This is a genomic window from Microthrixaceae bacterium (genome assembly GCA_016702505.1).
In the GTDB taxonomy this organism is placed as follows: domain Bacteria; phylum Actinomycetota; class Acidimicrobiia; order Acidimicrobiales; family Iamiaceae; genus Aquihabitans.
Window position 1 is genome coordinate 1 of record JADJDU010000014.1, and the last position, 56,140, is coordinate 56,140.

Consider the following 56,140-nt stretch of genomic DNA (forward strand, 5'->3'; position numbering starts at 1 on the left):
CCGATAGTTGGCGAGCGCTAGCTTCAACTACTAGAGCGCCCCTCGCGGGCCAAGTGGTATGTTGGACCCTTCTGGGGGGGGGAGGTTTGGCGTGACCATAGCGTTCTCGATAGATGAGGCTAGAAGGTACCGAGAGCTTCGACCGCTTCTCGTCATCGAACTCGTCCTTCTATGGCTCGTCATACCCCCCCTCCTCATTCTCGCTGCAGGGCAGGGCTACCGAGCCGGAGTATTGGAGGATGAAGGTCTCTTCGGTCGCTGCTCCGTAGAGTCAGTCTCCACCATGGATGCGATTGAAGCACTGTTCACAAGAAACGTCGATGGCTGTGAAGTTCCCGATTCGGCTAATACTTGGCGCGGATTCTTTGGTATCGGGCTAGCGATCGCCTTCATTGCCAATGTCTACCTGACCGTGACCTTACTAATGTTCGGGCCAGTTTCAGTGACTGCAGAAGACGTCGGACAGGCCATCTTGCAGACAATTGGCATGATTGTAGTCCTATGCATAGCCGCCCTGGTGTTGTTCATCTATGCGATCGTCATCGCATTCGCATTCATGTGTGGTATTACGATACTGGCAGCCATCTCCAGCACCGGTGATTAGGTTATGATACAAGAACAACGCGGTGGCAAAGATCGTCGAGCATGGCTGTTGACCATGGTTTTCCCAGGCGCTATGCCTTGTGCTTTCGTCTTGGGCGGACTGATGATTGAGGACAGCGCTCACAGATGACCGAGAGCGAGATACAGTCCCTAATGGTGATTGCATCAGGCCTGATTGCTTGTGCCACTTGGCTTTGGGCTGCGGTAAGTTCCGTCAAGGCAGCTTCTGCAAGCGCAGGCCGTAGCGTTGGCCGTCGGGCCAGTGCAGCCGGACTTGAACCTGGGAAGTCGCGCGTCACGCTGTAGGCGGTCAGACTGGGGCCGGCCCAGGTGAACACCTGAGCGGGCCCCGCTGCGATAGGGATCAGTCGTCGTCGAAGGACCTCATCGCTCGGTCAGGCACGTCGGGGTCCTCCAGCGACGCCATCGGTCCAACGGCTGCTATGTAGCCTCCCGGTCAGCGGGATGGTTCCGCCAGCGCAACGCCTCTGGTCGTCCGGCTCGGAGTCGGCCTTCTTCGCACCGACCGGGTCGTGATCCTTGCAGTAGTAGTTCATGGACTTACTCCTTCGAGCCGTCTGGGCTCGCTAGTGATGTGGTTGCTATGGAACATGCGCCCGGTGGAGTGCATCTCCGTTCAAACGGCAGGCCGCAGCTCTCTGACCAGGTGAAACGGATCCCAAGGTCGGTAGATCGCATCCGAGCCTGGATGAAATTGTTTCGGGCCTGCCGTCACGGCTGGCGTGTACCACTCGGTGTTCGTGATCAAGGAGGGGACCGTGAATAGCTCTTGGGATGACGACAGCCACCCGTCGTTTCCAACCGAACCGCCGAGCTCGCCCGTGGCAGGACCGCCGCCATCCATGCGCCCGAGCCAACCCAAGTCGAATGGGCGGGGCCGCACCCCACTTCTTCTCGCCGTCGGCGGGCTATTGATCGTCGGGCTCGTGTTCAGTTCGTGGCAGTGGTCGAACGCCTCGGAGCGGGCTGACCGGCTGCAGCGCCAGGTTGACGAGTTCGAAGCAACTGAGGAGGCCCGCCAAGCCGAGGCCGATCGACGTCCGATCTGTTCCGGGTCGCACGAGCCATCGACGTGGACGACAACGACGTCGACTACCGAGGCGACGCCACATCACTGGAGGTCAACATCGAGTTCGTCTACGGCGATGCCCTGGACTGGTTCGAGGCACTTCTCGACGACCTCGATTTCCCAACAGCGGTGAGGTCTCGGATCGGCCAGGCACGGGCGCTCGACGGTACACGGGAGGCCGCGACCGACCGTCACGCGTCACCTGGACCTATCACCCCGACGACGGCCTGAGCGCTGTCTTCAGCGTCGAGGACTGAACCTGTTGATCAAGGGCTCGGTGGTTTGCGAATCGACTCAGACGCGAGCCTGAACGAACCTGAACGAGGCACCAAGAGATCCAACCGAACTCGTTGCGACGAACCTCGGGCTTCCAACGACATGCAGATCCGCTGGGCCTAGCCCTAGGAACGGGCCCGCTCCGCGAGGACCTCGTCGAGAAAGCTGGCCGTCTCCGCGGTCAACTCTCGTACTGATCGCAGCGTTTGCTGGTCGGGATCTCCTCGGCGGTTGAACTTGATTCCCACGACCTTGCCGCCGTGTCCCACGAACCGGAGTTCGTTGACCTGGTCCGCTGTCAGGACCACGTCGAAATAGTGGTCGGTGGATTCTCCGGCAACCGCCAAGAGGTGGTCGCTTGCTTTCCACGGCTCGTACCCCAAGACGCTCTCGGCCTCGCCTTGGTCGACCACCCGCTCGACTGTCATGCGTCCAAGGAGACGGATAACGCCTCGGTGGTAGGACACGACGTAGACCGCATCGCCCGGCCGGACCCCACGCTTGCGAAAGGCATTCCCGGCTGTGTGGTCGAGAGCCAGCGGTACCTTTCGCTTCCGGACTGCTTCTTCTGGGAAGACTGTCGTCTCGTGGGTCCAGTAGTGCGTCCAGAACTTCACTCTGGCGCCTCACCTCCTCATGCGCGACGACGCCCCACCGCGGCTCGCTCGTGGCGCACCCCACCAGATTCCGGCGATCCTCCTGGCCAAGCTCGCCCTCGATTCCACGATGCACGGAAGTGGGCTCGGCCGTGACCTTCTCGTCCACGCACTCGCAACGATCCTCGACGCCGCCCGTCGCGCAGGAGGACGAGTCGTGCTCGTCGATGCCATCGACGACGAGGCCCGAGCGTTCTACGAGCGCCACGACTTCGAGGCACTTCCCGGCCAACCTCGGCGCCTCGTCCTGAAGCTCAGCACCGTGGCCAAGGCCCTCGGGGCGCCGTGGCCGTGATGCACCGGGGTGATGACAACTTGATGACAAGGGCGGCGAGTCGGGCGGGGGAGCGGACGCCAGACGGCCGACAGCGACGGACGAATGATCGTCACTCCGGTGTCCGACTTGTCATCACCTTGTCCGCGAACACGATGAAACAGGGTGATTCTGACGGTCACGGACTGGCACGAGGCCCGCGAGAAAACCGCCTCTGAGCTGCACGGATAGGGACGCATCGGTACGCCTTGTCACCAAGAACCCGGCGTTCAAGTCCCCCCTCCGACACCGGAAAACCGCAGGTCAGACCGTGTGGATAACTTCGTTGCTGTATTGAACCCCACGGCGTGGGGTGTTCGCCAGCTCGGCGCTTGAACGTGTCGCGATGCTGGCCGCCGCCTCGCGCGGGGCTCGAGGTGGCACCGTGGCTGGGGGTCCCGGCGAGCCGCGGCGCGGGTGATCCGCTCGGGAGCCTTCGGCCTGAGCGGCTTCTCGTATGGTCTGCAACTTCTTGTCTGCAATTTGGCGCTCTCGAGCCTTTACCTGGTTAGGAGGCTCCATGAGCGCGACCCGTGCAGAGGCCAGCGAACCAGCCTGTGAGGACGAGATGGTGGCGGTGCTTCGTCGCGCGTTCACGATTGCACTCGGTCCTCGGCTCGGTGCGGAGGCGCTGTCGGATGCACTCCTCTATCTCGTGGAGCATCGGGACCGGGTCTTGGCGATGGACAACCCTGGCGGGTATCTGTTCACCGTTGGCCGGCAGCGAGCACTCGCGGCGTACCGTCGTCCGCCAGCGCCACTGTTCCCGTCGCCAGTGGTAGCCGGCATCCCCGACATCGAGCCTGGCCTCGTCGCTGCGCTCGGAGGACTGAGCGAGCGACAACGTTTGTGCGTCGTGCTCGTGCACGCATTCGGCTATCGGAACCAGGAGGTCGCCGATCTCATAGGGATCTCTGTTGGCAGCGTCCAGACCCACGGTCGGAGGGCGCTCACCCGCCTCAGGAAGAATCTGGGAGTGACCAAGTGAACCTCGACGAGCTTGCCCGCTACATCGACCACGTCTCGACGAACGCTGGAGCTGCGGAAAGTCACGCGCTTTCGCCTGAATCTGCGGGTCGGCCCCCCGAGCCGGCGGCGTGCATTCTTGGTCGCTGCATGCCTCGTCGTCGTGGCTGGAGTAGCGGTGGCGATCAACGTAGGGCGAGGCGGCGATTCCGATGAGGTCGTCGTAGAAGGTGCCGGCACCGCATGAGTTCGCCCTCCGCTGACCAAGAACCCGGCGAACCACCGGTGACGTCTTCGCAGTACCTCGAAGGCTCACCGACGGTGCTGTCCACCGAGACGCCCTATGCCCGTGAGATCGCCTCGGTGTTGAACCTTTCAGAGTTCGAGATCTTGCGTCGAGACCGAACAGCGCCTGACGGTGAACCACTGCGATCAGACGACATCAACCGTGAGAGCCCTCGTGCTGGATACGAGGCCACGATCTACCACGGCATGCCTGCCGTCTTCTTTGAAGAACATGACGATGCGCAGTTGCCGGTCATCGACACCGAAGTCGGCAAAGCGTGGGTCAGCACCTCCGGGGGTGATCGCGTTGGAGTGGCCCTCGCCAACTCCGAGACCGGGATCATCGTGCAGGTGGCCTTCGTCGACCCGGACGGGCACTTGCCGCAGATCGAAACGGTGGTCGACAAGGCGATCGAACTCTCCAGCAACGACATCGTGCTCGAAGAGACGCTCGGCAGGTAGCCAGGACTGTGATCTGTCCGCACTATCGTCGGCGCATCGTGGGCAAGCGTGCGAGTCGCTCGATTTCTGGTGTGGCTGCGGCCGTGGTGGCTTTGGTCGGCTTGTCGTGCAGTGCAGGTGACAGTGGCGTGGCGGTTCCGTCGTCGTCGGCCGACGCAACGACCCCGTCGTCATCAGGCGATGAACGGGTGAGCCAAGACTCCGAGCCGGTCAGCTCAGTCACCAGCTCACCGACCAGCATCCCGGCGGATGCGCTCCATCGTGCGCCCGATGCGATCACGAGAGAGGGTGCCATGCTCGCAGGCGTCGACGTCTTGAACGGCGGTGGGGTGGTGGTGTCCGGAACCGCCACCTCCGTGCACGTCGAGCGCGGTGAGTTCGACATGGACTATGCGGTGACCGTGATCGATGTCGGTCGCACGTTCCTCGGTCCGGAGTTCGATGAGATCGAGGTGTATACGGCGGTGCCGTTCCTTCGGATGGAGGAAGGCCGTTCATACCTCCTGTTCGTCAACCCGACGGCGAGTGTCCCCGGCAGGTTCACCCCGTCGGTTACTACCTGTTCGAGCCAGGCGAGAACGGGTGGGTGGCGCGCAACCATCCCTCCCCTGACGAGTCGGCCCCACTCGTCCTTCAAGACGCGCAGGTCGTGGACCTGATCGAGGAGTCACGCGCGTACATGGTCGACTTGGATCTGAGCGCTCCAAGCGCTGGGTGACCCCTTGCCCGAGGCATCAATATCGTAATACGATTAGCGTGTGTGGAGATCCACCGCTCAGCTCGAAAGCACGGGGTGGACGATGACGACATCGAGCATGCCGTCGTGCACGCGCTCGTGGTTGCGGATCTCGACCCCGAATCAGACCCGCCCCGGGTCTTGGCCATCGGACCAGATCGGGCCGGCAACCTGCTCGAGATCATCTGGCTCGAGCTGCCTGGAAGCGATCTCGTGATCCACGCGATGCCCTTACGCCGCTCCTTCTACGACCTGCTCCCCACAGAGGGCGACTCATGACGAAGCCGAAGACCTACACCACCACTACCGGCCGACGGTTGACCGACGTCGACATCGACGCGATCGCCGTCGAGGTCGAACACCGCGAGTACGACACGGAAACACTGAAGACCCGTCGTCGGGGACGGCCGCTGCTCGGTTCCGGCCCTGCCGAGGTCGTCCCGGTACGCCTCGACCCAGAACTCAAGTCTGCGGTCGAGGAGCGCCGCGACCGAACAACTCACGACGAGCGAACTCTATCCGCAGGGCCCTCCGCCACTACCTCGACGTCGCGTGCACGCCGCAGCTGCCGACTGAGCCAGGGGCGCCTGCAGTCCGAGTTGCCGGCAGGGAAGTGGCTGGACGGCGCGTCGAGTCACCTGGTCAACATCGCCGTCGAGCTGGTGGACGGCGAACAACGGGAAGTCGACGTTCAGATAGCGGTAGTCGATTCGGGACCTGGTGACGAGCGTCAGAGCGCTGATCGCCTGGCGGGTCAGATTCGGACGCTCAGCCCTGCTGGCCAAGGGTTCGTAAGCTGAGTCCATGACTTAGGTTCCGACGCTCGATGAGGTGACTCAGTGGGAGCGTGAGCGGGTGAGTGGTCGGACAGGTCGCAGTTCCGGGTCATGTCGGCGCAGGATCACGGCAGTTGCCGTCGTAGCGTCGATGTCGATGTCTGCCTGTGGAGGCAACTCGGCTCGAACGGTGGAGTCCCTGGACGGCGCCGCCTTTGAGGAGCGAACGAAGCGCATATGCATGGACCATGGGAAGGAACTCGACGAGCTCTTTGACCCATCCAGCGCCGATCGCTTCGAGTCGGACATGGAGCTCGAGGCCGAAATTGAGAGGACGCGTCGCAGGTTGCTCGCCTTGAGGCGAGGGGTTCTCGCTGCTCTCCGACAGGTCGAACCCCTGGGCCGTGAGGTCGAGTGGCGACTGGCCCTCAACTCGCACGAGGCCGCAATCGACCGCGCCGGTAGGGGCGATCGTGTCGATGTGCATGGAGAGGATCTCGCCGACAGCGTCTCGGGCCTTGTCGACGGTTTCGAGTTCGATGAGTGCTTCTGAACACCAGCAGAGAGCGCAGGTCCTGGTCAGTCGCCTTCGACGGTTTGGACGTAGGCGATCTCCGAGGTGGGACTGTCGAGGCATGACGTCACGTGTTCCACGGCGGCGGGCGGGAGACCCAGCGCCGCGGGATCAGACCCGAAGCTTCCACCCGCCGTGAACTCGTCGCCGACGGCGATGGCGGGGAAGTCGGGCGAATGGACCGAGGGACCGAATGGCTCCCAGTAGGTGCCGTAGGGCCAGACGAGGGGGTAGCGCTGAGCGGCAGGATCGACTGAAACCACGTAGAGGCATTTGTCGTCTAGCTCGAGAGTGCCCTGGATCAGTGCTTCATTGGTCTCGGTGCGATCCGCTGGTGGTGCGTGGACGACCGGTCCGTCGAGTCCCCCTGAACCGGCAGCGTCAAGTACTTCGTCCACCGAAGTCAGATCGGCCCACGCGTTGCGGAAGCCGGTCCAGCCCATCAGCGGGCCGCCCTCGCACGCGACGGTGAAGCCCTCGACGGATGCGAACCAACCGTCGGCGGGGCCGATCCTGTACCCGAAGATCGCGGCCTCGATGCCCGGGCGGGCGGCCTCGGCATACTTCTCGTCGCCCGCGAACATGGGGCTGATCTGCACCATTACGTTCACACGATCACCGACGGATACCAGGTCGGATCCCACCACCACGCGGGTCACCTCGACCTAGTAGGACACGTACTCCTGGTGGTCGGCGCTCCTTACCTGTCCAAGTGTCCCGGTGAGGGTCGCCCCGAACACCACGTCGACCTTTGCCCCCAACGCGGCCGGCGACGACGTCGGCGAGTAGTCGTAGTTGACCCCTGTATCTGTCAGCGTGGATGCGAACGCCTCGGTCTCCTCGCAGGTTGGCTCTGCGGTGGTCTGGGTTCCTTCGGTAGTCGTAGACGAAGCGGAGCGTTCGTCGATCTCAGGCGATCCGCCTGATGGGCCGTCATCGGCGTCAGTGCAACCGCCGACCAAAACGACGAACACGGCCAGCATCAGTAGCGCTCGAACCCGCATACCGCTTGGACGTTAGGGCTCGGCGCAGGGTTCCCGGCGCTGGCAAGTTCTCGCGGGCCGTGGCCCTGTCTGCCAGGGTGAGGTGTGACAGCCATGATGAACATGCCCGGTCCGGACGGGTGGAGGAGACTCCCAGAGGTGGTCCCGCGGCTTCGGGTCTGACCCTCGGTGTGACTGACCGTCGTGTCCTTTTGGTGAATCGTCGGCCTGTCTCTCGCGGGACCACCGTTCTGGGAATCGTGACCGTTCAGAGTGACCTCATAGGAGCCTGTTGGCGCAGACTCGTGGCTGTCTTGTCCTCCCGGTCTCGTGACCCTCCGTCCCGTTGGAACCGAACCGAAGGATCACGACCATGATGACAGCAGAGGACCGCCACGTCACCGGCGGTGTCGACACCCACGGCGAGGTCCATGTCGCCGCGGTGCTCGAGAGCGGAACAGCCCGGCGGCTGGCCGTGGCCGAGTTCCCCGCCGACACCGCGGGCTATGTGGCGCTGCGCGAGTGGATGAGCGGCTTCGGGACGTTGGACGCGGTCGGTGTCGAGTCCACCGGGGCGTGGGGTGCCGGTCTGGCCAGGTCGCTGCGTGACAACGACGTGACCGTGATCGAGGTTGACCGGCCGGATCGCAGGGCCCGCCGGTTCGATGGCAAGTCCGATCCCCTCGATGCTGAGGCAGCCGCACGGGCCGTGATATCGGGACGAGCTGCTGGCGTGCCCAAGACCGCCGATGGTCCCGCCGAGGCGATCAGGGCCATCGAGATCGTGTGCTACGGCGCGACTCGTGACCGGACACGGGCAATCAACCAGTTCAAAGCTCTTCTCGTCACCGCCCCCGCTGACCTGCGGGAACACCTCGGCTCGGTGTCGTTTCGGCGTCAGCTCGAACTCGCCCGCCGGTTCCGTAACGACTACGACGATCTCGTCGAGACCCAGGTGCGGTTCGCGCTCAAGACCCTCGCCGCCAAGATCGCGTTCCTCGACGACCAGATCACCGAGCTCGAAGGTCGGATGAACGAACTGGTCGGCCAGGCCGCTCCAGCGCTCGCCGGCACGTTCGGTGTCGGACCCCACGTCGCCGCGCAGCTGTTGACCACCGTCGGAGACAACCCCGAACGCCTCGGCTCGGAAGCCGCGTTCGCGAAGCTCTGCGCGGCGTGCCCGATCCCGGCGTCATCGGGCAAGACCACCCGATATCGACTCAACCCCGGCGGCGATCGCCGAGCGAACAACGCGCTCCACACGATCGTGCTGGTCCGGATGCGCTACCACGCGCCAACCCGGGCCTATGTCGCCCGCCGCACCACCGAAGGCAAGAGCATCCCTGAGATCATGCGCTGCCTGAAACGGTTCGTCGCCCGCGAGATCTACAACGTCATCACGAACCCGCCCACCGACCTACCGACCGGCCACCAGATCCGTCAGCAACGCCTCCAAGCCCGGATCACGCTCACCGCGCTCGCCAACGCCCTCAACGTCGCCCCAACCCGGATCTCAACCCTCGAACGCGGCCTCACCTATAGCAACGACCTCGCCTACCAAGCCCGCGACTGGCTCAACGAAACTGCCGCTTGACATCTATAGGAGCTTCACCTGCGGTACCCGATCATCTGACCCGACGGGGCGAGACAGGACCATCAGAACCATGACCTTGACGACTGTGTCGTTGAACGGACGCGCCCACACTGGAGGGGTGACCGAAGACGACATCGATCCGGCAGCGAAGCCGACCCGACGGTCCTTCACCGCGGAGTACAAGGCGGAGATCCTCGCCGAGTACGACACGTGGCCGAAGGGGTCGGAGCAGCGGGGTGCGATCTTGCGCCGCGAGGGCCTGTACAGCTCGCACATCTCGGAGTGGCGCAAGCAGGCCGATGCGGGCGCCCGGGAGGGCTTGGCCCGCAAGTCCAAGAAGCGACGCTCGGCCGAGGAGGTGGAGCTCGAGCGGCTCCGCCGCCAGAACGAGCGTCTGTCGCGGGAGCTGGCCAAGACGCAGACCGCGTTGGAGATCACGGGAAAAGTGCACGCGCTCTTGGAGCAGCTCTCCGAGAGCGCGGACACCGAGAACAGGTCGAAGCCGTGACGGCCGAACACCTCCCCGCTCTCGAGGAAGCGACCTCGACGAAGAAGGCATGCGAGCTGCTGGGCGTGAACCGCTCGACGATCCTGCGTCGCCGCCGACCGCCGGTGCTGGGCCCGCCGCCACCTCGTCCGGCGCCGCCGAACAAGTTGACCGAGCCCGAGCGTCAGCACGTGTTGTCGGTCCTGCGATCCGAGCGGTATTGCGATCTGGCACCGGCGCAGGTGTGGGCCCAGCTGCTCGATGACGGGATCTACCTGTGCTCGATCCGCACCATGTACCGGCTTCTCGCCGCCGCTGGGGAGAACCGCGAACGGCGTCGACAGCGCACCCACCCGGCCCGCAAGAAACCAGAACTCATCGCCCGAGGCCCGAACCAAGTCTGGAGTTGGGACATCACCAAGCTCGCCGGGCCCGAACGCGGCATCTACTACGAGCTGTTCGTGATCATCGACATCTACTCCCGCTACGTCGTGGCCTGGACCGTCGCCGCAGCGGAGACCGGAGAGCTCGCCGAAGCCTTCATCGCGGATGCCTTCGACTCCCAGGGCGTCGGCCGTGACCAGCTGACCCTGCACGCGGATCGGGGAACATCGATGACCTCGAAACCTGTCGCGCAGCTCCTCGTCGATCTCGGCGTCACCCGCTCGCACAGCCGCCCGTCGGTCTCCAACGACAACCCCTACTCCGAAGCCCAGTTCAAGACGCTCAAGTACTGCCCGGCCTTCCCCGGCCGGTTCGGTTCGATCGCCGACGCCCGATCGTTCTGCTCGGCGTTCTTCGATCACTACAACCACGTCCACCGCCACGCCGGCATCGGGCTGCACACCCCCGCATCGGTCCACTACGGCACCGCCACCGAGATCCGCGCTGCACGAGCCCAGACGCTCACCGCGGCCTACAACGCGAACCCAGCCCGATTCCGCCACCGACCACCCACGCCACCGAGGCTTCCCAACGTCGCGTGGATCAACGAACCCAACCGAGAAGCACTCATCCAATCCGCGTAAAGCTGTCTCATCTCCCTTGACACGTTCCGTGGTGAGTTCGTCAGCGTCGGATGCCCTGAGCCTCGACCTGTACCGCCCTAGGGGGCAACCTTTGCGCGCTCAGCGGCCAGCGCTGCTGCGGATCGCCGGCGCCCGAACCTAGGAGACTGCTGAGCAAGGGCGCTTGCGGGGTCTCAGTCGTGCCAGGTCGCGGAGGGGTGGTGATCGGGGTCGCTGTTGAGGGTGCTCTTGGTCATCGGCTCCGGGGGTGGGCGGGCGGTGATCGTGGTGGTGGGTCCGGTTCGGGGCCGGGAGGTCCCCGGAGTCGCCGTCAGGTCGCCGGGGTGATGGTCCAGCCGCCGTTGTGGGTGAGTCCGAGGGCGAGGAGCCGGCGGAGGTTCACCGCGGCGCATCGGTGGGACCATCCGAGTCGGTTCGCTTCGATGCCTCGGTAGCGGAGACGCCTGTTGTTGTCCTTGACGAGCCAGGCGATGGTGCGTTCGATCATCGGCCGGTGTTGCCGGTAGGTGTCGGCGAACTCGTTGGTGTCGGCTTGTGTTCGGGCCGCGGCGAGCAGTTCGTGGTGGGGGTGCAACACGATGACCCGCCCGGCCTTGGCGGTGGTGCAGCGTGCCCGGACCGGGCAGGTGGCGCAGTGGGCTCCGAAGCGGGCCGAGCCGGACTTGGTGATCGAGACGGTCACGCCTTCGGGGCAGGTGATGGTGCGGGCGTCGAGGTCGATGGTGAAGTCGTCGAGGGTGTAGCCGCCCGCGACCGCTGGCCGCAGCGGCGGGGGCTTGATCACCGGGTTCATCTCCCGGGAGCGGAGGTGGTCACGGAACTCGCCGGAGCCGTACGCGGAGTCGCCGAGCACCTCGGTGCCGGCCGGTTCCTCCGCGATCAGATCGGGGGCAGCCTCGGCGTCACCGGCGTTGCCAGGGCCGATGTCGCACGCGGTGACCAGACCGGTGTCTGGCTCGGCGGCGACGTGGCCCTTGTAGCCGTCGCGGTAGGACGCCCGGGTCTTGTGGGCGTGGCGAGCCTCGGGATCGACGGTGGAGATGACCCGGTCGGGGGCGGTGCGCCGCGCGATGCGCCAACGGCCGGGCCCGTCACCGGGTTCGACGTCTTGCCCCGCGACCAACGCGAGCAGCGCGACGGCGTCGGTCTGGGCGTCGTCGAGGTCGAGGTCCTCAGCGGCCCACACGAGCTCGTTGGCGTCATCAACCAGCTCGGAGACGACCCGGTCCCGATCGCCCGGGTCGTCCCAATCACAAGGCGGGCGGCTGCCTTCGAGGTTGTGCTCACGCAACCACACCGCAGCGAGCTCGGGCACCAGCTTGCGGACCCGCCGGATCTGAGCGACGAGCATCGTGACCGTGTCCTGGCGGGCCACCGCGTCATCGAGCACCGTCGAGTCCAGCGCCCGGCGGTGCTTGGAGGCGATCACCCCGGACTCCACGACCACGGCCTTCACCGCGTCGAAGATCCGCTGCGGGGCCGTCGAGGCCCGCAGCTTGTTGCGCCACAACGTCAGCACCGTCGGATGGAACGCCTCGTCGGTCAACGCCAGCCCCGCCGCCGCCTTCCAGGCGATGTCGGTCTGCAACGCCCGGCACGCCTCGCGATCCGAGCGGCCCTCCAGCGCCTGGAGCACCATCACCGTCGCCACCACATCAGCAGGCACCGACGGGCGGCCACGCCGGGTCGGGAACAGATCTGCGAACATCTCATCGGGGAACAGGCGATGACGGTGCTCAGCCAAGAACGCGTGCACCGACCCCTCCCCGAGCAGATGGCTGCACAACGCCGCAGCGTCCAACAGCTCACGATCCAGCCGAGACGAACCCTGCATCCCCGCGTTCTACGCCACCGCCGCCCGCTTCGCGAATCGAGCCGCCCGCCCCCGATTGCTCAGCAGTCTCCTAGAACGCAGCGGTCCACTCACGATCTCGAGCCGTCGCTGCAAGTTCCTTGACGCCGTCAGACTTCCGGCCTACCTTACGCCGGGCGCAGATGGCGCTGCATCAGAATCGGCGAGATCAGGGGACAACGGTAAGCAACTTTCGACGCTTTCGACGGGCACTGGCGCTGGGAGCTGCCGCGTCAGTTCTTCCCACGGGCGTTGTGCAGGCGTCCGAAGCCGGAGACGCCCAGATACCGATACCAGTCTCTGGCACGGACGTGCTGGCGAATGATCTCGTAGGTGGCGGCACTGGCCCGATCATCTGGCAAGGCTCGGTTCCCGGGGCAACTCCGGACAGCGTCGTCGTGGTTCATGCCGAGGATGTGACTGGCGGGATCACTGAGGAGGGATTGACCGGGAAGAGGATCGATCTAGTCAAAGTCGGTCGGGCGACGGTTGGCGACGACGGACTTTTCACGGTTCGAGCCGAGCCAGGCGACTGGTACCAAAGCATCGCTGACTCGGACGGGCGGATCCGTCTCATGATCACTGCGAGCGCGCAGAATGGTCGACAGTTCGGGATGGGTATGACCATCGTCCAGCTTGCGACGGCTACAGACGCCGCCAAGGGTGTGGCTGAAGGCACATGGATGGTCGATCAGGCGATGGAGACCTCCCTCGCCGATTTAGAGCCAACAGAAAGCGGCGATCTGACGGACGCTGCCGCACGGCGCTCAACGAGCGTGCCCACCAGCCCAATCGTGATGACGGAGGCGCCGCCAGAGCTTCTCGAAACCGCAGGCGGGGCAGGAGGAGTAGCACGCGCCGCGTACCCACCGGAGTACTCATGCTACGGCGGCTCGGTAGTGGATGCTCTCTCCACAACATGGGTGGAGATGGGCAACTACTACCACGAAGAGTTTGCACCTACGCACACCTTCCGCTACGAGGCATCGAATACAACCACCACAGAGTGGGGATACAAGGTAGGAGGAACTGCGGGCGCCTTCACGGGCACCGGCCGTGTCTCCATGGCGACCCAAACCTCAACAGGCGTTTCTGGAGGACACAACCAGGTCCAGACCGGCAAGAAAAATGAAGGCCACAGCGATCGTAGACATTCGTTATCGACGGGTCCGCTACGACAACTGCTGGTACATGACTCCGCCCGCAAATCCAGCCGGTGGCTCGAGCATCTATGTGATGCAACCCGATCGCTGGATGGGTAACGCTATTCATTTGCGGTTGAAGTGGAAGCGACTCCCTCGGACAATGGGCAATACACGCGCCCGCTTATTCCCAACCAGTTTGTATCTCGCAGCGCAGGCAAGGTATCCTCAAGCAGCGCAGGCGTGGATGTCTCGATCGGTGCGGGTTCGTTGACCGGTGGAGTGAGCTACACGACAGCGTCATCTAGCGGCTCGACTATCACACGTTCTTGGACTAACCCCGCCGCGCCGGGTGGTGCAACCAAGTACATCAAAGGTTACGGCGCCGACACGCTCAACGGAGTGTTTGGAGTCCGTGGGTACACTTGAAAGGGACTCGATCTTTAGTTCTTCCAGCCTTGCTGGCTATCGCAGTCTGCGCCATGGGGTTGTCCTGCGCGGACAACGGGAACCCGCCTTCGACCACGAGTCCGGCCCCGCCAGGACCTGCTCTTGACCCTGAGCAAGCCCTCACCGGCCTGCTCTCCGACCTGACCTTCTACCAAGTGCCATACGACTCAGGCTGGCATACTGCTGTAGCGCTGACCGTGCGGAACCAGGACACTGGTCCTATAGAAATTAAGGCCGCTCAATTCGGCGACCTCGAGAATCTTGTCCTTGGAGAACCAAGGATCGTTGGTCCGCAGTCTCCATCCCTGACGCTGCAGATCTTGCCTGGAGATCCACCGCGCTCTCCAACTGCCAGTCTCCCGATTCCCAGATTCGAGGCTGAAGACCTATCTGGCTATAGGATTCCTCCTGCGATCGATGACCAGAAGGCGCCGCCGTTCTCGATTGCGGAAGCCCTCCTGGAGTCAGATGAGGAGAATGACGCATCGATCGTTGTGCCAGTACGCCTGATCGATCCTGAAACGTCGGGCTCTGTGGTGGGTGTGAGTGCTGACCTATCGAACGGCGGACGGTCGGACGGGCGAGTTGGAGTATCCTGACCTGGAGTTCGGTCTGTGCATGCAAGTGGAGTACGACGCCCAAGCGTGTGAGCGAGCTAATCGATGACTCTCGGTAGCACTGGTAGATACCCTGGCTCAAGAGGGCTTGCCACTCTGATTCCCGTAGATCTTGTACCGGCTCGCGCCTTATACGAGATTCTTTACCTTTCAGATGCCTACGTAACGTGGCGGACGCGAGGACGAGTTCTTTCGCTGGACGATTTCGCGACACTCATCAGTGAATCGTATGCAGCATCATACGCCGTGGTTGATCCACGTAATGATAATGCTCTAGTGGGACATGTAGGTCTCTACGGCATGGACGATAGTTCTCGGGTGGCGAGCATGTCCGCATACTTCAATCCACGGCACCCCCGGAGTCCAGCTGGTAACCGGTCATGCGCTTCACGCACTGATGGATCAGGCTTTCGGGGCGGTCGGTCTGCGAAAGGTGGTAGTTGAAGTCCCAGCCGACCTCGCTCCAATGTTGAGCAAGTCTGAAGCTTGGGCGCCGGTCGTTCGACACGAGGGCCATCTGTCACAGCATCTGCTGATGGCAGGTGAATACCGAGACTTAGACATATTCGCGATATTCGCAACTGACTACCAGCGGCACTTCGATGGTCGCGACAGTCCCAGCGCCCCTAAGCTCGACGGTCCATCCTATCAAGCCCTCACCGAACTCATCTGCGAAGTAGCCGGCATCGAGATGCAATACTTCGATGGGGGAACGCTGCTGTTCGATGATATCGGCCTAGATTCGTTGGCAATAGTTGAGGTCATCGACCGGTTGGATGAGATGGGGGCCGACATAGCCAGACTCCCAACTGATGTGAGCGTCCTTTCAGTTCAAGATCTCTTCAGCCTAGTAGAGCCTTCTGCAGAATGATTCAGGTTGATCACCTCACTCTTGTTGTGTAGCGGGGGAAGCGGACTCATTCATCCCTTGGGTGGGACATCCTTTAAGGCCGAAGGGTCGGCGGATCGAACCGGCGGACGAGTCCCGGATCGCCAGCCATGAACGGGTTGCTCCAGCGGGAGCGACCGTGACCAAGCGGTCGCGCATCAGTCACGACCACGTACGGAACCCCAGAGAAGATCGCGAGTACCCGCGCAGCGTCTGAGAGGCGATCAGTCACTTCACGGCGCTCACCGTTGATCCTTCTGGTTTGGGTGCGGGTGCCTCGAAGGCTGGCCCCGACAGTGGCCGTCCACTCCTCGCCATCGTGCGACCACTGAATCTCGTAGATACGTTCTTCGATCGGCAAGGGTGCACGTCCGGCGAACGCGGCCAAATCCCCTCTCTGTCAGACTAGGGGTGTCCGCTCGTGAGGGCGGGTTCGTTGTAGCAGGGCGAGGAACGAGAACGAGGAATGTCTGTTACTACCGTTGAGGGCGTGGTGTCGCGTCCTGATCCTGAGGTTCGGCCGGCCCGCCAGTCGTATCCGGCGAAGTACAAGCTGGAGGTCCTGGCCGAGCTGGACGCGGCTGACTCGAAATCTGAGCGGGGCGAGATCATGCGCCGTGAGGGGTTGTACTCATCGTTGATCGCGGCGTGGCGTGACCAGCGCGACAAGGGCGCGTTGGAGGCGATGAAGGCGCGCCGTCCGGGCCCGAAGGCCGATGCCACCAAGGCTGAGCTTGCTCGGTTGCGGGCGAAGGTCACCGACATGGAAGACAAGCTGGCCACGGCTGAGGAGTTGATCGACGCGCAGGGAAAAGCATCGGCGCTCTTGCAGGCGATGCGCCGCAAGAGCGCCGAGGAGAAGTCGTGAAGGCCCTTGACGACAAGATCGCCGAGTTCGCCCCCAAGGTTGGCGTCAAGCGGTCCTGTACGGCGTTCGGCGTGAACGAGCGGACCTATCGTCACCGCCGCCAACGAGGCGAGGGTCGGGCGCCGGTTCGGCCCTCGCGTGCCACCGGGCAACCACCGCGGCCGCACCCTGCGTCGCTCACCGCTGCGGAGAAGGACGTGATCGTCGAGACGTTGTGCAGCGAGCGGTTCTGTGACCTGGCGCCGGCGCAGGTGTATTCGACGCTGCTTGATGAGGGCACCTACCTGTGTTCGGAACGCCAGATGTACCGGGTGCTCGAAGAACGCGGACTGGTGCGCGAACGGCGCCGTGGCGGTCACCAACGCGCCGGCGCCTACGGGGTCCCGCGCCTCGAGGCTGACGCCCCGAACAAGGTGTGGACCTGGGACATCACCGCCCTTCGAGGTCCGACCAAGGGCGTCAAGTACTTCGCGTACACGATCATCGACATCTTCTCTCGCAAGGTCGTGGGCTGGTCGATCCACGAAACCGAGTCCGAGACCCACGCCCGCCGCCTGATCGCCGAGGCATGTCGACGCTACGGCGTCGACCGCGACCAGCTCGTCATCCACGCTGATCGCGGGTCGCCGATGATCGCCGGCACCGTCGCCGAGCTGTTGAACGAGCTCGGCGTCGCCAAGTCGCACTCGAGGCCCCGGGTCTCCAACGACAACCCGTTCATCGAAGCCCACTTCAAGACGCTCAAGTACCGGCCCGACTACCCCGACCGGTTCGACTCCATCACCGCCGCCCGAGCGTGGATGCGATCGTTCGTGCACTGGTACAACCACGTGCACTACCACTCCGGCATCGGCTACCTGCGGCCCGCCGACCTCCACGACGGAAACCACACCGCCATCGTCGAGCACCGCCAGGCCGTCCTCGACGCCGCCGCCGCAGCTCACCCCGAACGCTTCACCCGCCGCCCCACCCCAGCCGAGGTCCCCACCAAGGCCTGGATCAACAAGCCATCCATCCAATCCGCATAGAACCCCGGCAAACGCCTATTGACAGGTTCCGGGTGGATCTGGTCGGCCCACCTCCGAGAAGCCATGACGGAGGTGTTTTCAGCGGTTGTGACTTCCGTTGGAGTCGGGGGGCGCGGAAGCGCCAGAGGATCGGCCCCTGGGTTCGCCACCCGGAGAGGCCCGATTCAACGATTCACAGCTGGGTCGACTGCAACCGCTGCTCTACCGCTTCCCCTCGAACACGTTCTCGCGGAAGCAACAACTCGATATCGGCACTCATAGACGACCAACTCGGCACCCGAGACGACCGAGAAGCCCACCAGCTCATCGGTCTCGGTTGAACGCGAGTACGTGCGCCACGCTGGGAAATACGGGTCGCGGAGTGCAGGAGCCGGGCTGTCAGGAAGCGTCGGAGCTCCGCCGTTCCACGTCACGACGGAGCAGCCCCACCAGGCCTGGCCACGCGTCGACGGTTGTCGCCCAGTCCGGGACCTGAGAAGGCGCTACGTGATCCCCGAGTCCGCCGATGAAGAGGTACCGTCGATCGACTGTGGCGAGGTGTGCGAGCACATCCAGCCGGTCGTCGATGAAGTGAGTCACGCCGAGTTGCTCGCAGATCGGGTGCTTCTCGGGGCGCTTGCGTACAAAGTGAACGTTGCCGAGTGGGATCGCTCCGTCACCGGTCGCGCCGCGGGATCCGAGCCACCGGCGCGTGAACTCCGCGATCTTGGGTCCGGCCTTCGACACGATGTGAACCCGATACTCGAACAGCTCAACCAGGTCCGCTACCGCTTCGAGTGCACCCTCAACTGCTGGCGTCTCCATCGGCCGATCACCGAAGAACGACGTGTCCGATCCCTCCGCCACCCGATCCACCAGGACTCCCCCACGTCGATGCCCAGGACCGGCACGCGAGTCGGCCGGGCCAGGTCGAGGTGTCTCCCGTCGGCTGTCTTCATGACCCCGTACTGGTAGAGCCACCGGGCCCAAGTCGACTCGGCGATCCCCAACTGGTGGCACACCCCCTCCAGGTCGATGCCACCGGCCAGGAGATCCCGGCCTTCAGCGAGCTTTCGGTTGATCCGCTCTGGCGTGTGTCTGCGTCGAGCCATCGGTGAATCCTTTCCTGCCTACGCCACCATGACGGACGCCCAACCGAGCCTTCCCATCTAGCTGCGGTGTGCCAGTACGTGGCGGCTTCGGTGAGAAGTCGTCCGTCAAGAAGACGCAACACAACCCCACAGCAGGAGGACCCGTAATGGGCGACCGAAGCAACAAAAGCGAGCAGGCCAAAGCCCGCAGTGCCGAGCGCAAGGCGAAGCAGCGGCAACGAGGATCCACCAAGTTCAAGAACGGGAGCAACGACCACAACGGTGGCTCTCGAGGTCAGAGCGGTCAGCCCAAGCGCTGACACCAACCCCGTCCTAGGACTCCCGTCGCTACGTCTCGCCGAACACCTCGGAGCGAGTCAGTGCTCCGAGGTTTCCGCGTCGGTTGTTCCGATGCAGTGCTCAAATCGGCACAAATCGGCACAAACCGCCCGGTGCAATTCCGGTGCAATCCCGCCTGGGTCCAGGCGCGGAAGAGGCGGCCTCCGGGACCGGGGACCGCCTCTGAGCTGGGATATTCAGCTGGCGCGCTTGGAGGGACTCGAACCCCCAACCTTCTGATCCGTAGTCAGGAGGTGAGTGACACGGGGAGGTGGTCGTAGCCGCGCAGGATCAACCGCTGGTTGTGTACGGGGTCTCCGGCTCGCTCCATCTGTGGGAAGCGGCGGACCAGTCGGCCGATCACCTCCTGGCCCTCCAATCGGGCCAGGGCCGCGCCCAGGCAGTGGTGGACGCCGCTGCCGAAGGAGACGTGCTCGCGGGCATCGGCACGGCCAAGGTCGAGTCGGTCGGCATCGGGGCCGAACTTGGCCGGGTCCCGGTTGGCAGCGCCGAGGCCGGTCATGACCATCTGGCCGGCCTCGACCTGGTGGCCATCGATCTCGAAGGGTTCGGTGGCGATCCGCCGGGAGAACTGGACAGGGCTGTCGAAGCGGAGCAGTTCCTCGATGGCGTTGGCATCGAGGGAGGGGTCCGACCTCAGGCGATCCAGCTGGTCCCGGTTGTCGAGTAGCGCGTTGGTGCCGTTTCCGATCAGGTTCACCGTGGTCTCATGGCCGGCCAGGAACAACAGGGTGACGTTGTCGATCAGTTCATGGTCCGACAGGACGTCGCCGTCGTCCTCGGCGCGGATCAGGGCGGTCAACAGGTCGTCGTCATCTCGACCCCGCTTCCATTCCACCGCGTCGGTCACCACCTCGTTCATCCGGTCCGATGCTTCCAAGATGGCCTTTCCGTTGGCCATCAGCAGCAGTGGGTCCAGCACCTGGGTAAGGGTGTGCGACCAAGCCCGGAGCTGGTCGCGGTCTCCTTCGGGCATGCCGAGCAGCTCGGAGATGACGGTGAACGGCAGCGGGAAGGCCAGTTCTGCGATCAGGTCGACCGCCTCATCTCGCTCCGCTAGGTCATCGAGGATCTGATCGGTGATCTCTGCGGTACGGGCTCTGATCTGTTCCACGGCACGTGGGGTGAAAGCCTTGGACACCAGGCGTCGAAGCCGGGTGTGGTCGGGTGGATCGATGTTCAAGATGGCGTGGCTCGCCCTTTGGGCTCGATCGGGGTCGAGGGCCAGCAGGCTCTCCCGTCGCCAGCCACCGTCGGGAAGTCGCCGTTCGTCGACGCTGGTGTTGGGGCGTCGGAGCACGGTGTGGACGTCGTCCCACCGGGTTATCAGCCAGGGCCCGCCCTGGGTGCGGCGGACCGGAGCCTGTTCTCTCAGGCGGCTGTACTGGTGGTAGGGGTTGTCGTAGTAGCCGGGCTCGAACGGGTTCAGTCCGGGGTCGGACTCGGCGTCGGGCTCGGCGGTGGGGCTGGACATGTCACGACAATACGCACGAACCGATGAACTTGCACCCTTACTGCAACTTCATCGGGTTCTCTGGGTTGGCGGGCGGTCTGGCACAATGGAGGCCCCCATCCGTGGATCGCACGGATCGAAGTGGAGCCAGATGTCCTTCAAGGTCAACGATCGCGTGGTCTACCCGCACCACGGCGCTGCCATCATCAAAAAGAAGCTCAAGCGTGAGCATCAGGGCGAGACCAAGGAGTACTTCGTCCTAGAGATGGTCCACGGTGATCTGACCCTGTCAGTGCCGGTCGACAAGGCAGAGGAGGTGGGCATGCGCCCGCCCATCTCCAAGTCCGACGTGGAGGACCTCTTCCGCCTGATCGCCAAGCGAGACGTTCGCGAGCCGGCCAACTGGAGCCGCCGGTTCAAGAACCACCAGGAGAAGATGAAGTCAGGCGACGTCTACCAGGTGGCCGAAGTGGTTCGGAACCTGGCCCTGCGTGAAAAGGGTAAGGGTCTCTCCACTGCGGAGAAGTCCATGCTGGAGCGGGCTCGTGGCATCCTCGTGTCTGAGCTGAGCTTCGCTCTGAACGTGAGCGAGGAAGCCGCCCTCACCAAGTTGGAGAAGGGCCTGGAGTAGGCCCTTGTCTGAACGGCTCAGCCCTTGGGCTCAGCCGTTCGGTTCAACTCGAACCGTCAGTCGACGGTTCCCATCTGACGTTCTTGGCGCCGGCTGAGGCGTCCGAGCTCCTCGGCATGGGCTAGGGCCGTCTGCACGTGCTCGTGCAGGGCAGCACGCTGAGCAGCGATCAGGTCTTCCAACTGTTCGCGGCGGCTGGCCAGTTCGGGATCGTGGGCCAGAAGGTCGACGTCGACCTCGCCGGCACGGGCCCCGGCTCGGACGTTGGCCAGCGCGGCGCCGGCCTTGGCCCAATGGGCCTTGAACATGCCCATGTCGAACTGGCCGTCGCGGATTCGGGCTGCGGACTTCACCCGGGCCGGCGGCTCCTTGAGGTCCCGTACCACGCCGATCCAGCTCAGTGATTTGAGGATGTAATAGGTGACGTCGAACTCCCACCAGAAGAAACCCTGGCGGGTGGCGGCCTGGTAGTAGTGGTGGTTGTTGTGCCAGCCCTCGCCCATGGTCAGGAAGGCGATGATGGCCGAGTTGCGGCTGGTGTCGGTGGTGGCGTAGCGGCGCCGGCCCATCACGTGCGCCAGCGAGTTCACGAAGAACGTGCAGTGCCACAAGGCCACCGTCGAACCCAGGAAGCCGAACACTAGGCCGCTCCAGCCACCGATCAGGTAGGACGCCACACCCACGGTCCACGGTGGGATCCAGTCGTGCTTGTTTAGGAAGCGCAGCTCCGGGAACTTGTTGAAGTCACGGATGTCGTCGGGGTTCCAGGCGTTGTTCTTGTCGCACAGGATCCAGCCGACGTGGCTCCACCAGAAACCCTTCTGCGGCGAGTGGAGGTCGAGGGGCGTGTCGCTGTAGCGGTGGTGGTTGCGGTGGTGGCTGGCCCACCACAGGGCACCCTTCTGTGCCGCCGATCCGCCTCCGAAGGCCAAGATGAACTGGAAGACCCGGTTGGTCTTGTAACTGCGATGAGAGAAGTACCGGTGGTAACCCCCGGTGATGAAGAACATCCGGCCCCAGAACAGGGCGAGGAACAACACCACGGCTGTTCGGGTGATGCCGGTCCAGAAGCTGAGCAGGACGAGGGCGTGGACCAAGAAGAACGGGAAGCTGGTCTTCCAGTTGACGCGCTCTTCGGGGGCCCGTTCGATGCCGTGGAGGATGCTCAATGGGATCTCACTTCAAGGGGTCGGAGACCGGTGTTCCGTGCAGCCTACCTACCGGTAGGTAGGGACTGTCAACGTGTTGTCGGACACGTCGCCGGAAGTGCCGCGTCGGTGCTGGTCGGTGACGGACGTGACAGCTGGCAACGGCGTCAGCTCTGGCAGGATCTAGCGTCGTGAGCAGCACCGAGGGCGAGACGTCGATGGATCACTCTGGCGACCACGGCACGGAAACGACACGCAGCGGTATGGGGCCGGGTCGGCTGGCCGTCCTGGTGGCGGCGGTGGCGTTCCTGGCCGGGGCGATCGGCTGGGCAGTCGGAGGTCGCCAGAGCGATCCGCTCAATTCGGCCGACGTGGGCTTCATGCAGGACATGACGCTGCACCACGATCAGGCCATCCAGATGTCGCTGCTCTTGTTGGGCAAGGAAGACGTCGACTCCGACCTGCTCCAGTACGCCCAGGAGATCGTGATCAGCCAACGCTTCGACCAAGGGGTGTTCAACGCCACCCTGGACCGGTTCGGTCATCGGTCGGCGCCCGATGACACGGTCATGGGTTGGATGGGTCACGCCATGGCCCCCGACGAGATGCCTGGCCTTGCCACCGAGGACCAGATGCGCCAGCTCCGCCAGGCCTCGGGCGAAGAAGCGGCCGCGTTGTGGATAGCGCTGATGAGCGAGCATCACCTGGGCGGAATGCACATGGCGGCCGAGGCCGTTGACCGAGGTCAGGACCAGACGGTTGTGAACCTGGCCCGCGGGAACCAGACCGTCCAGGCCGACGAGGTTCTCGAGCTGTCTCGCTACCGGCTTCGCAACGGCCTACCGATCCCCGACGGGTTCACCGATCCGGTCGAGGACGAGATGGTGCAGGCAAGGGTGGCCCAGATGCAGGGAGGCTGAGCCATCCCCCCGGCGAGTGTTCTGACATGCCAATGTCAGAACCGTGCAGGAACCGACCGCGCCGGCTGAGACCGCGGCAACCGACACGGGTCCAACGCCCGAGGTCCGAACCGTAGCTGGTGACGCCATGCCGGCCTGGGTGCCACGAGCCATCGTGGTCTTTCTCTTCGGCGTAGCCGGATTGGTCACCATCCGATGGTTGCTCCAGGAGCTTCAGTCGTTCCTCGTGATCCTGGTGGTTTCGCTGTTCTTGTCCTTCGCCCTCGAGCCGGCGGTCAACTGGCTGAACCGTCACGGCATCCGGCGCGGTCTGGCCACGGGCATGGTCATGGTCGGCTCGCTGGTGGCCACTGTGGCCTTCCTGATCCTGCTTGGACAGGCGTTGTTCACCCAGGTGTCCGACTTCATCGAAGACCTTCCCAACCGGGTCGAGCGCATCGAGCACCAGGTGAACGACCGCTTCGACACGGAGTTCGAGACCGACGAACTGGTCAAGGAGGTGCAGAGCGAAGACGTCCAGGGTCTGGCCACAGATCTGGGGACCCGGGCGCTCGATCTGGGCATCTCTGCTCTGGGATTGCTGTTCAACCTGTTCACCATCGCCCTCTTCACCTTCTACATGGTCGCCGACGGACCCCGGTTCCGGCGGAGCGTGTTGTCCTTTCTGCCAGCTAGCCGTCAGGAACGAGTGGCTCACGGATGGGAGATAGCCATCCAAAAGACCGGTGGCTACATCTACTCCCGGGGCGTGCTGGCCTTCGCTTCAGCGGTCGCCACCACCGTCGTCCTGGAGATCCTCGACGTCGACTATGCGCTGGCGCTCGGCCTATGGACGGGTTTGGTGAGCCAGTTCATTCCCACGATCGGCACCTACCTGGCTGGCGCTCTGCCGGTCCTGGTGGCCTTGCTGGACGACCCCGGCCATGCCCTCATGATCCTGGCCTTCCTACTGATCTACCAGCAGATAGAGAACTATGTGTTCGCCCCCAAGATCACCGCTCGGACCATGGACCTTCACCCGGCTGTGGCCTTCGGAACGGTGATGGTGGGTGCGGCCCTCTTTGGTGGGGTTGGGGCCCTGATCGCTCTGCCCGCCGCCGCAGTGATCCAGGCAGTGGCCACTACCTATCTGTCCCGTCACGAGGTGATCGATTCGATCATGACCCGAGACCACAGCAAATCGTCCTCGGGTCGCGAGGCGCGCAAGCCTTCCTAGGACTGGATCCGCCGAAAGGCAGAGCCTTCCGGCGGAGTGGTCGCCGGCCTGCTGGCCGACGCCTTCGCTGCTATGACCCGGATTCATCTGGGTGAACATCCAGGAAGGGGAGCATGACCCAGTTTCGATTGGTGGATCGAGCAGGGACAGTTGGCGTCGCCTGCTCAGGGCGGGCTGTGGCGCTAGGACGGGGCTGACTTCACCGCGGCTTCGAGCACGGCCCGAACGTGGCCGCTCAATTCGTCGGGGGCTATCACCGCCACACCATCAGCGGCCGCGACGCATGCCTCGGTCACCAGCCCGTAGAGGACCACGGCCAGACCGATCACCTGACTGTCGGCGATCAGACCTTGATTGGCCAAGCCCTGGAGGCCGCCGGTCAGGGCGCCGATCCCGAACTTGCGATCCACGCTGTTCCACTCGCCGAGGGTCATCTCTTGGCGGAGGGCATGGATCAGGTGACGTCCGGGGCCATCGGCCACGTAGAGCTCGAAAACCCGGGCGCAACCCCGGATGATCGGTTCGAAACCGTCCTGGGACCCGGTGCGGGCCGCCACCAGAACGGCACCGTTGAGCTCGCGTGCGGCTTCCTCGTGTACGGCCATCAACAGGTCGTGGACCTCGGGGAACTCGCGGCGCAGATCCTCGAGATCGACGCCGGCTCGGGCCGCTATTCGCACCGGGGTGGCGGCCCGTACCCCGTTCTCCATGATCTGGGTCTTGGCAGCGGTGAGCACCCGCCGTCGGACGCTCACGGTCGCTCCCCACGGACCATGGCGTGAATGTTGCCACAGGGGGCTGGCTCCCGTTGGCCCGACGCTGTGTCCAAGGCGCCCCGGTACCATCCCCACTCGATGACGACCCCAGCCGCTGATCGCACTCCCAGCACCGACGACGCCCACGCCGGTGACCCGCCCATCGTCGCCTCGGCCGCCGAGGTGGTGGCGGGCATGGACCTCCAAGCCAAGGTTCGGCTGTTGTCGGGGCGCGGTATGTGGACGCTTGAACCGGTGGCCGATGCCGGGTTGAACACCATCGTGGTATCCGATGGTCCTCACGGGCTCCGCTGCCAGAGCGGAACCGGCGACCACTTGGGCGTGGCGGCCGCAACACCGGCCACCTGCTTTCCTCCGGCCGTCACCATGGGGTCGAGCTGGGACCCTGAGTTGGCGGCCGAGGTCGGAGCCGCGATCGGGGCCGAGGCCCGGTCCCAGGGTGTGGCAGTGGTGTTGGGCCCCGGTCTCAACCTCAAGCGTCACCCCGCCGGAGGGCGTTGCTTCGAGTACTACTCCGAGGATCCCTTCCTGTCGGGGCGGCTGGCGGCCGGAGCTGTCTCGGGCATCCAGTCCCAAGGGGTCGGGGCTTGCGTCAAGCACTTCGCCGTCAACAACCAGGAGTCTCATCGGCTGGTGGTCGACGCTGTAGTGGACGAGCGGACGTTGAGAGAGCTGTACCTGGCAGGGTTCGAACATGTCGTGACCAGCGCCCGCCCTTGGACGGTCATGAGCTCGTACAACCGGATCAATGGCACCTACGCCTCGGACCACTTCGAACTCTTGACCTCCGTCCTCCGCGGGGAGTGGGGGTGGGAAGGGCTGGTCATGAGCGACTGGGGTGGCACCAACGACCGGGTGGCCGCAATCCAGGCCGGCATGGACCTGGAGATGCCCGCCAGCGGCGGGGCCTTCGACTCGGAGGTGATCGAGGCCGTGCGGGAGGGGCATCTCAGAGTCTCGGCCGTCGATACCAGTGCAGCCCGTGTGGTTGCGCTTCTACAACAAGGCCAAGGCCTCGGTGAGCGCCCGGTCGCAGACCACGAAGCCCACCATGTCCTGGCCCGCCGGGCGGCCGCAGCCGGCACGGTCATGCTGACCAACGACGGCACGTTGCCGCTGTCGGCTGAGGGGAGGATCGTTCTGGTCGGAGCGTTCGCGACCGAGCCCCGCTACCAGGGGGCTGGCAGCTCCCAGGTGACCCCTCTGCGTCTCGATCGCGCTGTGGATGAGATCCGAGCCCGCGTCGGACCTTCGGCGCGGGTGCAACACGTTGCCGGCTACGACGCCCGGACCGGCCGATCGACTCCCGCCATGATCGAAGCGGCGTTGGACACGGCCCGGGAGGCGGACGTGGTCGTCTGCTTCGTGGGCCTAGCGGCAGCCGAGGAATCTGAGGGATTCGACCGGTCATCGCTGGATCTGTCAGAGGATCAGGTCACCCTCATCGAAGCTTTGGCCTCGGGTCCGGCTCCGGTGGTGGTGGTCCTCAACAACGGGGGAGTGGTCCACCTCCCGTGGGCCGAGAGGGTGAACGCGGTGGTGGAGTGTTGGTTGGGAGGTCAGGCCGGAGGAAGTGCTGTCACCGACGTTCTGTTCGGTGACGTGGATCCCGGCGGGAGGCTGGCCGAATCGATCCCGTTCCACGTCGGTCAGATTCCGGCCGACCGCAATTTCCCCGGCCATCCCCGCCAGGTCCAGTACCGCGAAGGTTTCTATGTCGGGTACCGGTTCCACGACAGTGCCGGCGTCGCCGCCCAGTTCCCGTTCGGTCACGGGCTCTCCTTCACCAGCTTCGAGTGGAACGACATCTCGGTGAGTGGGAGCGGCACAGACCTGACTGTGTCCGTGACCGTCACCAACACCGGCACCCGGTCCGGTTCGGATGTGGTGCAGCTCTACGTACGGGATAGGCACAGCACTGTGCCCCGCCCGGATAAGGAGCTGAAGGGCTTCGCCAAGGTCCATCTCGATGCCGGAGCGGCAGAGACGGTGACCATCGATCTGGATCGGCGATCCTTTGCCGTCTGGGACGTGGCGTCCCACGGTTGGCTGGTGGAGGGCGGCGAGTTCGAGCTGGTGGTTGGGCGCTCCTCGGCCGACACCGTCACCGTGCTGGAGGTAGCGGTCGACTCCGATGACCACCTCGGGCCCGATGACCGGCCGGTGGCGCGGGCGGCCACGGAGGAGGAGTTCGCTCTCATGTTGGGTCGGGCCGTCCCCGAGCCCGATCCGGTGCGTCCATTCCACCGCAACTCGACGATTGACGATCTGGCCGAGACAGCGCTCGGAAGAGTGGTGGCCGCCATTGTCGAGCGCGAGGGACTGCGTCGGGCCAAGCAGGAGTTCCCGAACCCGGACGAGGCCACGATCCGCATGATCCGCACGGCGGTACGGGAGGGCCCGGTCCGAGCCCTGGCAATCCTGAGCGGAGGCGTGGTCCGCCTATCTCACGTGGACGCCCTGGTATCGGCCGCCAACGGCTGGGCAGGCCGAAGCCTGCCGCGATTGAAAAAGGGCCGCTCGGCTGTCTGACCGCAAGGATGTCGCTCTTTGAGGCGTCCCTCAGACGGATTCAACCAGTGCGCTGTAGCGCTGTTGGGCGGCCTGTGCCGACGTCCCCAGCAACGCGCCAATCTTCTGCCACGAAGACCCGGCTGCACGCGCGGCGACTACCGCCTCCACGACCTGGCGTTCGCTGCGGGCGCGGCCGAGCGCAGCGCGCTCGAGCATGTACTCCTCAACCGGTCTCTCATCGTTCTCGCCGGGTTCGTAGTTCTCGAACCGCTCAGCGAGTTCATCGGCGTGATCGAGGATCTCTTGGATCGTTCGTGGCATAGGGATCACCTCAGGAACTGCTGACGGGCTGGCATGGCGTGCACGATGAACTCGATCTCGTCGCCCACCGCTAACCCGACTTCGAGCACTTGGCCGCGGCGATCGGCACCGACGAGCATCGTCAAATCGTCAAATCGTCAAATCGTCGAGGTCGAAGACTCGAATGGGATGTCTGTAGGCGTGGAGCATGTCTTCATCAGCGATCCCGTGCCGTCGAGCGCTTGCCAGAACGACGGGATCCACCTGACAAGTTATCTTGATAGGGGCTTTGGCGCTAGGGCCATCGACAACGCCAAACGGAGGAACTACATGAGGCAACGAATCCCCCTACGCGGAGGTTTCGAGTGAGTCAATGCGTACGGCCTGACGCCCAAGCGGGCCACTGGTACCCCAGGTGCCGAGATGTCGAACGATCCTGTGCCCGTCAAGCATGTCGAGCACCTCGAACTTTCAGTCGAGGAGCTGCTCTGGCGCGGCCGTCCGTTCCCTCCGGGTGAGGAGATGGTGCTTGACGAGCTTCACCCCCCAAGGCGGGTGAAGCCTTCCTCGATGCCGTTCGCTCGTGACGTCTGCCGGCCAGCGCGGTCCGGTGGTGGTTCCAAGTAGCAACGCTCCGCAAACTGTGGCAATCGACATCAGGTCGCCGCAGGCGTCAACCACTCCGACAGGTCCCAAAACCGCCACCGAGATCGTTGCCGTACAACGATCTCGGTAGATCCTGGTGGTTCTTCGCAACGCTCTACGGCTGTTGGCAGATTCGTTGGAAAGCGGGGTTGGTGGAGCTGGGGAGAATCGAACTCCCGTCCGCGAGGCGGTTGACGACCGCGCTACGACCATTCCCGAGGCTGAGCCGTGACGGCTGGCTCGCTGCCGGGTCAGTTGGGCTTGCGCCCACCGCACCGTCTTTCCGGAACGTCAGTGGTCTTTCTCACCGTCAGCGGTCTTTCCCGCCGTCAACCCCTACTTCTGTTGCCGGGCTGTAGTGGTCTGGCCCCGTGTGCCATTGCTGGTCACGATGTCTCTCTTGGCTAGATCAGTGAAGATCAGGCGGCGAGAGCGAAGTCGCCATCGGCGCTTCTTTGGGTTCCCCGTTTAACGAGTCTGAGAAACTCGGGTCGCACGTCCGGCTTCCGGTCCCCACGTCGAAACCGGTCAGCCCCTTGTCAAGGTGTCCACCCACCGGAACGTGGTGGTGGGTGGACGGACCATGGTACCGGCTCGGCGTCGCTCAACCGTCGGAGTTTCGGCGGCGTCCCGCGGCCATGGCCCGACGGGCGTCTAGGTCGGCGTCGCGCTGGGCGATCATCTGGCGCTTGTCGTAGTGCTTGAGACCACGGCCCAGTCCGACTTCGAGCTTGGCCCGGCCATCGCGGAAGTACAGCGACAGCGGGATCAAGGTGAGGTGTTCCTGGCTCACCTTCTGGTGCATCTCCTCTAGCTCGTGGCGGTGGGCCAGCAGCTTGCGGGTCCGGGCAGGTTCGTGGCCGCCCTGGGCCGATGCGTTGGAGTAGGCGTTGATGTGCAGTCCGACCAGGTACAGGTCTCGGCCGTCGAATCGAGCGAAGGCATCGTTGAGCGTGACCCGCGCTTCTCGCAACGACTTGACCTCGCTGCCCTTGAGCATGATCCCGCATTCCCACGTGTCGACGATCTCGTAGTCACGTCGGGCCTGACGGTTGGTGGCCACCACGGTCGTGCCGGGGATCGGCTTGTTCTTGGTCTTCTTGGCAGCCATTGCTTCGGCAGTCTGGTGTGAGCGGAGCCGGGGTCGGTCCCGGCGGGGGAGGCAGGCTATCGGAGCGGTTCGGTGCAGGCCCCGCCAGTTACGGTGATCGGGTGCTGCGCATCACCCGGTCCGCCTACCTCCAGATGCTGAGCCACGCCATCGCCGGCTTGCCCAACGAGGCTTGCGGGCTGCTCGGTGGCCCGTGGGGAGGGGCTCGCATCGATGCTTTCGTTCCCACCCGCAACGCTGACGAGTCGGCCAAGACCTATTCGATAGGCCCTGACGGGTTTTCGGCCGCCGATGGCGTGTTCGGACCGCTTGGCATAGACGTGGTGGGGGTCATGCACTCCCACACCCACACCGATCCGTACCCCTCACCCACTGATGTTGCCCAGGCCGACAACCCGCTGCTCGAGGGCTGGCACTACGTGATCGTGTCGCTACGGGACAGTGAACCGATGTTGAGGTGCTGGCTCCTCGATGACGGTGTCATCGTCGAGGAGCCGGTCGAGATCATCGAGGGGTGACTGCGGCGCAGCCCAGGCTCAGCTCACGGTGTAGTTGACGGTCTTGGTGGAGACCTTGCCCTCGTTGTCGGTGGCGGTCACGGTGAACGTCTTGGCTCCGGCGGTGGCGGTGCTGATCGTGGCGCCGTCGGCCACGGTTCCGACGCAGGAGGCCACGCCGACCCCGTCGCCGTCACTGCACGAGAAGTCGGCCACCAGAGCGCTGTTGCGGGGGTAGGTGGCGCCTTCGACAGGGGTGGTGATGGTGATGATGGGTGCGGTCACGTCGTTGCTGACCAGGCTTGGGTGGAGTCCGGGGCTGGGGTTGGGGTAGCAGTTGAAGGTGGGGTTGAGGGTGCCCACCACCGTCCCGGTCACCTTCGTCTTGAGGGTGAACCCGTAGGCGGCGTAGGAGGTTCCATGGATCTTCTGGTGGATCGTCGAGCCCAGGGCTGCAGTCACCTTGAGGTTCATGGTCAGTGTCGGCAGGGTGGCGGTGGTGTTCGACGGGATCGGACCAGGGACCGACACCTCCACGTAGGCGGCGGTGGCCGTGGACGCGGGGGCTCCGGGTCCGACTCCGGCCCAACCCGAGATCGACTGGCTGTTGAGCGTCGTGCCCGTGGGAATGGCCACCCGCCACTTGATCTGGCTGGTCTCGGTGACCGTGCCGTAGCTGCTTGGAGTTCCGTCGACGAAGTAGGGCTCGGGGACGACCTTCACCTCGAAGTCGGCCCCGGGCTTGACGGCTTGGGGAGCGGTGACGGTGTAGTCGGACTCGACGGTCTGGGTCCCGTTGGGGACCAAGATGTTGTTGGACAGGACCTCGCATCCATAGCTGACGTTGGTGGTGATCGAGGTGGGCGGGTCCTCACACGCGCTCAAGCCCACGGCCATGGCCACGATGGCGGCGCTGCCAGCGATTCGACGGATGGCGGTGTGCTTGGACAATGCGGTCCCCTTGGCTTGTGGTGGTGTTGGCTCGGCTTGGCGTGCATCAACAAGCGTCGGGCCGCCGATGCGGTTACCTGCTGGTAACCGGTGAAAGTGGAACATGTACTCCGTTTCGTGTCAACGATCTTTGTGCCCTGGGTCACATGGTTCGGGTCGGTTGGCTGAGGGTCCGAGAACGGTGCCGGATACGCTGCCCCCGGTCATCCCCGACCTGCCCTTCTGACCTGACCGGAGCCATGGTGGCGCTCTACCGCAACGTGATCGACCTCATCGGAAACACGCCGATGGTCGACATCAGTCCGCTCAGCCCCAACCCGGCCGTGAGCATCTACGCCAAGCTCGAGGGGCAGAACCCTGGGGGTTCGGTCAAGGACCGGGCGGCCAAGTTCATGATCGAGGCCGCCGAAAGGGACGGTCTCCTTCAGCCCGGGTCGGTGGTGTTGGAATCTTCGTCGGGAAACACCGGCATCGCGCTGGCCATGATCTGCAAGGTACGTGGCTACCACCTCAAGGTGGTGCTGCCCGAGAACGTGTCGGTCGAACGGCGTCAGGCCCTCGAGGTCTGGGGCACGGAGATCATCCCGTCGCCAGCGGCAGAGGGATCCAACGGAGCGATGCGTCGGGCCCAGGCCTTGGCCGCCGAGAACCCCCAGTGGTGGTTTCCGTTCCAATATGGCAACGACGCCAACCCGAGGGCCCATTACGCGGGCACTGGACCGGAGATCCTCGCCGATGTCCCAGACATCACCCACTTTGTGGCGGGGCTCGGCACCGCAGGGACGCTCATGGGGGTAGGCACGTACCTGAAGGAACAGAAGCCGTCGGTTCAGGTGTGGGCCATCGAGCCGCCCGCCGGGGAGATGGTCGACGGTCTGAAGAACTTCGACGAGGGGTTCGTGCCACCCGTCTTCACCGACTGGAACGGCTACGAACTCCTCGATCGCAAGATGATCGTCCGACCCCGAGAATCAATCGTGTGGACGAGACGCCTGACTGAGGTCGGTGTGTTCGCCGGTATCTCCTCGGGTGCGATCGCCGCCGGCGCGGCCAAGTGCGCCGAGGCCATAGACGAGGGTGTGGTCGTGATGATCGTGTGCGACGGGGGCTGGAAGTACCTGTCCACCGGCGCATGGACCGACGATCTCGACAAGGTCGAAGCACGGGCCAAGGGCACCATCTACTTCTGAAAGGCCAGGCCCACCGCCTCGGCGTGATCGAACGCGAATGTGGCCGGACCCGAAGGCCCGGCCACACTGCCCTAGCCCGACAGTGGTCGGGTCAGTTCTCGCCTCGGGCGCGGAACTCGCCGTCGACGATCTTGCCGATCACCTCAGGCAACTTGGCCTTGAGTTCGTCGGCCTTCTCCTGGGTGACCTTGCCGTCGGCCACGGCTTGGTCGATCCGCTCGGTAGCGGAGGCCACCAGGGCATCCACCAGAGCCTGGCGATCCACACCCTGGTCGGTTGCGATCTCGGCCAGTGTCTTGCCGTCTTGGAGCTGAGCCTTCAACTCGTCGGTGGTCAGCCCCAGGGCCTCGGCCGCCGCTTCCATCCTGAAGTGGCGGAGTCGTCCACCGCGTCCGTGACCGTCACCCCGGTCGGGGAGGTTCTTGTCCACGAGCTCGGCCATGCGCTCGGGGAGAGTGGAGCGGAGCTCGTCGAGCTGCTCGTTGCCAGCGGCGACCAGGGCGTCGATGAGGGTTTGGCGGTCGACGCCGTTGGCTTCGGCCACCTGAGCAAGGGTCTTTCCCTCCTTGAGGGCGACCTTCAGGTCATCCACCGAGATGCCAATCGCCTCGGCCGCTGCTTCGAGCTTCAGGCCGCGGATGCCGTCCATTGGTCCGTGGCCCTCTCCGGTTGCGGTGTCGGTGGCGGGATCGGTCGAGGGGGCGGTGGCGGCGGGTTCCTCTTGGGCGCCCGAGATCACCGGCGTGCCGACCATCGCTCCGACCACGCCTCCGGTGGTGAGAGCGGCGGCCATTGCTGCCGAAGCGAGGAGTTTGCGACTGGCCATCTTGGTGGTCCTTTCGGGTATGTCGGTTCTGATGGGTTCCACCCAACACGGTCAAGCTGTGAGCGGGCTGTGAGTCGCCAGCGAGTTGGGAAGGAATCAGGGCGACGGTGGGGTGGTGGGGGTGAGGGGAAGTGCGACCTGGACGGTCGTTCCCCCCGCTGGGGTTGGAATGATTCGCACGTGGCCATGGTGGGCCTCGACCACTGACGCCACGATCGACAGCCCCAGGCCGGCACCGCCGGTGGCGCGGGCGCGGGCCGTGTCGGCCCGGTAGAAGCGTTCGAAGGCTCGGGCCGCAGTCTCGTGGTCCATTCCCGGGCCTTCGTCGGCGACTTCGATGATGGCCCAGTCCGGTTCGAGCCGGGCGCGAAGGCGAAGTGGTGTGTCGGGATCGGTGTGGGTGCGGACGTTGGCGACGAGGTTGGCCAGGACCTGACGGATTCGGGCTTCATCGGCGTTGATCACCAGGGACGGGGGAACGTCGACGTCGACGGGTCGAGTCGGCTCGACGGCCCGGGCATCGGCAGCGGTGTCACCCAGGATCTGGGTCAGGTCCATCGGCGCCATCTCGAGTGGCCGCCCCTGGTCGAGGCGAGCCAGCGTGAGGAGGTCTTCCACCAGATCGGCCATGCGTCGAGCTTCCTGTTCGGTGCGACGCATGGCTTCGTCGAGCTGGCCGGGCTGATCTAGGCCTCCCATGCGATAGAGCTCGGCATACCCGGTGATCGTGGTCAAAGGGGTGCGGAGCTCGTGGGAAGCATCGGCCACGAACTGGCGAAGCCGGGCGTCAGACGCTGTACGACTGGCGAACTCCTCGTCGAGCCGGTTGAGCATGTGGTTGAGGGCATCGCCGAGTTCGGCGGCTTCTGTGCCCGGGGTGGCCGTCGGTACCCGCATGGTGGTCTGGCCGGCGCTGATGGCGGTGGCAGCAGCGGTCATCTGCCGGATTGGGCGGGCTCCCAGTCGATCGACCCAGAACGCCACCAGCCCGAGGGCGGCGAGGATCACCAGGCCTCGAACCATCTCGTTGTTGCGAACCCGGCGAACCGTGTCGTCCACGTCTTCTAGAGGAGCGGCCAGCACGACCGTGCGGTCCTGAGGTCCGAAGGCGCGAACGTGGACTCGGTATCGGGCCTCGGAGCCCTCCACCCCGACGGTGAAGGGTGGGCCTCCCGAGTGCTCCACGGCCTCCTGTGCGCCTAGGTCTGGGTGTCCGGGGTCGCCGCGGGTGAGCTCGGCCTCGGAGATGATCCGGAGCTTCCCGTTGGTGACAACGGCCACCCAGAACGGTGACGGTCCTGGACCGCCCGATGGCCCTTCGGCGGTTCGCAGGCGCGGGGCTGACCGGGTCAGCAGCGAGTCGACCTGGGCGATCAGGCCGTGCTCGGTGGTCCGAACCGTTCGCACGCCCATGAGAGCGAGCACCATGGCGACGAAGGCCAGCCCGACCAGAACCCGCAGCCGCAGCGACACGGTGTCAGCTCCGCGGCAGCCGGAGCGAGTAGCCGACCCCACGAACGGTGTGGATCAGGCGAGGTTCATTCTGGTCGAGCTTGCGCCGGAGGTAGCCGATGTAGGTCTCGACGACGCCGCCGTCGCCGCCGAAGTCGTACTGCCAGACGTGATCGAGGATCTGGCTCTTGGACACCACCCGGCCCTGATTGGTGAGCAGGTAGCGCAGCAGGTTGTACTCGGTGGGAGACAGGCCCACCTCGACCCCGGCCCGGGTGACGAGGTGGGCCTCGTCGTCGAGCATCAGGTCACCGCAGGACATGACCGCCGTGTCGGTGTCCGATCCGTAGCGGCGTAGCACCGCGTCTATGCGAGCCACCAACTCCTCGAGGCTGAACGGCTTGACCAGGTAGTCGTCGCCGCCGAGCGTCAAACCCCGGACCTTGTCGTCGGTCGAGTCCCTCGCCGTCAAGAACAACACCGGGGTGCGGTCGCCGGTGGAGCGGAGCCGTTGACAGACCGCGAAGCCGTCCAGGTCGGGCAACATCACATCGAGCACGATCAGGTCCGGGTTGTGCTCGGAGACGGCCGTGAGGGCGGCTCGGCCCGTTGCCACCGGATGGACCTCGTAGCCGTTGTGGCGCAGGGCCGCCTCCAACATCGACCTCAGGTGTTCCTCGTCGTCCACCAACAGGATGGTCTCGCTCATGGGGGCCAATCGTGGCACCGTTTCCTGAGAGTTACCTGTGAGGACCCGAGCAGATAGGTCAAGTCGTCGTCGCTGCGAGGGTGACCATACCGAGGCTTCGCCTCGGTTTAGCCATGCCGTACTTATGGGTCGGCTCGCCTGTTTGCTCGCCTCCTGAACCTGCGACGATGGGGAAACCTCAACCACTGGAGTCGATCATGCGTCCCGACGGCCGTCAGCCCGACGATCTGCGTCCCATCACCTTCGAGCGGGATTTCACCGTCCACGCGGCCGGCTCGGTACTGGTCTCCTTCGGGGCCACCCGGGTGCTGTGCACCGCCTCGGTAGACGACGACGTACCGCGGTGGATGCGAGGCCGGGGCAAGGGTTGGGTGACCGCCGAGTACTCCATGCTGCCGGGTGCCTCACCGGAGAGGATCAGCCGGGAAGCGGCCAAGGGGCGTCAGTCCGGTAGGACCCAGGAGATCCAGCGTCTGATCGGACGTTCGTTGCGGTCGGTTTGTGACATGGGCCTGCTGGGGGAGCGCCAGGTGGTGGTGGACTGCGACGTCCTCCAGGCTGACGGCGGGACCCGCACCGCCTCGATCTGTGGTGGGTACGTGGCTCTCCACGATGCCTTGACCCGTCTGGTGCAGGCCGGGCAGATCAAGGATCATCCCCTGGTCGAGTCCTGCGCTGCCATCTCGGTGGGGGTGGTCGACGGCGTTGCCGTGCTCGACCTTCCCTACGTCGAGGATTCCCGGGCGGAGGTCGACATGAACGTGGTCATGACCGGATCCGGCAACTTCGTGGAGGTGCAGGGCACCGCCGAAGGGGCCACCTTCAGTCGCAGCGAACTGAACGCCATGTTGGACTTGGCCGAGAGTGGCATCGCCAGGATCACCGACCTGCAACGAGACGTGCTGGCCGTGGCTCCCGAGCCGAGGCCGGCGGGATGAGCCGGGAGTCCGCCGCCTCCGGCGAGGCGGTGGTGCTGGCTTCGGCCAACCCCAAGAAGGCGGCCGAGATAGCGGCCATCGTCGGTGACGCCATGCACCTGATACCTCGGCCCGATTCGGTTCCCGAGGTCGTCGAAGATGCTGACACTTTCGAAGGCAACGCCCGGCTCAAGGCTCAGGCCCTAATGATCGCCACTGGGTTGGCGGCGCTGGCCGATGATTCGGGCCTCGAGGTCGAGGCTCTCGGCGGGGCACCCGGCGTCCATTCAGCGCGCTACGCCGGAGAACACGCAACCGATGGCGACAACGTGGAACTGTTGTTGAGCGAGATGCGCGACCTGGAGGGAACCGTGGCCCGTCGGGCCCGGTTTTGTTGCGTCTTGGTGTTGGCTCGTCCCGACGGCTCGGAGGTGGTCGTGCGCGGTGAGGTGGCGGGCTCCATAGCGACGGCGCCCCGCGGGGAGGGGGGGTTCGGTTATGACCCGGTCTTCGTTCCCGCCGAATGCGGAGGGTCTACCTTCGCTGAACTGACCCCGTCGGCCAAGCACTCCATCAGCCATCGGGGTAGGGCCTTGGCGGCCTTGGCGGTTGCGCTGTCTGCGGAAGGGAAGCGATGAGTGCCGACGGCGCGACTCGAACTCGCACTGGCCAGGACCTAAACCTGGTGCCTCTGCCAATTGGGCTACGTCGGCGGAACTGCGCAGCCTAGGACCCGTCGGCACCAACCGGTGCACACACCTCCAGTTCCATGCCGTCGACATCTCGGAAGAACAGCGAGTAGGTGTCGCCACCGAGGATCTGGATCTCTCCGATGTCGGCTCCGGCTCGTTCGAGGCGGTCCCGCACGTCTTCGAGGGCGGTTCGGTCGGCCACGGCCAAGCCGAAGTGGTCGATCGCACCCCTGGCGCCGATCCGACGCTGGTCGCCGATGATCTGGTCCGCACCCACCTCGAACACGTTCAAGGCTGCCCCGCCCCCCATGTCGATGATCGCCATTCGAGGATGGTCACCCTCAGCGGCCATCTCGAAGGTGGTTGGCGCGTCGAACACCTCCAGGTACCAGGCCTTGAACCGGTCCAGGTCAGTGGTGAGTGTGGCGATGTGGTTGAAACCGTTGGTCAACGGCATGAGGTGGGCTTCTCCTGGTCTGGGCGCATGCGTTCATGTTCGCGCCGCTGTGCTGTCGTGTCGACCGCCGGCGAAGCATGTGGTGCTCTCGACGATGGCCGCCCGGTCGGTTCTTGTCCGGGGGTGGGGCCGCTAGCCTGCCGCCCATGACGCAGCCGCCCATGATCACGCCCGTGGCCCAGGGGCCCGGGGGCTTCGACCCGGCCCAGGACATCTACAACCGCCTCCTCCGGGAGCGGATCGTGTTCCTGGGCACCGACGTCAACGACAACATCGCCAACCAATTGGCGGCACAGATCCTCTACCTCGATGGCCAGGACAGCGAGCAGGACATCTGGCTCTACATCAACTCACCGGGCGGGTCCATCTCGGCAGGCATGGCCATCTATGACACCATGCAGTTCGTCACCGCCGAGGTCGGCACCGTGTGCATGGGCTTGGCCGCGTCGATGGGTCAGTTCCTGCTCTGCGCTGGCGCGCCGGGCAAGCGCTTTGCCCTGCCTCATAGCCAGATCATGATGCACCAGCCCTCGGGCGGGTTTCAGGGTCAGGCTTCCGACATCGCCATTCAGGCTGAGCGGATGCTGTACATCAAGCGGCTCATGGCCGAACGGATCTCCTTCCACACCGGCCAGACCGTCGAGCAGATCGAGGAAGACTCCGAGCGAGACCGGTGGTTCACCGCCGAGCAGGCCAAGGACTACGGCATCATCGACAAGGTGATCACCGCTAGGGGCCAGCTCGACGACGAGTAGTCCCGGGCCCGGGACGGTCCGGGCGGTGACCCTCGGCTAGAGACCGCCCTCGGTACTTCCGCCGGTGGACTCCCCCGGGTCGGGGGAGTTACCGCCGGTGGTGGCCGAATCCTCGGGAACGGGCGTGTTCAACACGAGATCGCATTGGGTCAGGGCGTAGTTGGAAACGGCCAGGCCTGAGGTCATCGCCGAGCTGTGCTTCTTCACCGCTTTGGTGATGGAGGCAGCCGCGGCCTCCGGGTCGTTCGGGTTGTCTCGGACTCCGTCGATCACGGCCTGCACCAACGCAACCAAGGCTTCTACGTCAGAGCGGATCTCATCGGGGGCCGATCGCTCCAGCGCGGTGAAAGCCTCCTCGGCGTCGTCGAGGGCACGGTCGAGCTGGTCGGCATCCTGATCGGCGAAACCGGTGAGGACCGAAGCCAGAGAAGGCGTTCGGCGGAGGTCGCCGCAGAAATCCTCGGCGGAGGTCTTGGTTTCGGCCGTGCAGGCTCCGAGGAGCAGCACACCGGAGGTGAACAAAGTTCCGGCCCAGCCCAGCCGGCTCCTGTGGGGGCCGACGGTCATCAGGCCTGGTTGGCTTGGGCCGCTTCAGCGCGGGCTCGGAGGTCGGCGACGGCGTGCCCGAGGCCCTCGGGGTCGCGGTAGAGGGCACTGCCCGCCACCAGAACGTTGGCGCCAGCCGAGGTCGCTCCGGCGATGGTGGCCGGGCCGATCCCGCCGTCGACCTCGATGTCTACGTCGAGGCCACGCTCGACGATCAACGCCCGGAGGTCGGCGATCTTGGGTTCCATGGTGGCGATGTAGTCCTGGCCGCCGAATCCGGGGTTCACCGTCATGATCAGCACCATCTCGACCAGGTCGAGGACGTGTTCGATGGCGCTGATCGGTGTCGAGGGGTTGAGGGCTACCGCGGCTCCGGCCCCCGCGGCACGGACCTGTTCGAGGCAGCGGTGGAGGTGGATGGTGGCCTCGGCGTGGACGAGGAGCAGGTTGCAACCAGCTTCGACGTAGCGCTCCAGCAGCACCTCTGGGGTGTTGACCATGAGGTGGGCTTCGAAGGGGATCGAGACGTGGGGTCGGCAGGCCGCGATCACGTCGGGTCCGAAGGTGAGGTTGGGGACGAACTGCCCGTCCATCACATCCCATTGGATCCGGTCGACGCCTGCTTCCTGGAGGGCGATGCACTCCTCTCCGAGGCGGGAGAAGTCGGCGGGAAGCACCGACGGGGCGATCTGGACTGGACGGGGTGTGGTGGTCACGGCGGCCATCCTAGGAAGGTGAGGTGAACGGTTCGGAGCGGGCGTACTGGGCTGGCTTGTCGAGAGCGCCACCTAGGCTCCCGTGGGTGAACGGCCCCGTTGTCGCGCTTCGTACCACCACCATGGCCGTCGGCGGAGAGTCGGTGGCTCGCGATCAAGATGGTCGGGTCGTGTTCGTGGCCGGCGGTCTGCCCGACGAGGTGGTGCGGGCCGAGCTGTACGACGAGCGCAAGAAATTCGCACGTGCCGCGGTGACTGAGGTGGTGGAGCCGTCGCCGCTGCGGGTGAGTCCTCCATGTGTCCACGTCGGTCGCGGCTGTGGTGGCTGTGACTGGCAGCACGTAGCGGTCGAGGCTCAGTCCCGATTGCGAATCGACATGGTTAGAGACGTGTTGGCCCGTGACGGCGGAATCACCGATCCGGTAGTCGAAGCCGGGCCGGCTCTGGCTGCCGCTGCACTGCGGACCACGGTTCGGGGCACGACCGGAGCCGATGGTCGCTTTGCGTTTCGGCGCCGACGATCCAACGATCCGGTGGTGGTCGACTCGTGCTTGGTGGCCCACCCGCTGGTGGAGGAGTTGGTCGCCGACGGTCGCTTCGGTCGAGCCGAAGACGTGACCATCAGGGTCGGCGCTCGGACCGGTGAACGCATGGTCTTTGTGTCGCCCCGGGCGACGGGAGTGGTGGTACCCGACGGCGTCAAGGTCGTGGGGGCTGATCAACTGCGCAAGGGACGGCGGGCGTGGATCCACGAGCAGGTGGCCGGGCGCATCTGGCGGGTTTCGGCCGAGTCCTTCTTCCAGGCCAGCCCCGAAGGTGCAGAAGCGCTGGTGGCCGAGGTGCAGGCAATGGTCGACCGGTGGGCTCCCGACCACACCCGCCTGGTCGATCTGTGCTGCGGTGTGGGCTTGTTTGCCGGCACGATCCTGTCCGAGGAGCCGGGCCAGCGTGTGGTCGGCATCGAGCGCAGCGCCTCGGCGGTGGCCGATGCCCGGGTCAACCTGGCCGACGAGCCGGTGCGGGTGGTCAAGGTGGCACTGGGCAAGTGGCGTCCGTCGGCGGCCGATGTCGTGGTAGCCGACCCAGCTCGCAGTGGCCTGGCCCGCGCGAGGGTGTGGGCGGTGGCCGAGACCGGTGCGGCGCTGTGCGTATTGGTCAGTTGCGACCTGGCGTCGCTCGGTCGCGATGCCCGCCTTCTTGGTGAGGTCGGTTACCGCCATTGCGGCTCCAGGGTCCTGGATCTGTTCGGCCACACCGGCCAGGTTGAGGTGGTAACTGCCTTTGTGGCCGACCCCGATGATCTGGCCCGGTCGGTAGGTGGTGACGGGGGTGGTGAGGGGTGAAGGGTCAGGAGGTGATGCGGGCCTACCGGATCACCGACTGGTTGGCACCGGCGCGGCTCGTAGAGGTACCCAGACCTGACCCCGGACCTCATCAGGTCAGGGTCAGGGTCGGGGGATGTGGGCTGTGCCACAGCGACCTGGTGATGGGACAGATGGGCGAGGCGGTGGGCCGCGCCATTGGATGGACGGTGCCGTTCACCCTGGGCCACGAGACGGCAGGTTGGATCGATGGGATAGGACGAGACGTCGATCCGGCCTTGGGATTCAGCGACGGAGACCCGGTTGCTTTGGTCTCGCCGGCCTCGTGCGGGGCGTGTCGCTGGTGCGTGCGAGGTCAGGAGAACGCCTGTGGCCAGGGCCTGGTGGGAAGAGGGTACGGCCGTGATGGTGGACTGGCCGACTACGTGGTGGTGGACGACCCCGGGCGTTCACTGCTGGCCATTGGTGGGTTGGATCCGACGACGGCCGGTCCTTTGGTGGATGCTGGGGCCACCTCGCACCATGCGATCCGCCGGGTGCTGGCTGGTCTGCGTTCGGACAGCACCGTGGTGGTTGTCGGAGTGGGTGGCCTTGGGGATTCGCGGTCCAGTTGTTGCGTGCGTTGAGCCCAGCGCGGGTGGTGGCGGTCGACTCAAGTGCTCGTCGCCGCAAAGTGGCGCTGGACTGCGGCGCGCACCACGTCGTGTCCGGTGTGGACGGGGCCACGGCGTCGGTGTTGGGGGCGATAGTGGGTCGAGATCCGGTCGATGCGGTGCTCGACATGGTCGGAACCGACGACACCATCAGCTTTGCCACCGGGATCGTGTCTCCCGGTGGCTCGGTCGGCCTGGTGGGTGCCGCCGGGGGAACCCTGCGGCGTCCTTGGTTCGGTGGTCTGCCCCGAGACGGGCAGGTGTTCACGTTCCAGGGTTCTGATGTTGCCGATGCGCGGGGGGTGATTGCACTGGCGGGTCAAGGCTTGGTGCGCGTCGATGTCGACCGCTTCACCTTGACTGACGTAGGTAGGGCCTATGAGGCCCTTGAGTCGGGGGAGTTGTCGGGTCGGGCTGTGGTTCAGCCTTAGCTGGATCCGCCGAAAGGCACAGCCTTCCGGCGGAGTTCGGTCGTCGGTCTGCTGGCTGACGTCTTCGCTGTTGCGACCGGTAAAGCCGATCTCTGCAGGTCGGGGACTCCGCCACAAGGGGCTCTGCCCCCGAACCCCCGCCCAGCCCTCGCGTTCGGGATCGTCAGACAGCCGAACACCAGCGGTGGCCGTCCAGAGAACCGGCTTTGCCGGAGTGGCCATTGAGAATCGAGCAAAAGCCAAGTCCGATCGGTGGATCGAGGCTTAGGAGGCGAGCCAATAGGCGAGCCGACCCATGAATACGGCATGGATAAACCGAGGCGGAGCCTCGGTCTGATCACCCTCGCAGCGACGACGACTGGACCTCTCCGCTCGGGTCCTTGAGGCGCGCCTATTGCTTGCCTCGTTAGAACCAGAATCCGAGCAAAAGCTCAGATTATTGTGAGGCTTTCAGTTCATTTCATGGGTTTTTGCTCCATTAGCATGTTGCTCCGGTGAGTGAGAACGGTCACACTCTGTGCACCTGATGAATGCGTGGTCAACGAGGGGGACCAATGAAGCGAATCGTGATTGCCAGGGTGCTGGCCTTGTTCATGGCCGCATGTACGCCGCGGCTTATCCTGAGTCCCGGAGAAGGCGACATAGTCGCACCCGGGACGATTACCGTCACCGGCGAGATCCCCGACTACCTGGCCCAGGGCGGCACCCTGGTGGTCAACGGGATTCCCACCACCATCGGCCCGGACCGCAAGTGGTCCCAGGTCATTCCCACCTCGCCGGTAGGCAAGGTGACCGTCGTCCAGGCCATCTACACCGACCCCTACGGCTCGGCCCATCGCCAAGAGACCGCCGTGGTTGCCGGGCCCCGACTCGCCACCGGTGAGTACTCACCCAACGGTGTCGGCATGAACTTCACCTCCACCGGCCTGGCCAACCTGGGCCCGATCATCAACGATCTGGCCGGTGGGTCCTTCGACATCAGCGGCATGATCCTGGCGCAGGATCCGCTGATCCCCCCCACCGATGCCGGTAGCGGAGTGACCATCACCGGCAAGGCCTACGAGGCTGGCTCGTCGGGTATCACCCTCGATGCCCAGAGCACGGCCGGCGGCGTTCAGACCCACATCTCGGTCCAGGACCTCTACCTCGGGTTGGATCTCCAGCTCAGCGGGTTCATCAGCGGACCCTGCAAGCTCGAGTTGCAGGTCCCGGCGACCACCATCGATGCCACCTTCGACTTCGCCCCCAACGGTGACCAGGTCGATGTGAACCTCGTCGGTGCGCCCGTCGTCAACACCATCGGCGTCGACTACGAGTTCATCTCGGGCAAGTGCGATCCCAGCTCACCCATCCTTGGCAGCATCATCAGCTCACAGGCTGGTGGCGCCATCGAAGGGACCGTCAAGAACGGCTTCTCCAGCCAGCTCGGTGATCCTGACGGGTCCGGCCCGCTGGACTCGCCTGTTGCTGACGCCATCGAGACCGCCCTCTCGGGGATCTCGATTGCTGGTTCGGTGGGAGCCGCCGTGCAGGCCCACCTGAGCGCACCGTTCACCGCCATCACCGAGTCGGCCGCGGGTATCGACTTCCGCTCCAACGCCGACTTCTACGCCACCAAGGGAACCAACCCCGGGGACTGCAATGCTCCCCCTGGCGCCCCCAGCTTGCCCAACACGTTCAACACCCCTGGGGCCTACCCCACCATAGGTGGAACGACCCCTTCGGGGGATCCCTTCGGGCTCGGCCTGGTCATCTCAGCCTCGGCGTTCAACCAGATGCTGGGGGCCATGACCGAATGCGGCCTGCTCAACCAGGACATCACCGAGATCGCCCTGGGCGGAGCCCCCGTCCCGATCACCTCGACGGTGCTTGCCGCCCTGGTTCCCCAGTTCGGGACGGAGTTGCCACCAGGTACCCCGCTCCTCGTTCGGATCGATCCGGTGTTCAGCCCCTTCATCACCGAGGGCACCGGTCCCAACGGTGAGACCTCCGAGCTGATGTTGGCCGACCTGCGGATCAGCTTCGTGGAGCCCAAGGCCACCGGCGACGTCACCTGGCTCACCCTGGCCGTCGACTCGCCGCTCGGGTTCGACATGGCGTTCAACGCCGAGCAGTCGCTCCTGGCCCCGACCATCTCGGCACCCACCGCCGCATCGGTCACCGCCCGCCTCCTCGACAACCCGATCGGTGCCAACGAGGAAGCACTCGAGGCGTTCTTCCCGAACCTCTTCCCCATGTTCGTCGGCGGCCTGAGCGACAGCTTCGCAGCGTTCCCGCTGCCCAGCTTCTTGGGCCTGGACCTCGAGGTGGTCGAGATTGCTCGTCAGGGCAACTCTTATGTGCTCTACGCCAACCTCAACCCCACCCCTCAGACCCACCTGGCCAACGTGGTGGTACAGGACCTGAGCACGGTCGACTACGCGGTCGACTCGCTCAGCTGGGATTCGAAGGAATGGCGCCACCGTCTGCGCAAGCAGATCTCCACCAGTGAGGTGAACGTGAAGCTTGCAGGCATGATCGGCGCCGATGCTTGCTGCACTGTCGATGACGAGTGGGCCAACGCCTTCGCCGGCTACCGGGTCGACTTCCAGGTGGTGGCCGAGCCCGGTGCGGCCTGGCAGCTGGATTTGTCATCGGCGATCCGTGGTGCTCACCGAGCGGTGAGCGAGGGCGTGGGCGGCGGCTTCGGCGCCCAGTCCACCATCAGCGCCGTCAGGGCCTACTGGTCGATGGACGGTGGGTTGCCGAACAACCTCCACTTCGACGTGGGTAACGGTGTCGGCGGCGATCCCAACGAGACCACCCCGTGGCAAGGTGGCTGGTGCGGCTGCTCGTTCCACGAGCCTTTCGCCGGCTCGGCCAGCACTGTCATCAACGGAACCGGTACCCACTGGTTCAGCGTCGAGTTCGGGTTCGACCTGAACGCTTGGTCTGACTCCAAGGCGGCGTTCCCGGCCGAGGCCGGCAACGAGAGCGCCATCGTGTTCGGCGCGAACGATTCGCTGACCAACGGGTTCACCGCTGGCGACTACCCCGGCCAGGGCAACCGCCAGATCGCCGATGACGGCCACTACGGGACCATCAAGCTCACCCCATTGCCGTGAGCTAGGTCAGGTCAGACCGCTGGAATCCGGTAAGACCGGATCGCCAAGCTCGTGTCATCAGAACCCCCGGTTGTGTGCCCCAGGGCATCAACCGGGGGTTCTGTCATTAGGGACCCGAGCGGATAGGTCCAGGCGGCGCTACGAGGATGATCAGACCGAGGCTCCGCCTCGGTTTAGCCATGCCGAACTAATGGGTCGGCTCGCCAATCCGATCGGCTCCTAAGCGCCTTGGGTTATGTCACGGGGTAGCTGTCGGTGCTGGGGCCGAGGTTCGCGTCTGGGGATAGGTCGATGGCTCACCTCTGGCCCGATTGCTTCGGTCAGGCCCTTCGTTGACGATTGGGCCGAGCCTCAGTCGCGGTGACGGTAGGGCCGTGCTTGCGCATTTGCCCTCCAACCAGAAGCATGAAACCGACTAGAGTCGGTTTCATGGTTTCGAGGTCTCGCGTTGTCGTCGCTCCGTTCGTCCTCGTCATCGCGGCGGCGATCGTTTCGGCTTGCGGTGGTGGAGCGGGTGACACCGCGAGGGGGCGAGATGATCCCCGCACGTCCCTAATCCATCGATCGACCACCACATCTGCGCCGTCGGGTTCGCGTGACTCCGAGCATCTGACCATCGACTGTTTGGGCGACGAGAACTGTCCGGCGATCACCGTTGAGGGGGATCGCCCTGCCGTGTTGCCAACCGGAGCGCCATCGCCGCTACGGGGACTTTCCGATGCGACCATCAGGCGAGACCCGGTTACGGGGGTCTTGTGGATGGCCTACTCCTGGCCGAGCGTTCACGTGGGCGCCGCCGGGAAACGGGGTACAAGGGTTGAGACCCATTTGGCACGCAGCGCCGACGACGGTGTCACTTGGAGCTTCGCGGGGGTGTTGTGGCCGGCTGACAAGTCAGTCGACCCGGAAACGGGGACGGCAGGGTTCACGGACCATGAGGTACCGAACCTGTTGCCGGTTTTCGATGAGGAGGGCAAGTCGCTCCGGTGGGTCGGTGCCCGTCTGGATCTGTTCGTTCCCGAAGGAGGAACCCTGGCCAAACGCCCTGGGTCGAGCTTTCGGATCGCGGTCGCAGTCGGGCCCGACCCCGAAGCTCTGGCGTCGACAGTTCCGGTCATGCTCGGTAGCGCGGGCACCCATTCAGGGTGGGATGTCGACATCGACCTGACCGATCTGGACCCGTCACTTGGCCGGTGCACCCTTTGGAACGAACCTGCACTCCACTTCGATGGGAGCACCCTGTTCCTCGCCCTTCGCTGTTTACCAGTGGGGGGAGGCGGCCCAGACGTGGTGGACAGCTCGATCGAGGTGTTCGCCACCCGCCCTGAGGGGGATGCCTCGACTTGGCGCTGGGCCTACGCCGGTCGCCTGGCAGGCCACAGCGAAGCCGCTGAGCTCGGTGCCGATGGGCTCACCCAGCTCGAGCTGGCCGAGGCTCGAGACGGGACGCTCTTGGCCATCGTCACACCCGACCGGTGGGATGTGGCGCTACGTGAGTTCGTCCATGTTGGGCTGCGCGTCCTCGAGGTGGATTCGTTGGAGGATCCGAGCTTGGCTCGCGATGAGCAAGGGCGGCTGCTGATACGGGCCCAGGTCGACGCAAGCGACCTACAACCGTTCGGTCCAGGTGCAGGTGCCTACGAATCCACCGCTGAGCTTGGACTTGTCATGATGCGTCGAGTGATCGGCTCAGGTGGTTTGGTGGCATCGCTCCACGACACCGGAATCCATCCTTGACCGGCTCGGTAACGGCGGCCGCTCGTAGCGCACCGATCCAGGACCGTTCACGGCGAACTCGGGATCGCCTGGTGGTCCATGGCTGGGCGCTGTTCGTCGAGCGCGGCTTCGATGAGGTCACCGTCGATGACGTATGTGCGGTAGCTGAAGTGGCCAAGGGCACCTTCTACTTTCACTTTCCGTCGAAAGCAGCGCTGCTTGCGGCGGCGTTTCAGAGAAGTGACGACGAGATCGTGGAGTTCGCCGAGCGCCTGGTTGAATCGGGCAGGCCGTTCGGTCAGGTCGTTCTCGAGTTCGGGGAGCGAGCTGCGGCCAACACGCAGCCGATACCCAAGGATCTGGTGCGCCGAGCTGTCCTCGAGGCACTGGGTCACATCGGCTTTGGGCCCGCCGCCGAGCAGGGTGATTCCCGCCGAGCGGCCTTGACCCAGCTTGTCGGGTATGGCCGAGCCCGTGGTGAGCTGCTGGAAGATGTGGCCACGCGGGACGTGGTGATGACGCTCGGATGGGCCATCCTTCAAGGGATCCTCATCTGGTCGTCAACGGACGGTGACCGGCCCGGACTGGGAGACATTGTGCACAACCGTCTGGAGCGTGCGCTTCACGGGGTTGTGACCTGAGGGGGCTTCAGGCTGTTCGTCGGATGAAGTTGCGAATGGCAGCCATGGCTGCGTCGGGTTGATCGCGCCAGGCCCCATGGCCGCAATCGTCGAAGGTCATCAGGTTGGCGCGATCACCGAGCGCTTCGGCCACGGCCCTTGCGCCGGCGATGGGGGTGATTGGGTCCTGATCACCGGCGAGGATCAGAGTTGGCGACGTGATGTAACCCAGAACTGGCCGAAGGTCGAAGGTGTGGTGCTCGCCAGTGACCCAATGCTGGAACAGTTCGAAGTTGGCTCGTTCGAGGCTGCGGGCGGTGATGTCGGTGGCATCGGAGAGGATGCGCTGGTTGTACAGCGGCATGCAGGTGGAGAAGTACGAGCCCATGTTCTCCGGGCTGGGGTCAGCCCAAAAGGACGAGGCCGCCTCGGCTGCGGCAGGACCGCCGAGCCGGCCGAACTGGGCGACCACGGCTTCGGTGTTTGTGTACGCGGCAGTCGAATCGGCGATGATCCCACGGGCGTGACCGGGGTGCCGGGCCCCGTAGGCCAGCGCCACCATGCTCCCGAAAGACACGCCGTACACGTACGGCTGCTCGATCTCGAGGGCTTCGCAAAGGGCTACCACGTCGTCGGCCCACTGGGCGAGGGTCCAGGTGTCGGGGTCGCACCGATCGCTGCGGCCTTGGCCACGCTGGTCGACGTAGACGATCTGAGCCACGTCGGCGAGCGCTCCGAAGTCTGGTTTGAAGCTGGTGTGGTCGAAGCCCGGGCCACCGTGTAGCGCCAACAGCACAGGCCGCTCGCGCATAGATGGGCCGTCGGGGACCAGGCCCAACCCTTCGACGTCCACGAACAGTCGGCAATCTCCGATCGACACGCGCATGGCCGGGCACCATACCGGCACCGACATCTTTCGCTTCATGAACCGGCGGTGCCGTGGCAGGCTGGGGAATGCTCGAGATGCGTCCCAACTGTGAGAACTGCGACCGAGACCTCGCGCCTGAGTCGTTCGAGGCTCGAATCTGCTCGTTCGAGTGCACCTTCTGTGACCGCTGCGCCGACCACATCCTGGGAGGGATCTGTCCGAACTGCACCGGTGAGCTCTTGCCCCGGCCGGCACGTCCGTGCTGGCTCTTGGAAGGAGCGCCCGGGGCCGAGCTGCGGACCAACTCCGAGGTCGACGTCGACGCCCACCTCTCGATGTTGGCGAGTAGGGAAGTCGACGCCGACAGGGCTGGGGTGGTGCTGCGGCGGTACGTCGATGCCTGGCAAGGCGGTGACCTGGAGCGTCTCGTGGATTGCTATCACCCGGATTTCACCATCCACTACGCGGGCACCTCCCGCTTCGCCGGGGTCCACGCCGGACGAGACGCAGCTATCGGGGTGATGGCCGAGGTGTCGATCCTGGCGGCACGGGAGCTGTTGTCGGTCGACCAGGTCCTGGTGGACGATCGGGCAGGAGCTCTGGTGGTGACGGAGAGGCTGACCAGAGAAGGCGATTCCGTTGTGGTGCAGCGGACCTTGTTGTACCGGGTCAGTGAGGGCCGCCTAATCGAGTGCCACCTGCTCGAACACGATCAACCTGCCGTCGATCACATGTGGCGCCCATGAGGTACCCACCGAGAAATAGGGGGAACCATCTATGGCGGTCATAGCGGTAGACCGAGACGATCACCTCATGAACGAACACGCTTCACTCAGCTCCTCGCCGTCACGCTGCTCCTAACGACCGTGCCCACAGCGTGGGCACTGTTCAGACGGCGTCCGGCGGGTCTCGGCATGTCGAACACCTGTGACAGCCGGTAGCGGATTGGCGGCGAGGGCCTGTGCTGGTCGAGCGCCGTAGTTCAGATGTCGATGTTGGCGCTGCGGACGTTGGCCAGGTTCAGAGCGAAGTCGCTGGGGTCGAAGGTGGCCGGGTTGAAGCCAGAGCCGACGAGGTCGATCCGAGCGTCCGAAGCCCCGGGACGACCACTGAGTGACTCGAGGAGGTCTTGGTAGCCCCACGGCCCGCCGCAGTCCTCTGGTGGGCACGCCCTGCGGCCTCCGATGCAGGCGGGAACGGCGGTGCCCGGCTCCACCGTGCCGACCTTCTCGACAGTGACCTTGTGGCGCCAGTAGTCGCCGAAGTCGTAGGTGTAGTGGAACGAGGCCCCCTCGTCGGCGACGGCGTCGAGGCGAGTGGTGCGCTCATCGTTCGTCGACGGTCCGAAGTCCCAGTCCGGGTCGGGGATCCCGTAGCGGCGACGGCCGATCTCGAACTCGTGGAGGTGGTAGTTCCACCACCCGAACGCGGCCTGGATGACTTCGTGCAGCTCGGCGAGGGTGATCGATCCGTCGACGAGGATCCGCCGCCAGATCGGCGGCTTGGTGTTGTGAAGGGTGACCTTCAGCTGGAACACAGATTGAGCACCACTCGTCGGGTCAACGCCTTCGAGAACGGGGCTCACCGCATCTCTGGCCTTGCTCGGAGCGGGAGAGGTAACAGCGGGGAGGTCCATCCCGGGAAACAGGATCACCTCGGCCAAACCGCCGACGGGCGACGCGAGGCCTCCGACGAGCGCGGCAAGCGCTTGGTCGGGGAAGCCATCGCCCGAGCGCAGCGGACCGACCGGAGTACCGGCCATCCGCACGGACAGAGCGGTGAGGTCGCCATCGAACCAGTGCTCGCCCAGGAACGCGAACTCGTTCATCACCCCGACCACGCTGCGATCGTTGGTGGGAGCGATGCGCACCTCGGCCATGGCCTCCCGCTCTGCCTCGATGATGGCCGGGTCGACACCGTGCAGGCCCAGGATGCGAGCGATCTCGTCGGGCAGGCGGTCGAGAAGGTTCCCAGCCGGGGCGAGCGGCACGAACACCGGCAGGAACGTACGGGCATTGACCACCAGCGCCACCTGGGGCTTCCAGAACAGCGCCGTGGCGAACCAGTCGCCCAGCACCCCGGAAGACACATCATCGTCAACTGCAGCTGAGCCTTTCACTCGATCCCGAAGCTTCTTCGTTCCACGCACCACGAGCATCCCCGAAGTCTCTCAGGTAGACGGGAGCGCTCAGGTCGACTTGGCACGACGGAGACGCTCGTCCTCAGTACCGCAGGGACGCGGCGTGTTTGGTTGGAGGCGAACTAGCCGCCCGGTTCGTCCTGCCGGTGGTACCGGCCTGGTCCTCGGGCGGGGTTGGCGTAGGAGGTGAGGGGATGGCACGTTGGTCCTTGGTGCCACCAGTGGCCGGTGAGCCTCCGTCGCGGAGCGTTCACAACCGCGTTGGTGAGGTTCACACGTGGGTACGCCTGCGCTCGTGCCCTTCGAACTGAACCCTGATCAACGGTCAGGGCCGGTCGTGGCGGGCACAACACTGGGCACAATGGGCACAAACGCGGGGATTACGGGTGGTGTCGGGCTGATGCTGAGCGGTACAGGCTGGACGCTACCGACCGCCATAGATGACGACGAAGCCCCCCTGGACAGTGCGCACTTCTGCGCTTACCAGGGGCTTCGTGTCTGGCACCCCAACGGGATTCGAACCCGTGCCGCCACCTTGAGAGGGTGGCGATCCGGGCAGGTTCACACCCTGTCGGTACCGGCGGCGAGGTGGTGTTAGCCCAGGTCAGAGCCTATGAAACGTCGGCGCTTGAAGATCCGAGCGCTGACCGGCTGGGCACAACTTGGGCACAACCGCTCGACCTCGTGAACATCGGAGCGGGTCGCGGCGGGCGATCGCCGGAAGGCGCCCGCACGGCGCTCGTCGTACGCTTGGGGTATGGGAGCGCTGCGCGGCCGACTGGATGAGAGGCGTCAGGAGATCCTCGACGTCGTCCGGCGTCATCGAGGCCGTTCGGTGGCGCTGTTCGGCTCCGTTGCTCGTGGAGACGAGACCGCAAGCAGTGATGTAGATCTCCTCGTCGACTTCGAGGCCGACAGCTCCCTGTTCGATCTCCTCCACCTGCAAGATGAGTTGAGCGCGCTGCTCGGCTGCCCGGTCGACGTGGTGTCGGCCCGGGCGCTCAAGCCACGTGATGAGCACATCAGGGCCGAGGCCGTCCCCCTGTGACCCGGGGAGATGAGCTGCGGCTCGCCGACATCGTCGACGCGTGCCGCGAGATGTCGGAGGTGGTGGCCGTCGGCCGTGACGCCTTCCTGGCCGACAGGATCCGAGTTCGTGCGGCGGAGCGGCTCCTCGAGGTCATCGGCGAGGCAGCTAACGCTCTTGGCGTTGAGACCACCGATGAGTACCCCGAGGTGAACTGGCGGGACATCACCCGCTTGCGAATCGTCCTGGCCCACCACTACCAGCGCGTCGACTCGGAGCAGGTCTGGAACATAGCTGTGGCAGAGGTGCCCGCGTTGCTCCTGGCGATCTCCCCGGGCGAGATCCCGGGTTGAGGGGCGCGGCGCCGTCGAACGTCGTTGACGCTCTCCATCGGGCCCGCACCGGCCAGTGGCCCGGTGGCCGCGGGCGTAGCCGACCCAACCGAATTCTCGCTCGGCGACGACCTCGTCGTGGACACCTGAGCCACCACATCGAGGTCTTTCCGACCAACGAGGGCAGGGGTGGTGCCCTCGTGTGACTGGTCCCACGTCAACGCCATGGGGCGAAGGTGCCAGTGGGGTCTGCCGCTCCGGGCCAGCCGCCGCTGGCGCCAGCCTCTACGGCTCCACGAGCTCGATGCTGACAGCCGCCGCTCTCTCCTCGAGCGCCACAGCAGGTGCTCCACGTCCACCGCGCCGGAGACCCCAGATCTCCGCCGACGTTGTCTACCCGTGGTCCGAGCTGCCCGTCTTCCACGTGGACTGCGGCGCGTGCACGTACGGGATCCCGTAGCCGTGGAGCGCGCCTACGAAACTTCTAGGCTCGGATCCCACCGCATCGGCAAGTACGAAAGGGGTTCACGATGCCGTCGCAACTCGCACCTGTGACCCCCGATGTCCTGAAGTGGGCCCGCGAGTCGATAAATGTGTCTGTCGCCGAGGCCGCCAAGCGGGCGAAGGTCCCGAACCAGCGCCTTGAGGACTGGGAGCGCGGCGAGGGTATGCCGACCGTGGCCAAACTCCGCGACCTCGCCGACCTGTACCGGCGCCCTCTCGCCGTGTTCTTCCTCCCCGAGCCCCCTGCGGGCTACTCGACGATCCGGGACTTCCGCCGGCTCCCGGACCTCGCTGACCACACGTGGAGCCGAGCGCTCCACAAGGTCTACCGGCGCGCCGTCGACCAGCAGGAGACGATGGTCGAGCTCGCCGAAGACGACCTGGCACCCCAGGTACCGACCGCAGAGGTCACCGAGGACCCCGAGATCGTCGCCGGCCGGCTCCGCTCCGCTCTCGGTATCTCGATCGAGGAGCAGTTCAGCTGGCGGAAGCCCGAGGACGCCCTCAAGGGCTGGATCGAGGCTGTCGAGGACCTCGGTGTCCTCGTACTCCGCACCAGCGACCTCGACCTCGAGGAGATGCGTGGCTTCTCGCTGCCGCACGACGAGGCCCCCGTTGTCGTCGTCAACGCCCTCGACTTCCCCCGGGGCCAGGCGTTCACGCTCCTCCACGAGCTCGCCCACCTCGCGCTGCGCACGGCGGGACTCTGCGACACCTACGAGCCCGACGGAGCCGCCGACAAGCGGGTCGAGACGTTCTGCAACGCGGTCGCCGCCGCCATCGCGATGCCAAAGGAGGAGTTCCTCAAGGAATCGCTGGTTGCGCCCACCGGGGCGCGGTCGTGGGACCAAGCCGACCTCGTCGTGCTGAGCACCCGTTGGAGCGTCAGCACTGAGGCGATCCTGCGGCGACTCGTCACCTTCGGGCGGGCCACCCCCGCGTTCCATGGCGCCAAACGCGCCGAGTACCTCGCCTTCTACCGCAAGCACCGTGAGGAGGAGCGGGCGAAGCGCAAGGCCGCGAAGAAGAACGGCGGCCCGCCGCCGCACCGCATGGCTATCCGTGACCGGGGCGCGCCCTACGTGCGCACCGTTCTCGACGCGTACCACCGCGACGCCATCAGCCTGTCGTCGACCTCGTGGGCGCTCGGCTTGAAGGTGCGGCACATTCCTGCCACCGAGCGGGCGATTCGCAGGTGAGCGATGACGGGTACGTGTTCGACACGAGCGGGCTCCTCGACGGCTGGTCACGGCAGTATCCCGTCGATGTGTTCCCGGACCTGTGGGACAGCCTGTCGGACCTCATCGAGGACGGCCGCGGCCAGTCGCCGGAGGAGGTCCTGGCCGAGGCGAAGAAGCGTGACGACGGCCTCCACAACTGGATGAAGGTCCGCAAGGCCGAGCTCATCTACCCAACCGACATGGGCCTCATGCAAGAGGTCAAGTTGATCCTCGCCGAGCACAAGCTCATTACGAAGCCCGGGACTGGCCGCAACGCCGCCGATCCCTTCGTCATCACCCTCGCCGCGATCAGCGGCAGGGCGGTGGTGACCGGCGAGCAGGGCGGCAGCACCTCGAAGCCGAAGATCCCGTCGGTGTGCGCCGCATGGGGCGTCGAGTGCATCAACTTCCTCGAGTTCATCCGCCGCGAGGGCTGGACGTTCCGCCGGACCTGACCGCCGAGTGGGATCGAGATGCGCGAGCGAATCGTAAGCTCTGCGGCTCGGTGCTTCCGCGCCCGTATGGGCCGACCGGGACTGGCACACGGATGCGCCGGTCCCGATGCGGTCTCACCGGGGGAGCATCGGCGACCGGTGGCTCTCGGAAGCGTTGACCGCACGTCGCCGGGGTGGACACACTGGCTCCACCTGTTCGAGGCTCGCAGGTTGTTGGCGGAGACGAGCTTCCTCCCGTTGGTTCGGCGCGACGTGTGCGCCAGGAGGAAGTTCTCATGGCTGGCTACAGCCGCCGCAAGCCGCTGGTGTCGTTCAAGTACGGCACCCGCATTTACGCACCCTCGGAGGGTGAACGTCGATACCGGGTCGTCGCCACCGACGCCGATGGCCAGCGGGTGTTCCACAAGTGCTCCAGTGAGGAGGCCGCCCGGCAACGTGCTCGCGAGATCGAGGGTCGCCTCGCTGGGTCGGTGCTGCTGCCTGGGCGGGCGAACGCGCCGACGACCGTCGGCAGGTTGATCGACCGCTACCTGGTGAGCTTGTCGTCTCGGTCGACCCGCTACGCCGAGCGGCAGGAGTACCTGTTGCGCATGTGGGTTCGGCCGGTGCTCGGCGATCACGCGCTGTCGGCGTGGACGCCGTCGGATTCCGAGGCGGTGCTCGATCGGGCCCGTCGGACCCTCGCGCCGTCGACGGTGCAGAACGTGGGCTCGGCCATGCGGGCGCTGGTGACCTTCGGGTTCAAGAACCGGTGGATCCCGCGGGAGGCCGATCCGATGTGGCTGGTCCGCTACAGCCCGACCGCCGAGGTGCAGGGCCAGGCGATCGGGTTCATCCCGCGGTCGTCGCTGCCCACCGATGAGGAGTGCAGCCGCCTGTTCGAGGCTCTCGACGCGGCGGAGCAGCCGGCGTGGTCGCTGGCCATGCAGCTCAAGCACCGGTCGGGGCTGCGGTGGGGTGAGCTGATAGCGCTGCGCCCGGTCGACCTCGACCTCGAGCCGCAGCGGGTCGTGCGGGTCCACCGGGCCGTCGAGCAGTCCCGCCAGGGCTTGACGATCAAGGGCACCAAGAACCGCCAGCGCCGGGTGTCGACCTTCCCGGCGAGCCTCGTCGGACCTCTCCAGGAGTGGTCGGGCCAGGTCGAACGCGCCCGCGGGCGCGAAGGTCTGCTGTTCCCCGGCACCGACGGCGGCTTCGCCAACCGGCGGACGTTCCAGCGGATCTGGGCACGAGCGGCCCGAGACGCCGGCTGGCCTTCTCGACCCGGCGGTGGTGGCCACCGTCCTCGGCCACGCCAACGCCGCGTTCACCCTCTCCCGCTAGTCGGCGTCCGAGGCGACCTGAGCACCACCGTCACCGCGGCCACGGAGGGCTGGTGAAGATGCGATCGCTATGGCCGATCGCCGCGACGCCCTGACCAGGGGAGGACCGGCCAACGGGCTAGCCAACGGGATAGGTAGCGGGATACCCCTGGGGCCAGATCGGCAACCTCGCCCGGGTGGTGGGTGGGCGAACGGGCTCGGGGCGCTGGCACGACCGGGCATCGCGGTGCGGTGGTCGTCATCTGGTGGGGGAGGAGGTGGTGTGAGTCCGTCATGCGCTGGGCGTCCGACACCACGAGCAGGCCAATGCCGGTGCCGGCTGCCCAGGCGCCATCCACAGCACTCGGTGGTACTCGGCGGAGCGCTCGCGCTGGCCCCGGAAACGACGAAACCCCTGGTCAGCTGGCCTTTGCAGGCTGCTCGCCAGGGGCTTCGTGTCTGGCACCCCCAACGGGATTCGAACCCGTGCCGCCACCTTGAGAGGGTGGTGTCCTAGGCCGCTAGACGATGGGGGCGAGATCTTCAGTTGTGCCGGCGAGAAACCTAGCCGGGTGAGCTCGGGGGGGAGGACTCGAACCCCCAATGACTGGACCAGAACCAGTTGTGTTACCGATTACACCACCCCCGAACGGGTGGACGGTCAGACTAGCCGTACCCCCGCTCGCCACGGAAAACCGGTTTGGCCTCAGTGTTTGGCCTCAGTGCCTGGCCGCAATCTCGGATCGTGAGAAGCTGTGCTGGTCGCGGTTGGGGCCCGATTTGTAGGACAATGGGCATTCATCGTCACGGGAGGAAACACCAATGAGCACCGACATCGTGGTCGGAATCGACGGATCCGAGAACTCCGAGCTGGCCTTCAAGTGGGCGCTCGACGAGGCCGAGGTTCGGGGGGCACGGGT

The 56,140-nt window shown here is 65.2% G+C and carries 58 protein-coding genes, 4 tRNA genes, 1 other RNA gene and 3 pseudogenes (1 of these 66 cut by a window edge); 38 read left to right on the forward strand and 28 right to left on the reverse strand.

The genetic code is table 11. The features are described 5' to 3' along the window. The first annotated feature begins 91 nt into the window (after positions 1-91). Together IPG97_14095 and IPG97_14100 are read left to right on the forward strand one after the other, a co-directional pair. Entirely contained in the window at positions 92-604 is a 513-nt protein-coding gene (locus IPG97_14095; protein MBK6857640.1) for a hypothetical protein, read from the forward strand. Between the two features lie 1,092 nt (positions 605-1,696). Next, on the forward strand, positions 1,697-1,924 hold the full coding sequence (locus IPG97_14100) for a hypothetical protein (protein ID MBK6857641.1): 228 nt from the start codon (positions 1,697-1,699) through the stop codon (positions 1,922-1,924). Between the two features lie 170 nt (positions 1,925-2,094). On the opposite strand, the gene IPG97_14105 is transcribed toward IPG97_14100, so the two are convergent. After that, positions 2,095-2,586: a hypothetical protein gene (locus IPG97_14105; protein ID MBK6857642.1), complete on the reverse strand. Its 492-nt coding sequence runs from the start codon at positions 2,584-2,586 to the stop codon at positions 2,095-2,097. 19 nt (positions 2,587-2,605) lie between these two features. On the opposite strand from IPG97_14105, the gene IPG97_14110 reads away from it, so the two are divergent. The 8 genes from IPG97_14110 (at position 2,606) to IPG97_14145 (ending at position 6,716) form a co-directional block, all read left to right on the forward strand. Next, the gene (locus IPG97_14110; GenBank protein MBK6857643.1) at positions 2,606-2,920 is read left to right on the forward strand and encodes a GNAT family N-acetyltransferase; all 315 of its coding nucleotides are present in this window, start codon (positions 2,606-2,608) and stop codon (positions 2,918-2,920) included. Between the two features lie 538 nt (positions 2,921-3,458). Beyond that, positions 3,459-3,926, forward strand: a complete 468-nt coding sequence (locus IPG97_14115) for a sigma-70 family RNA polymerase sigma factor (GenBank protein ID MBK6857644.1) — start codon at positions 3,459-3,461, stop codon at positions 3,924-3,926. Between the two features lie 117 nt (positions 3,927-4,043). After that, complete coding sequence (locus tag IPG97_14120) at positions 4,044-4,151, forward strand: hypothetical protein (GenBank protein ID MBK6857645.1); 108 nt, start codon at positions 4,044-4,046, stop codon at positions 4,149-4,151. Continuing rightward, positions 4,148-4,651, forward strand: a complete 504-nt coding sequence (locus IPG97_14125; GenBank protein MBK6857646.1) for a hypothetical protein — start codon at positions 4,148-4,150, stop codon at positions 4,649-4,651. Before IPG97_14120 ends, IPG97_14125 begins: the two co-directional genes overlap by 4 nt. Positions 4,652-4,689: 38 nt before the next feature. Continuing rightward, positions 4,690-5,310 carry a hypothetical protein gene (locus IPG97_14130; GenBank protein MBK6857647.1) on the forward strand — a complete coding sequence of 207 codons (621 nt, stop codon included), beginning with the start codon at positions 4,690-4,692 and terminating at the stop codon, positions 5,308-5,310. Between the two features lie 101 nt (positions 5,311-5,411). Continuing rightward, on the forward strand, positions 5,412-5,666 hold the full coding sequence (locus IPG97_14135) for a hypothetical protein (GenBank protein MBK6857648.1): 255 nt from the start codon (positions 5,412-5,414) through the stop codon (positions 5,664-5,666). Then, positions 5,663-6,187: a hypothetical protein gene (locus IPG97_14140; GenBank protein ID MBK6857649.1), complete on the forward strand. Its 525-nt coding sequence runs from the start codon at positions 5,663-5,665 to the stop codon at positions 6,185-6,187. Before IPG97_14135 ends, IPG97_14140 begins: the two co-directional genes overlap by 4 nt. A 166-nt stretch (positions 6,188-6,353) precedes the next feature. Continuing rightward, on the forward strand, positions 6,354-6,716 hold the full coding sequence (locus IPG97_14145; GenBank protein MBK6857650.1) for a hypothetical protein: 363 nt from the start codon (positions 6,354-6,356) through the stop codon (positions 6,714-6,716). A gap of 26 nt (positions 6,717-6,742) precedes the next feature. On the opposite strand, the gene IPG97_14150 is transcribed toward IPG97_14145, so the two are convergent. Then, positions 6,743-7,396: a hypothetical protein gene (locus tag IPG97_14150; protein MBK6857651.1), complete on the reverse strand. Its 654-nt coding sequence runs from the start codon at positions 7,394-7,396 to the stop codon at positions 6,743-6,745. A 6-nt stretch (positions 7,397-7,402) separates the two neighbouring features. Further along, positions 7,403-7,741: a hypothetical protein gene (locus IPG97_14155; protein ID MBK6857652.1), complete on the reverse strand. Its 339-nt coding sequence runs from the start codon at positions 7,739-7,741 to the stop codon at positions 7,403-7,405. A 355-nt stretch (positions 7,742-8,096) separates the two neighbouring features. On the opposite strand from IPG97_14155, the pseudogene IPG97_14160 reads away from it, so the two are divergent. From IPG97_14160 to IPG97_14170, 3 genes and pseudogenes are all read left to right on the forward strand, one after another. Beyond that, positions 8,097-9,125: pseudogene (locus IPG97_14160) on the forward strand (IS110 family transposase). Positions 9,126-9,384: 259 nt separating this feature from the next. Next, complete coding sequence (locus tag IPG97_14165) at positions 9,385-9,822, forward strand: transposase (GenBank protein MBK6857653.1); 438 nt, start codon at positions 9,385-9,387, stop codon at positions 9,820-9,822. Beyond that, positions 9,819-10,829: an IS3 family transposase gene (locus tag IPG97_14170; protein MBK6857654.1), complete on the forward strand. Its 1,011-nt coding sequence runs from the start codon at positions 9,819-9,821 to the stop codon at positions 10,827-10,829. The genes IPG97_14165 and IPG97_14170 overlap by 4 nt, the downstream gene beginning before the upstream one ends. 310 nt (positions 10,830-11,139) lie before the next feature. Here the strand turns inward: IPG97_14170 and IPG97_14175 are convergent, their stop codons facing one another. Further along, positions 11,140-12,663 (reverse strand): IS1182 family transposase, encoded by a 1,524-nt coding sequence (locus tag IPG97_14175; GenBank protein MBK6857655.1) that lies wholly within the window; start codon positions 12,661-12,663, stop codon positions 11,140-11,142. A 251-nt stretch (positions 12,664-12,914) separates the two neighbouring features. Next, positions 12,915-13,088: a hypothetical protein gene (locus IPG97_14180; GenBank protein MBK6857656.1), complete on the reverse strand. Its 174-nt coding sequence runs from the start codon at positions 13,086-13,088 to the stop codon at positions 12,915-12,917. On the opposite strand from IPG97_14180, the gene IPG97_14185 reads away from it, so the two are divergent. Beyond that, positions 13,080-13,943, forward strand: a complete 864-nt coding sequence (locus IPG97_14185; GenBank protein MBK6857657.1) for a hypothetical protein — start codon at positions 13,080-13,082, stop codon at positions 13,941-13,943. The two genes, IPG97_14180 and IPG97_14185, sit on opposite strands and share 9 nt — an antisense overlap. Before the next feature lie 1,287 nt (positions 13,944-15,230). Here the strand turns inward: IPG97_14185 and IPG97_14190 are convergent. Next, the gene (locus IPG97_14190; protein ID MBK6857658.1) at positions 15,231-15,407 is read right to left on the reverse strand and encodes a hypothetical protein; all 177 of its coding nucleotides are present in this window, start codon (positions 15,405-15,407) and stop codon (positions 15,231-15,233) included. 18 nt (positions 15,408-15,425) lie between these two features. On the opposite strand from IPG97_14190, the gene IPG97_14195 reads away from it, so the two are divergent. The 3 genes from IPG97_14195 (at position 15,426) to IPG97_14205 (ending at position 17,675) form a co-directional block, all read left to right on the forward strand. Further along, positions 15,426-15,761 (forward strand): hypothetical protein, encoded by a 336-nt coding sequence (locus IPG97_14195; protein ID MBK6857659.1) that lies wholly within the window; start codon positions 15,426-15,428, stop codon positions 15,759-15,761. 484 nt (positions 15,762-16,245) lie between these two features. Continuing rightward, on the forward strand, positions 16,246-16,647 hold the full coding sequence (locus IPG97_14200) for a hypothetical protein (GenBank protein ID MBK6857660.1): 402 nt from the start codon (positions 16,246-16,248) through the stop codon (positions 16,645-16,647). A 17-nt stretch (positions 16,648-16,664) separates the two neighbouring features. Continuing rightward, positions 16,665-17,675: an IS3 family transposase gene (locus IPG97_14205; GenBank protein MBK6857661.1), complete on the forward strand. Its 1,011-nt coding sequence runs from the start codon at positions 16,665-16,667 to the stop codon at positions 17,673-17,675. Between the two features lie 378 nt (positions 17,676-18,053). On the opposite strand, the gene IPG97_14210 is transcribed toward IPG97_14205, so the two are convergent. The 3 genes from IPG97_14210 to IPG97_14220 form a co-directional block, all read right to left on the reverse strand. Beyond that, entirely contained in the window at positions 18,054-18,533 is a 480-nt protein-coding gene (locus IPG97_14210) for a hypothetical protein (GenBank protein MBK6857662.1), read from the reverse strand. After that, positions 18,440-18,766 (reverse strand): hypothetical protein, encoded by a 327-nt coding sequence (locus tag IPG97_14215; GenBank protein MBK6857663.1) that lies wholly within the window; start codon positions 18,764-18,766, stop codon positions 18,440-18,442. Before IPG97_14215 ends, IPG97_14210 begins: the two co-directional genes overlap by 94 nt. Before the next feature lie 565 nt (positions 18,767-19,331). Further along, positions 19,332-20,579: a cytochrome P450 gene (locus IPG97_14220; GenBank protein MBK6857664.1), complete on the reverse strand. Its 1,248-nt coding sequence runs from the start codon at positions 20,577-20,579 to the stop codon at positions 19,332-19,334. 130 nt (positions 20,580-20,709) lie between these two features. On the opposite strand from IPG97_14220, the gene IPG97_14225 reads away from it, so the two are divergent. Further along, the gene (locus IPG97_14225) at positions 20,710-21,189 is read left to right on the forward strand and encodes a CarD family transcriptional regulator (GenBank protein MBK6857665.1); all 480 of its coding nucleotides are present in this window, start codon (positions 20,710-20,712) and stop codon (positions 21,187-21,189) included. 56 nt (positions 21,190-21,245) lie between these two features. Here the strand turns inward: IPG97_14225 and IPG97_14230 are convergent, their stop codons facing one another. Further along, a complete protein-coding gene (locus IPG97_14230) occupies positions 21,246-22,340 on the reverse strand; it encodes a fatty acid desaturase (GenBank protein ID MBK6857666.1) in 1,095 nt (364 codons plus the stop codon). A 188-nt stretch (positions 22,341-22,528) separates the two neighbouring features. On the opposite strand from IPG97_14230, the gene IPG97_14235 reads away from it, so the two are divergent. Both IPG97_14235 and IPG97_14240 read left to right on the forward strand, forming a co-directional pair. Next, entirely contained in the window at positions 22,529-23,257 is a 729-nt protein-coding gene (locus IPG97_14235; protein MBK6857667.1) for a DUF305 domain-containing protein, read from the forward strand. 127 nt (positions 23,258-23,384) lie between these two features. Beyond that, positions 23,385-24,473 (forward strand): AI-2E family transporter, encoded by a 1,089-nt coding sequence (locus tag IPG97_14240; protein MBK6857668.1) that lies wholly within the window; start codon positions 23,385-23,387, stop codon positions 24,471-24,473. Between the two features lie 182 nt (positions 24,474-24,655). Here IPG97_14240 and IPG97_14245 read toward each other — a convergent pair whose 3' ends face one another. Continuing rightward, positions 24,656-25,228, reverse strand: coding sequence for a TetR/AcrR family transcriptional regulator (locus IPG97_14245; GenBank protein ID MBK6857669.1), 573 nt, complete (start codon positions 25,226-25,228; stop codon positions 24,656-24,658). 99 nt (positions 25,229-25,327) lie between these two features. On the opposite strand from IPG97_14245, the gene IPG97_14250 reads away from it, so the two are divergent. Beyond that, complete coding sequence (locus tag IPG97_14250; GenBank protein MBK6857670.1) at positions 25,328-27,781, forward strand: glycoside hydrolase family 3 C-terminal domain-containing protein; 2,454 nt, start codon at positions 25,328-25,330, stop codon at positions 27,779-27,781. Between the two features lie 30 nt (positions 27,782-27,811). On the opposite strand, the gene IPG97_14255 is transcribed toward IPG97_14250, so the two are convergent. The 4 genes and pseudogenes from IPG97_14255 to smpB form a co-directional block, all read right to left on the reverse strand. Then, on the reverse strand, positions 27,812-28,084 hold the full coding sequence (locus IPG97_14255) for a hypothetical protein (GenBank protein ID MBK6857671.1): 273 nt from the start codon (positions 28,082-28,084) through the stop codon (positions 27,812-27,814). A 5-nt stretch (positions 28,085-28,089) separates the two neighbouring features. Continuing rightward, positions 28,090-28,273, reverse strand: a pseudogene (locus IPG97_14260) (hypothetical protein). A gap of 585 nt (positions 28,274-28,858) precedes the next feature. After that, positions 28,859-29,244, reverse strand: a transfer-messenger RNA (tmRNA) gene (gene ssrA, locus IPG97_14265). A 68-nt stretch (positions 29,245-29,312) separates the two neighbouring features. Further along, positions 29,313-29,819, reverse strand: a complete 507-nt coding sequence (smpB, locus tag IPG97_14270; GenBank protein MBK6857672.1) for an SsrA-binding protein SmpB — start codon at positions 29,817-29,819, stop codon at positions 29,313-29,315. Between the two features lie 101 nt (positions 29,820-29,920). On the opposite strand from smpB, the gene IPG97_14275 reads away from it, so the two are divergent. Then, positions 29,921-30,337 carry a M67 family metallopeptidase gene (locus IPG97_14275; GenBank protein ID MBK6857673.1) on the forward strand — a complete coding sequence of 139 codons (417 nt, stop codon included), beginning with the start codon at positions 29,921-29,923 and terminating at the stop codon, positions 30,335-30,337. A gap of 18 nt (positions 30,338-30,355) precedes the next feature. Here IPG97_14275 and IPG97_14280 read toward each other — a convergent pair whose 3' ends face one another. Beyond that, on the reverse strand, positions 30,356-31,267 hold the full coding sequence (locus IPG97_14280) for a hypothetical protein (GenBank protein MBK6857674.1): 912 nt from the start codon (positions 31,265-31,267) through the stop codon (positions 30,356-30,358). Between the two features lie 242 nt (positions 31,268-31,509). On the opposite strand from IPG97_14280, the gene IPG97_14285 reads away from it, so the two are divergent. Next, complete coding sequence (locus tag IPG97_14285) at positions 31,510-32,457, forward strand: cysteine synthase family protein (protein ID MBK6857675.1); 948 nt, start codon at positions 31,510-31,512, stop codon at positions 32,455-32,457. 91 nt (positions 32,458-32,548) lie between these two features. On the opposite strand, the gene IPG97_14290 is transcribed toward IPG97_14285, so the two are convergent. The 3 genes from IPG97_14290 to IPG97_14300 form a co-directional block, all read right to left on the reverse strand. Further along, a complete protein-coding gene (locus IPG97_14290; protein ID MBK6857676.1) occupies positions 32,549-33,283 on the reverse strand; it encodes a hypothetical protein in 735 nt (244 codons plus the stop codon). 96 nt (positions 33,284-33,379) lie between these two features. Then, on the reverse strand, positions 33,380-34,756 hold the full coding sequence (locus IPG97_14295; GenBank protein MBK6857677.1) for a HAMP domain-containing histidine kinase: 1,377 nt from the start codon (positions 34,754-34,756) through the stop codon (positions 33,380-33,382). Positions 34,757-34,760: 4 nt separating this feature from the next. Next, on the reverse strand, positions 34,761-35,444 hold the full coding sequence (locus IPG97_14300; GenBank protein ID MBK6857678.1) for a response regulator transcription factor: 684 nt from the start codon (positions 35,442-35,444) through the stop codon (positions 34,761-34,763). Positions 35,445-35,641: 197 nt separating this feature from the next. Between IPG97_14300 and rph the strand changes: the two genes are divergently transcribed. After that, a complete protein-coding gene (rph, locus tag IPG97_14305; protein ID MBK6857679.1) occupies positions 35,642-36,382 on the forward strand; it encodes a ribonuclease PH in 741 nt (246 codons plus the stop codon). Then, on the forward strand, positions 36,379-36,999 hold the full coding sequence (gene rdgB / locus IPG97_14310; GenBank protein MBK6857680.1) for an RdgB/HAM1 family non-canonical purine NTP pyrophosphatase: 621 nt from the start codon (positions 36,379-36,381) through the stop codon (positions 36,997-36,999). The genes rph and rdgB overlap by 4 nt, the downstream gene beginning before the upstream one ends. A 1-nt stretch (position 37,000) precedes the next feature. Here rdgB and IPG97_14315 read toward each other — a convergent pair. Both IPG97_14315 and IPG97_14320 read right to left on the reverse strand, forming a co-directional pair. Beyond that, positions 37,001-37,074: transfer RNA gene (locus IPG97_14315), tRNA-Leu, on the reverse strand. A gap of 13 nt (positions 37,075-37,087) precedes the next feature. Next, a complete protein-coding gene (locus IPG97_14320) occupies positions 37,088-37,510 on the reverse strand; it encodes a VOC family protein (protein ID MBK6857681.1) in 423 nt (140 codons plus the stop codon). Positions 37,511-37,671: 161 nt separating this feature from the next. On the opposite strand from IPG97_14320, the gene IPG97_14325 reads away from it, so the two are divergent. Continuing rightward, positions 37,672-38,265 (forward strand): ATP-dependent Clp protease proteolytic subunit, encoded by a 594-nt coding sequence (locus IPG97_14325; protein ID MBK6857682.1) that lies wholly within the window; start codon positions 37,672-37,674, stop codon positions 38,263-38,265. 36 nt (positions 38,266-38,301) lie between these two features. On the opposite strand, the gene IPG97_14330 is transcribed toward IPG97_14325, so the two are convergent. Next, complete coding sequence (locus tag IPG97_14330) at positions 38,302-38,832, reverse strand: hypothetical protein (protein MBK6857683.1); 531 nt, start codon at positions 38,830-38,832, stop codon at positions 38,302-38,304. Further along, positions 38,832-39,536, reverse strand: coding sequence for a ribulose-phosphate 3-epimerase (rpe, locus tag IPG97_14335; GenBank protein MBK6857684.1), 705 nt, complete (start codon positions 39,534-39,536; stop codon positions 38,832-38,834). The genes IPG97_14330 and rpe overlap by 1 nt, the downstream gene beginning before the upstream one ends. Positions 39,537-39,613: 77 nt before the next feature. Here rpe and IPG97_14340 point away from each other — a divergent pair, with 77 nt between their 5' ends. The 5 genes and pseudogenes from IPG97_14340 to IPG97_14360 all read left to right on the forward strand — a co-directional run bounded on the left by IPG97_14340 (position 39,614) and on the right by IPG97_14360 (position 47,394). Then, positions 39,614-40,870, forward strand: coding sequence for a class I SAM-dependent RNA methyltransferase (locus tag IPG97_14340; protein MBK6857685.1), 1,257 nt, complete (start codon positions 39,614-39,616; stop codon positions 40,868-40,870). 14 nt (positions 40,871-40,884) lie between these two features. Next, a pseudogene (locus IPG97_14345) lies at positions 40,885-41,933 on the forward strand (alcohol dehydrogenase catalytic domain-containing protein). Between the two features lie 554 nt (positions 41,934-42,487). Next, on the forward strand, positions 42,488-45,037 hold the full coding sequence (locus IPG97_14350) for a hypothetical protein (protein ID MBK6857686.1): 2,550 nt from the start codon (positions 42,488-42,490) through the stop codon (positions 45,035-45,037). 951 nt (positions 45,038-45,988) lie between these two features. Next, the gene (locus IPG97_14355) at positions 45,989-46,774 is read left to right on the forward strand and encodes a hypothetical protein (protein ID MBK6857687.1); all 786 of its coding nucleotides are present in this window, start codon (positions 45,989-45,991) and stop codon (positions 46,772-46,774) included. Then, positions 46,771-47,394, forward strand: coding sequence for a TetR/AcrR family transcriptional regulator (locus IPG97_14360; GenBank protein MBK6857688.1), 624 nt, complete (start codon positions 46,771-46,773; stop codon positions 47,392-47,394). The genes IPG97_14355 and IPG97_14360 overlap by 4 nt, the downstream gene beginning before the upstream one ends. Positions 47,395-47,401: 7 nt before the next feature. Here IPG97_14360 and IPG97_14365 read toward each other — a convergent pair whose 3' ends face one another. After that, the gene (locus IPG97_14365) at positions 47,402-48,259 is read right to left on the reverse strand and encodes an alpha/beta hydrolase (GenBank protein MBK6857689.1); all 858 of its coding nucleotides are present in this window, start codon (positions 48,257-48,259) and stop codon (positions 47,402-47,404) included. Between the two features lie 68 nt (positions 48,260-48,327). Between IPG97_14365 and IPG97_14370 the strand changes: the two genes are divergently transcribed. Further along, the gene (locus IPG97_14370; GenBank protein MBK6857690.1) at positions 48,328-48,987 is read left to right on the forward strand and encodes a DUF1272 domain-containing protein; all 660 of its coding nucleotides are present in this window, start codon (positions 48,328-48,330) and stop codon (positions 48,985-48,987) included. 236 nt (positions 48,988-49,223) lie between these two features. Here IPG97_14370 and IPG97_14375 read toward each other — a convergent pair whose 3' ends face one another. Together IPG97_14375 and IPG97_14380 are read right to left on the reverse strand one after the other, a co-directional pair. Further along, entirely contained in the window at positions 49,224-50,399 is a 1,176-nt protein-coding gene (locus IPG97_14375; GenBank protein MBK6857691.1) for a plasmid pRiA4b ORF-3 family protein, read from the reverse strand. A gap of 481 nt (positions 50,400-50,880) precedes the next feature. Continuing rightward, positions 50,881-50,966, reverse strand: a tRNA-OTHER gene (locus IPG97_14380). Positions 50,967-51,138: 172 nt separating this feature from the next. Here IPG97_14380 and IPG97_14385 point away from each other — a divergent pair. From IPG97_14385 to IPG97_14405, 5 genes are all read left to right on the forward strand, one after another. After that, positions 51,139-51,429 (forward strand): nucleotidyltransferase family protein, encoded by a 291-nt coding sequence (locus tag IPG97_14385; protein MBK6857692.1) that lies wholly within the window; start codon positions 51,139-51,141, stop codon positions 51,427-51,429. After that, entirely contained in the window at positions 51,426-51,761 is a 336-nt protein-coding gene (locus IPG97_14390) for a DUF86 domain-containing protein (protein ID MBK6857693.1), read from the forward strand. The genes IPG97_14385 and IPG97_14390 overlap by 4 nt, the downstream gene beginning before the upstream one ends. A gap of 509 nt (positions 51,762-52,270) precedes the next feature. Continuing rightward, positions 52,271-53,443, forward strand: a complete 1,173-nt coding sequence (locus IPG97_14395) for an ImmA/IrrE family metallo-endopeptidase (GenBank protein MBK6857694.1) — start codon at positions 52,271-52,273, stop codon at positions 53,441-53,443. Further along, the gene (locus IPG97_14400) at positions 53,440-53,919 is read left to right on the forward strand and encodes a DUF4411 family protein (protein ID MBK6857695.1); all 480 of its coding nucleotides are present in this window, start codon (positions 53,440-53,442) and stop codon (positions 53,917-53,919) included. Before IPG97_14395 ends, IPG97_14400 begins: the two co-directional genes overlap by 4 nt. 275 nt (positions 53,920-54,194) lie before the next feature. Then, on the forward strand, positions 54,195-55,298 hold the full coding sequence (locus tag IPG97_14405; protein MBK6857696.1) for a tyrosine-type recombinase/integrase: 1,104 nt from the start codon (positions 54,195-54,197) through the stop codon (positions 55,296-55,298). Positions 55,299-55,680: 382 nt separating this feature from the next. Here IPG97_14405 and IPG97_14410 read toward each other — a convergent pair. Both IPG97_14410 and IPG97_14415 read right to left on the reverse strand, forming a co-directional pair. After that, positions 55,681-55,756: transfer RNA gene (locus tag IPG97_14410), tRNA-Glu, on the reverse strand. A 41-nt stretch (positions 55,757-55,797) separates the two neighbouring features. Next, positions 55,798-55,869: transfer RNA gene (locus IPG97_14415), tRNA-Gln, on the reverse strand. Between the two features lie 173 nt (positions 55,870-56,042). Here IPG97_14415 and IPG97_14420 point away from each other — a divergent pair. After that, positions 56,043-56,140: the start of a universal stress protein gene (locus IPG97_14420; GenBank protein ID MBK6857697.1), read on the forward strand. Its footprint extends 316 nt past the window's final position; only the first 98 of its 414 coding nucleotides appear in the window; it begins with the start codon at positions 56,043-56,045; its stop codon lies beyond the right edge, outside the window.

Coding starts and splice junctions, on each gene's coding strand:
- IPG97_14110 (MBK6857643.1), top strand. CDS start 2,606: ATGCGCGACGACGCCCCACCGCGGCTCGCTCGTGGCGCACCCCACCAG.
- IPG97_14115 (MBK6857644.1), top strand. CDS start 3,459: ATGAGCGCGACCCGTGCAGAGGCCAGCGAACCAGCCTGTGAGGACGAG.
- IPG97_14125 (MBK6857646.1), top strand. CDS start 4,148: ATGAGTTCGCCCTCCGCTGACCAAGAACCCGGCGAACCACCGGTGACG.
- IPG97_14140 (MBK6857649.1), top strand. CDS start 5,663: ATGACGAAGCCGAAGACCTACACCACCACTACCGGCCGACGGTTGACC.
- IPG97_14155 (MBK6857652.1), bottom strand. CDS start 7,741: ATGCGGGTTCGAGCGCTACTGATGCTGGCCGTGTTCGTCGTTTTGGTC.
- IPG97_14165 (MBK6857653.1), top strand. CDS start 9,385: ATGACCTTGACGACTGTGTCGTTGAACGGACGCGCCCACACTGGAGGG.
- IPG97_14175 (MBK6857655.1), bottom strand. CDS start 12,663: ATGCAGGGTTCGTCTCGGCTGGATCGTGAGCTGTTGGACGCTGCGGCG.
- IPG97_14180 (MBK6857656.1), bottom strand. CDS start 13,088: ATGAACCACGACGACGCTGTCCGGAGTTGCCCCGGGAACCGAGCCTTG.
- IPG97_14190 (MBK6857658.1), bottom strand. CDS start 15,407: ATGGCCCTCGTGTCGAACGACCGGCGCCCAAGCTTCAGACTTGCTCAA.
- IPG97_14195 (MBK6857659.1), top strand. CDS start 15,426: ATGGCAGGTGAATACCGAGACTTAGACATATTCGCGATATTCGCAACT.
- IPG97_14200 (MBK6857660.1), top strand. CDS start 16,246: ATGTCTGTTACTACCGTTGAGGGCGTGGTGTCGCGTCCTGATCCTGAG.
- IPG97_14215 (MBK6857663.1), bottom strand. CDS start 18,766: ATGGCTCGACGCAGACACACGCCAGAGCGGATCAACCGAAAGCTCGCT.
- IPG97_14220 (MBK6857664.1), bottom strand. CDS start 20,579: ATGTCCAGCCCCACCGCCGAGCCCGACGCCGAGTCCGACCCCGGACTG.
- IPG97_14225 (MBK6857665.1), top strand. CDS start 20,710: ATGTCCTTCAAGGTCAACGATCGCGTGGTCTACCCGCACCACGGCGCT.
- IPG97_14240 (MBK6857668.1), top strand. CDS start 23,385: ATGCCGGCCTGGGTGCCACGAGCCATCGTGGTCTTTCTCTTCGGCGTA.
- IPG97_14250 (MBK6857670.1), top strand. CDS start 25,328: ATGACGACCCCAGCCGCTGATCGCACTCCCAGCACCGACGACGCCCAC.
- IPG97_14255 (MBK6857671.1), bottom strand. CDS start 28,084: ATGCCACGAACGATCCAAGAGATCCTCGATCACGCCGATGAACTCGCT.
- smpB (MBK6857672.1), bottom strand. CDS start 29,819: ATGGCTGCCAAGAAGACCAAGAACAAGCCGATCCCCGGCACGACCGTG.
- IPG97_14290 (MBK6857676.1), bottom strand. CDS start 33,283: ATGGCCAGTCGCAAACTCCTCGCTTCGGCAGCAATGGCCGCCGCTCTC.
- IPG97_14300 (MBK6857678.1), bottom strand. CDS start 35,444: ATGAGCGAGACCATCCTGTTGGTGGACGACGAGGAACACCTGAGGTCG.
- rph (MBK6857679.1), top strand. CDS start 35,642: ATGCGTCCCGACGGCCGTCAGCCCGACGATCTGCGTCCCATCACCTTC.
- rdgB (MBK6857680.1), top strand. CDS start 36,379: ATGAGCCGGGAGTCCGCCGCCTCCGGCGAGGCGGTGGTGCTGGCTTCG.
- IPG97_14320 (MBK6857681.1), bottom strand. CDS start 37,510: ATGCCGTTGACCAACGGTTTCAACCACATCGCCACACTCACCACTGAC.
- IPG97_14325 (MBK6857682.1), top strand. CDS start 37,672: ATGATCACGCCCGTGGCCCAGGGGCCCGGGGGCTTCGACCCGGCCCAG.
- IPG97_14330 (MBK6857683.1), bottom strand. CDS start 38,832: ATGACCGTCGGCCCCCACAGGAGCCGGCTGGGCTGGGCCGGAACTTTG.
- rpe (MBK6857684.1), bottom strand. CDS start 39,536: ATGGCCGCCGTGACCACCACACCCCGTCCAGTCCAGATCGCCCCGTCG.
- IPG97_14350 (MBK6857686.1), top strand. CDS start 42,488: ATGAAGCGAATCGTGATTGCCAGGGTGCTGGCCTTGTTCATGGCCGCA.
- IPG97_14365 (MBK6857689.1), bottom strand. CDS start 48,259: ATGCGCGTGTCGATCGGAGATTGCCGACTGTTCGTGGACGTCGAAGGG.
- IPG97_14370 (MBK6857690.1), top strand. CDS start 48,328: ATGCTCGAGATGCGTCCCAACTGTGAGAACTGCGACCGAGACCTCGCG.
- IPG97_14375 (MBK6857691.1), bottom strand. CDS start 50,399: ATGCTCGTGGTGCGTGGAACGAAGAAGCTTCGGGATCGAGTGAAAGGC.
- IPG97_14385 (MBK6857692.1), top strand. CDS start 51,139: ATGGGAGCGCTGCGCGGCCGACTGGATGAGAGGCGTCAGGAGATCCTC.
- IPG97_14395 (MBK6857694.1), top strand. CDS start 52,271: ATGCCGTCGCAACTCGCACCTGTGACCCCCGATGTCCTGAAGTGGGCC.
- IPG97_14405 (MBK6857696.1), top strand. CDS start 54,195: ATGGCTGGCTACAGCCGCCGCAAGCCGCTGGTGTCGTTCAAGTACGGC.